Source organism: Arthrobacter paludis (genome assembly GCF_056782315.1).
The window spans coordinates 1-56,914 of record NZ_JBXAEW010000003.1 but is presented as its reverse complement, the minus strand read 5'-3'; the positions used below and the strand labels follow the sequence as shown (position 1 = coordinate 56,914).

At 73.8% G+C, this 56,914-nt stretch carries 50 protein-coding genes, 1 tRNA gene and 1 other RNA gene (1 of these 52 cut by a window edge); 32 read left to right on the top strand and 20 right to left on the bottom strand.

What is annotated here, in order from left to right; genetic code table 11:
* Positions 1–1,129, bottom strand: the 5' portion of a protein-coding gene (gene wecB / locus AC1Q5D_RS03090; RefSeq protein WP_481737102.1) for a non-hydrolyzing UDP-N-acetylglucosamine 2-epimerase. Its footprint begins 17 nt before the window's first position; only the first 1,129 of its 1,146 coding nucleotides appear in the window; the start codon lies at positions 1,127–1,129; its stop codon lies beyond the left edge, outside the window.
* A gap of 152 nt (positions 1,130–1,281) precedes the next feature.
* Between wecB and AC1Q5D_RS03085 the strand changes: the two genes are divergently transcribed.
* Positions 1,282–2,190, top strand: a complete 909-nt coding sequence (locus AC1Q5D_RS03085; RefSeq protein WP_481737101.1) for an ABC transporter permease — start codon at positions 1,282–1,284, stop codon at positions 2,188–2,190.
* Positions 2,190–3,089 (top strand): ABC transporter ATP-binding protein, encoded by a 900-nt coding sequence (locus AC1Q5D_RS03080; protein WP_481737100.1) that lies wholly within the window; start codon positions 2,190–2,192, stop codon positions 3,087–3,089. Before AC1Q5D_RS03085 ends, AC1Q5D_RS03080 begins: the two co-directional genes overlap by 1 nt.
* A 284-nt stretch (positions 3,090–3,373) precedes the next feature.
* Here AC1Q5D_RS03080 and AC1Q5D_RS03075 read toward each other — a convergent pair whose 3' ends face one another.
* Genes AC1Q5D_RS03075 through AC1Q5D_RS03060 form a run of 4 tightly spaced genes read right to left on the bottom strand, consistent with a single transcriptional unit; the run spans position 3,374 to position 8,941 of the window.
* A complete protein-coding gene (locus AC1Q5D_RS03075; RefSeq protein ID WP_481737099.1) occupies positions 3,374–4,198 on the bottom strand; it encodes a serine hydrolase domain-containing protein in 825 nt (274 codons plus the stop codon).
* Positions 4,199–4,200: 2 nt separating this feature from the next.
* Positions 4,201–5,274, bottom strand: coding sequence for an NAD-dependent epimerase/dehydratase family protein (locus tag AC1Q5D_RS03070; protein WP_481737311.1), 1,074 nt, complete (start codon positions 5,272–5,274; stop codon positions 4,201–4,203).
* A 32-nt stretch (positions 5,275–5,306) separates the two neighbouring features.
* Positions 5,307–7,922, bottom strand: coding sequence for an alpha/beta fold hydrolase (locus AC1Q5D_RS03065; RefSeq protein ID WP_481737098.1), 2,616 nt, complete (start codon positions 7,920–7,922; stop codon positions 5,307–5,309).
* Positions 7,916–8,941, bottom strand: a complete 1,026-nt coding sequence (locus tag AC1Q5D_RS03060; protein WP_481737097.1) for a 3-oxoacyl-ACP synthase III — start codon at positions 8,939–8,941, stop codon at positions 7,916–7,918. Before AC1Q5D_RS03060 ends, AC1Q5D_RS03065 begins: the two co-directional genes overlap by 7 nt.
* Positions 8,942–9,094: 153 nt before the next feature.
* Between AC1Q5D_RS03060 and smc the strand changes: the two genes are divergently transcribed.
* Entirely contained in the window at positions 9,095–12,685 is a 3,591-nt protein-coding gene (gene smc / locus AC1Q5D_RS03055; RefSeq protein ID WP_481737096.1) for a chromosome segregation protein SMC, read from the top strand.
* Positions 12,686–12,709: 24 nt separating this feature from the next.
* On the opposite strand, the gene AC1Q5D_RS03050 is transcribed toward smc, so the two are convergent.
* The 3 genes from AC1Q5D_RS03050 to AC1Q5D_RS03040 all read right to left on the bottom strand — a co-directional run bounded on the left by AC1Q5D_RS03050 (position 12,710) and on the right by AC1Q5D_RS03040 (position 17,505).
* Positions 12,710–14,746: a CocE/NonD family hydrolase gene (locus AC1Q5D_RS03050; protein ID WP_481737095.1), complete on the bottom strand. Its 2,037-nt coding sequence runs from the start codon at positions 14,744–14,746 to the stop codon at positions 12,710–12,712.
* Positions 14,747–14,789: 43 nt separating this feature from the next.
* The gene (locus tag AC1Q5D_RS03045; protein ID WP_481737094.1) at positions 14,790–16,079 is read right to left on the bottom strand and encodes an ATP-grasp domain-containing protein; all 1,290 of its coding nucleotides are present in this window, start codon (positions 16,077–16,079) and stop codon (positions 14,790–14,792) included.
* Positions 16,080–16,284: 205 nt separating this feature from the next.
* Complete coding sequence (locus AC1Q5D_RS03040) at positions 16,285–17,505, bottom strand: MFS transporter (RefSeq protein WP_481737093.1); 1,221 nt, start codon at positions 17,503–17,505, stop codon at positions 16,285–16,287.
* A 94-nt stretch (positions 17,506–17,599) separates the two neighbouring features.
* On the opposite strand from AC1Q5D_RS03040, the gene ftsY reads away from it, so the two are divergent.
* The 4 genes from ftsY (at position 17,600) to AC1Q5D_RS03020 (ending at position 22,426) form a co-directional block, all read left to right on the top strand.
* Positions 17,600–18,739, top strand: a complete 1,140-nt coding sequence (gene ftsY, locus AC1Q5D_RS03035; RefSeq protein ID WP_481737310.1) for a signal recognition particle-docking protein FtsY — start codon at positions 17,600–17,602, stop codon at positions 18,737–18,739.
* A 271-nt stretch (positions 18,740–19,010) separates the two neighbouring features.
* Positions 19,011–20,315 (top strand): ammonium transporter, encoded by a 1,305-nt coding sequence (locus tag AC1Q5D_RS03030; protein WP_481737092.1) that lies wholly within the window; start codon positions 19,011–19,013, stop codon positions 20,313–20,315.
* On the top strand, positions 20,312–20,650 hold the full coding sequence (locus AC1Q5D_RS03025) for a P-II family nitrogen regulator (RefSeq protein WP_481737091.1): 339 nt from the start codon (positions 20,312–20,314) through the stop codon (positions 20,648–20,650). Before AC1Q5D_RS03030 ends, AC1Q5D_RS03025 begins: the two co-directional genes overlap by 4 nt.
* 327 nt (positions 20,651–20,977) lie before the next feature.
* On the top strand, positions 20,978–22,426 hold the full coding sequence (locus AC1Q5D_RS03020) for a PQQ-dependent sugar dehydrogenase (RefSeq protein WP_481737090.1): 1,449 nt from the start codon (positions 20,978–20,980) through the stop codon (positions 22,424–22,426).
* A gap of 44 nt (positions 22,427–22,470) precedes the next feature.
* Here the strand turns inward: AC1Q5D_RS03020 and AC1Q5D_RS03015 are convergent, their stop codons facing one another.
* Positions 22,471–23,916, bottom strand: a complete 1,446-nt coding sequence (locus AC1Q5D_RS03015; RefSeq protein WP_481737089.1) for a glucose-6-phosphate dehydrogenase — start codon at positions 23,914–23,916, stop codon at positions 22,471–22,473.
* 118 nt (positions 23,917–24,034) lie between these two features.
* Here AC1Q5D_RS03015 and ffh point away from each other — a divergent pair, with 118 nt between their 5' ends.
* The 17 genes from ffh to AC1Q5D_RS02930 all read left to right on the top strand — a co-directional run bounded on the left by ffh (position 24,035) and on the right by AC1Q5D_RS02930 (position 37,629).
* Positions 24,035–25,597 carry a signal recognition particle protein gene (ffh, locus tag AC1Q5D_RS03010; protein ID WP_481737088.1) on the top strand — a complete coding sequence of 521 codons (1,563 nt, stop codon included), beginning with the start codon at positions 24,035–24,037 and terminating at the stop codon, positions 25,595–25,597.
* Between the two features lie 9 nt (positions 25,598–25,606).
* Complete coding sequence (locus AC1Q5D_RS03005; protein ID WP_481737087.1) at positions 25,607–26,167, top strand: NUDIX domain-containing protein; 561 nt, start codon at positions 25,607–25,609, stop codon at positions 26,165–26,167.
* Between the two features lie 53 nt (positions 26,168–26,220).
* Positions 26,221–27,105, top strand: a complete 885-nt coding sequence (locus AC1Q5D_RS03000; RefSeq protein ID WP_481737086.1) for a VOC family protein — start codon at positions 26,221–26,223, stop codon at positions 27,103–27,105.
* Between the two features lie 236 nt (positions 27,106–27,341).
* Positions 27,342–27,758 carry a 30S ribosomal protein S16 gene (gene rpsP, locus AC1Q5D_RS02995; RefSeq protein ID WP_481737085.1) on the top strand — a complete coding sequence of 139 codons (417 nt, stop codon included), beginning with the start codon at positions 27,342–27,344 and terminating at the stop codon, positions 27,756–27,758.
* 1 nt (position 27,759) lies between these two features.
* Entirely contained in the window at positions 27,760–28,002 is a 243-nt protein-coding gene (locus tag AC1Q5D_RS02990; protein WP_481737084.1) for an RNA-binding protein, read from the top strand.
* A gap of 115 nt (positions 28,003–28,117) precedes the next feature.
* Positions 28,118–28,639 carry a ribosome maturation factor RimM gene (gene rimM / locus AC1Q5D_RS02985; protein ID WP_481737083.1) on the top strand — a complete coding sequence of 174 codons (522 nt, stop codon included), beginning with the start codon at positions 28,118–28,120 and terminating at the stop codon, positions 28,637–28,639.
* Between the two features lies 1 nt (position 28,640).
* Positions 28,641–29,426 carry a tRNA (guanosine(37)-N1)-methyltransferase TrmD gene (gene trmD, locus AC1Q5D_RS02980; protein ID WP_481737082.1) on the top strand — a complete coding sequence of 262 codons (786 nt, stop codon included), beginning with the start codon at positions 28,641–28,643 and terminating at the stop codon, positions 29,424–29,426.
* Between the two features lie 227 nt (positions 29,427–29,653).
* Positions 29,654–30,013, top strand: a complete 360-nt coding sequence (gene rplS, locus AC1Q5D_RS02975; protein ID WP_481737081.1) for a 50S ribosomal protein L19 — start codon at positions 29,654–29,656, stop codon at positions 30,011–30,013.
* Positions 30,014–30,024: 11 nt separating this feature from the next.
* Positions 30,025–30,714, top strand: a complete 690-nt coding sequence (gene lepB, locus AC1Q5D_RS02970; RefSeq protein WP_481737080.1) for a signal peptidase I — start codon at positions 30,025–30,027, stop codon at positions 30,712–30,714.
* On the top strand, positions 30,711–31,424 hold the full coding sequence (gene lepB / locus AC1Q5D_RS02965) for a signal peptidase I (protein ID WP_481737079.1): 714 nt from the start codon (positions 30,711–30,713) through the stop codon (positions 31,422–31,424). The genes lepB (AC1Q5D_RS02970) and lepB (AC1Q5D_RS02965) overlap by 4 nt, the downstream gene beginning before the upstream one ends.
* A 125-nt stretch (positions 31,425–31,549) precedes the next feature.
* Positions 31,550–32,230: a ribonuclease HII gene (locus AC1Q5D_RS02960; RefSeq protein WP_481737309.1), complete on the top strand. Its 681-nt coding sequence runs from the start codon at positions 31,550–31,552 to the stop codon at positions 32,228–32,230.
* Positions 32,231–32,250: 20 nt separating this feature from the next.
* Positions 32,251–32,574: a DUF2469 domain-containing protein gene (locus tag AC1Q5D_RS02955; RefSeq protein ID WP_481737078.1), complete on the top strand. Its 324-nt coding sequence runs from the start codon at positions 32,251–32,253 to the stop codon at positions 32,572–32,574.
* Positions 32,575–32,692: 118 nt separating this feature from the next.
* On the top strand, positions 32,693–33,049 hold the full coding sequence (locus AC1Q5D_RS02950) for a YraN family protein (protein WP_481737077.1): 357 nt from the start codon (positions 32,693–32,695) through the stop codon (positions 33,047–33,049).
* Entirely contained in the window at positions 33,046–34,608 is a 1,563-nt protein-coding gene (locus tag AC1Q5D_RS02945) for a YifB family Mg chelatase-like AAA ATPase (RefSeq protein ID WP_481737076.1), read from the top strand. Before AC1Q5D_RS02950 ends, AC1Q5D_RS02945 begins: the two co-directional genes overlap by 4 nt.
* Positions 34,605–35,837 (top strand): DNA-processing protein DprA, encoded by a 1,233-nt coding sequence (dprA, locus tag AC1Q5D_RS02940; RefSeq protein WP_481737075.1) that lies wholly within the window; start codon positions 34,605–34,607, stop codon positions 35,835–35,837. The genes AC1Q5D_RS02945 and dprA overlap by 4 nt, the downstream gene beginning before the upstream one ends.
* Positions 35,838–35,933: 96 nt before the next feature.
* Positions 35,934–36,980 carry a tyrosine recombinase XerC gene (locus tag AC1Q5D_RS02935; protein ID WP_481737074.1) on the top strand — a complete coding sequence of 349 codons (1,047 nt, stop codon included), beginning with the start codon at positions 35,934–35,936 and terminating at the stop codon, positions 36,978–36,980.
* A gap of 145 nt (positions 36,981–37,125) precedes the next feature.
* A complete protein-coding gene (locus AC1Q5D_RS02930; RefSeq protein WP_481737073.1) occupies positions 37,126–37,629 on the top strand; it encodes a DUF3145 domain-containing protein in 504 nt (167 codons plus the stop codon).
* 73 nt (positions 37,630–37,702) lie between these two features.
* On the opposite strand, the gene fabF is transcribed toward AC1Q5D_RS02930, so the two are convergent.
* From fabF to aceE, 6 genes are all read right to left on the bottom strand, one after another.
* Entirely contained in the window at positions 37,703–38,941 is a 1,239-nt protein-coding gene (fabF, locus tag AC1Q5D_RS02925) for a beta-ketoacyl-ACP synthase II (RefSeq protein ID WP_481737072.1), read from the bottom strand.
* A 106-nt stretch (positions 38,942–39,047) separates the two neighbouring features.
* Positions 39,048–39,293, bottom strand: coding sequence for an acyl carrier protein (locus AC1Q5D_RS02920; protein WP_481737071.1), 246 nt, complete (start codon positions 39,291–39,293; stop codon positions 39,048–39,050).
* Positions 39,294–39,381: 88 nt separating this feature from the next.
* On the bottom strand, positions 39,382–40,437 hold the full coding sequence (locus tag AC1Q5D_RS02915) for a beta-ketoacyl-ACP synthase III (RefSeq protein WP_481737070.1): 1,056 nt from the start codon (positions 40,435–40,437) through the stop codon (positions 39,382–39,384).
* A 33-nt stretch (positions 40,438–40,470) separates the two neighbouring features.
* Positions 40,471–41,391 carry an ACP S-malonyltransferase gene (locus AC1Q5D_RS02910; RefSeq protein WP_481737069.1) on the bottom strand — a complete coding sequence of 307 codons (921 nt, stop codon included), beginning with the start codon at positions 41,389–41,391 and terminating at the stop codon, positions 40,471–40,473.
* 79 nt (positions 41,392–41,470) lie between these two features.
* The gene (locus AC1Q5D_RS02905; protein ID WP_481737068.1) at positions 41,471–42,679 is read right to left on the bottom strand and encodes a PucR family transcriptional regulator; all 1,209 of its coding nucleotides are present in this window, start codon (positions 42,677–42,679) and stop codon (positions 41,471–41,473) included.
* A gap of 116 nt (positions 42,680–42,795) precedes the next feature.
* On the bottom strand, positions 42,796–45,537 hold the full coding sequence (gene aceE / locus AC1Q5D_RS02900) for a pyruvate dehydrogenase (acetyl-transferring), homodimeric type (RefSeq protein ID WP_481737067.1): 2,742 nt from the start codon (positions 45,535–45,537) through the stop codon (positions 42,796–42,798).
* 281 nt (positions 45,538–45,818) lie between these two features.
* Between aceE and AC1Q5D_RS02895 the strand changes: the two genes are divergently transcribed.
* From AC1Q5D_RS02895 to gndA, 4 genes are all read left to right on the top strand, one after another.
* Positions 45,819–46,235: a DUF3052 domain-containing protein gene (locus tag AC1Q5D_RS02895; RefSeq protein ID WP_481737066.1), complete on the top strand. Its 417-nt coding sequence runs from the start codon at positions 45,819–45,821 to the stop codon at positions 46,233–46,235.
* Positions 46,235–46,723 carry a redoxin domain-containing protein gene (locus AC1Q5D_RS02890; RefSeq protein WP_481737065.1) on the top strand — a complete coding sequence of 163 codons (489 nt, stop codon included), beginning with the start codon at positions 46,235–46,237 and terminating at the stop codon, positions 46,721–46,723. The genes AC1Q5D_RS02895 and AC1Q5D_RS02890 overlap by 1 nt, the downstream gene beginning before the upstream one ends.
* A gap of 15 nt (positions 46,724–46,738) precedes the next feature.
* Positions 46,739–46,814: transfer RNA gene (locus tag AC1Q5D_RS02885), tRNA-Val, on the top strand.
* A gap of 99 nt (positions 46,815–46,913) precedes the next feature.
* Positions 46,914–48,350, top strand: coding sequence for an NADP-dependent phosphogluconate dehydrogenase (gndA, locus tag AC1Q5D_RS02880; protein ID WP_481737064.1), 1,437 nt, complete (start codon positions 46,914–46,916; stop codon positions 48,348–48,350).
* A 116-nt stretch (positions 48,351–48,466) separates the two neighbouring features.
* Here gndA and epsC read toward each other — a convergent pair whose 3' ends face one another.
* The 3 genes from epsC to msrA all read right to left on the bottom strand — a co-directional run bounded on the left by epsC (position 48,467) and on the right by msrA (position 50,654).
* Positions 48,467–49,051 (bottom strand): serine O-acetyltransferase EpsC, encoded by a 585-nt coding sequence (gene epsC, locus AC1Q5D_RS02875; protein ID WP_481737063.1) that lies wholly within the window; start codon positions 49,049–49,051, stop codon positions 48,467–48,469.
* Positions 49,052–49,096: 45 nt separating this feature from the next.
* Complete coding sequence (gene cysK / locus AC1Q5D_RS02870; protein WP_481737062.1) at positions 49,097–50,032, bottom strand: cysteine synthase A; 936 nt, start codon at positions 50,030–50,032, stop codon at positions 49,097–49,099.
* A 97-nt stretch (positions 50,033–50,129) separates the two neighbouring features.
* Positions 50,130–50,654, bottom strand: coding sequence for a peptide-methionine (S)-S-oxide reductase MsrA (msrA, locus tag AC1Q5D_RS02865; RefSeq protein ID WP_481737308.1), 525 nt, complete (start codon positions 50,652–50,654; stop codon positions 50,130–50,132).
* Between the two features lie 126 nt (positions 50,655–50,780).
* Here msrA and AC1Q5D_RS02860 point away from each other — a divergent pair, with 126 nt between their 5' ends.
* The gene (locus tag AC1Q5D_RS02860) at positions 50,781–51,689 is read left to right on the top strand and encodes a Nif3-like dinuclear metal center hexameric protein (RefSeq protein WP_481737061.1); all 909 of its coding nucleotides are present in this window, start codon (positions 50,781–50,783) and stop codon (positions 51,687–51,689) included.
* Positions 51,690–51,775: 86 nt separating this feature from the next.
* Positions 51,776–52,507: a zinc ribbon domain-containing protein gene (locus AC1Q5D_RS02855; RefSeq protein ID WP_481737060.1), complete on the top strand. Its 732-nt coding sequence runs from the start codon at positions 51,776–51,778 to the stop codon at positions 52,505–52,507.
* Here the strand turns inward: AC1Q5D_RS02855 and AC1Q5D_RS02850 are convergent.
* A complete protein-coding gene (locus tag AC1Q5D_RS02850) occupies positions 52,504–53,286 on the bottom strand; it encodes a YaaA family protein (RefSeq protein ID WP_481737059.1) in 783 nt (260 codons plus the stop codon). The genes AC1Q5D_RS02855 and AC1Q5D_RS02850 overlap by 4 nt on opposite strands.
* 47 nt (positions 53,287–53,333) lie before the next feature.
* Here AC1Q5D_RS02850 and rnpB point away from each other — a divergent pair.
* Both rnpB and AC1Q5D_RS02840 read left to right on the top strand, forming a co-directional pair.
* Positions 53,334–53,707: RNase P RNA component class A (gene rnpB / locus AC1Q5D_RS02845), an RNA gene on the top strand.
* A 183-nt stretch (positions 53,708–53,890) separates the two neighbouring features.
* Positions 53,891–55,363 carry a glyceraldehyde-3-phosphate dehydrogenase gene (locus AC1Q5D_RS02840; RefSeq protein WP_481737058.1) on the top strand — a complete coding sequence of 491 codons (1,473 nt, stop codon included), beginning with the start codon at positions 53,891–53,893 and terminating at the stop codon, positions 55,361–55,363.
* Positions 55,364–55,379: 16 nt separating this feature from the next.
* On the opposite strand, the gene AC1Q5D_RS02835 is transcribed toward AC1Q5D_RS02840, so the two are convergent.
* Positions 55,380–56,621, bottom strand: coding sequence for an IS110 family RNA-guided transposase (locus AC1Q5D_RS02835; protein ID WP_481737057.1), 1,242 nt, complete (start codon positions 56,619–56,621; stop codon positions 55,380–55,382).
* Positions 56,622–56,914 lie beyond the last annotated feature (293 nt).

The following is a 56,914-nucleotide window of genomic DNA, read 5'->3' as shown; positions in this document are numbered from 1 at the left end:
CGATGCGCGAACCCACCCCGAGCAGCTCGGCGATGGCGGCCACGGTGCGCGCGGCCGCGCGGCCGTCGCCGTACGGGTTCACGGCGTTGGCCATCTTGTCGTAGTGGCCCTGGTCCTCGAGCAGGCTCGTGACCTCGGCGACGATCCGCTCCTCGTCCGTGCCGATCAGGGAGACCGTGCCGGCGTCGACGGCCTCGGGGCGCTCCGTGTTGTCCCGCATGACCAGGACCGGCTTGCCCAGGCTGGGCGCCTCCTCCTGGACCCCGCCGGAGTCGGTGAGGACGACGTGGGCCAGGGAGATCAGGCGGGTGAACTCGCCGTACGCGAGGGGCTCGGTCACGACGACGTTCGTGGCGCCCTCGAGGGCCGGCAGCACGGCCTCACGCACGACCGGGTTGCGGTGTGCCGGCAGGACGATCGTCAGGTCCGGGTTGGCGGAGGCGATGCGCGCGAGCGCGCGGCCGACGCCGCGCATCGCGTCGCCCTGGTTCTCCCGGCGGTGGGTGGTGACCAACAGCACCTTGCGGCCCGAGGCGGCGAGCTCCTCCAGCGCGGGGTCGCTGAACGGAACCTGCTTCTCGACCGTGGTCAGCAGTGCGTCGATGACCGTGTTGCCCGTCACGACGACGTCCTGCTCCGCCACGGCCTCGCGCAGCAGGTTGCCGCGGCTGACCGAGGTAGGGGCGAGGTGGAGGCTGCTGATCTGGGAGGTGAGCTTGCGGTTGGCCTCCTCCGGGAACGGGGAGAAGAGGTCGAAGCTGCGCAGGCCGGCCTCCGCGTGCACGACCGGGATGCCGTGGTAGAAGGCGGCGATGGCGGCAGCGGTCGACGTCGTGGTGTCCCCCTGGACGACGACGGCGGCGGGCTTGCGCTCGGCGAAGAGCGCGTCGAGGCCGTCGATGGTCCGCGTCAGGATGCCGCACAGGCCCTGGTTCGGCCGCATGATGTTGAGGTCGTGGTCCGGGACGATGTCGAACAGTTCGTTGACCTGGTCCAGCATCTCGCGGTGCTGTCCCGTGACGACGACGGTGCACTCCAGCTCCGGCGAGTCCTGGAGGGCCTTGATGATCGGCGCCATCTTGATGGCCTCGGGGCGGGTGCCGTAGATGGGCATGACCATGGGGTTCATTCGCAGCCGTGCTTCCTTCGGTGGGGACGTGACGTTCCCTGCCACTCTACCGAAATGCGCCTGCGCCGGACGCGCGGCGGTAGAGTTGGGGCACGCCCGGCCCGCTACGTGCAGTGCGGGGCGCCCCGTTCCCAGCACGACGTGGAGGTTCCGTGTCCAAGCCGCTCTTCGGCAACCGACTGGCGCGGCCGGCCAAAACGGCCCGCCCGACGCTGGAGGTGGCGGTCGACACGCGCTCCTTGGTGCGGATCGGCCGCCGCAAGTCATTGCCGGAGTACATCGGCGGCCTGTGGCGCTACCGGCACTTCATCATGGAGGACTCGAAGGCCCGGGTCGAGACGCGCAACCACGGTTCCCTGCTGGGCAACGTGTGGCTCGTGCTCACCCCGGTCCTCAACGGCCTGACGTACTTCCTGGTGTTCGGCCTGTTGCTCGGCACCAGCCGCGGCATCGAGAACTTCCTGGGCTTCCTGATCATCGGCGTGTTCATGTTCAGCTTCACGAGCCGCGCGGTGTCGAACGGCGCCCGCTCAATCCAGCAGAGCCGCACGATGATCTCGGCATTCCGCTTCCCGCGGGCCACCCTGCCGATCGCGGTGAACCTGCGCGAGCTGCTCGCCGTCGTCCCCGCACTGGTGGCCATGGTCGTGATGATCATCATCCTGCCCGACGCGGAGACCATCACGTGGCGCTGGCTCCTGGTCGTCCCCGTGGTCGCGCTGCAGTACCTGCTGAACCTCGGCATCTCGCTGTTGCTGGCCCCGATCGTAGCCACCGTCACGGATGTGGCCAACCTGATCACGTTCGGGATGCGCATCTGGCTCTACGCCTCGGGCGTCTTCTACTCGTACGAACGCTTCACCCAGAACCCCCAGCTCCTGGCCGTTCTGGAGCTCAACCCCATGCACCAGGTCCTGGACATGACCCGCGACCTGATGCTGTACGAACGCCTGCCGGAGGCCGGATCGTGGCTGATCCTGGGCGGCTGGGCGGCCGGCCTCTTCGCCGTGGGCTTCATCGTCTTCTGGCTCCGCGAGGAGAAGCTGGGGAAGGAATCCTGATGACCACCGAGCAGCAGAACCCCCAGGCCGCCGAGGACGTCCGGCGGGTCGAACGCCCCGCCGTCGTCCTCGACAGGGTCGCCATGACCTACACGGTGCCCACCCGCTCGGAGAAGGCCGCGGCGGAACTCCCGTGGGGGCGGCGCGTCTCCAACACGCTGTTGCGGCGGAAGCCGACCGTCAAGGTCCACGCGCTGAAGCCGTTGTCCCTCGTCGTCGAGCACGGCGAGGCGGTCGGCATCGTGGGCCGGAACGGTTCGGGCAAGAGCACGCTCAGCAAGCTGATCAGCGGGCAGCTCGCGCCGACCTCCGGGGCCGTCTACGCGTCGAGCACGCCGATCCTCCTGGGGGTCAACGCAGCCCTCCAGCCGACGCTGTCCGGACGGCAGAACGTCTACCTGGGATGCCTGGCGATGGGCATGCAGCCCGCGGAGATCGACGCGAAGTTCGAGTCGATCGTGCGCCTGGCGAATCTTCCGGACGAGATCGACCTGCCCATGGGGACCTACTCGGCCGGCATGGCCTCGCGGCTGCGCTTCGCGATCGCCGCCAGCGTCGATCCGGAGATCCTGGTGATCGACGAGGCCCTGAACACGGGCGACGCGGCCGTGAAGGAACGCACCAAGGTGCGCATGGACGAGCTGCGGGCGCAGGCCGGCTGTGTGTTCCTTGTGAGCCACAGCATCGGCGTGATCAAGGACATGTGCAGCCGGGTCCTGTGGATCGACCGCGGGGAACTCATCATGGACAGCGATCCCGCGACCGTCCTGAACTACTACCGCCGGTACATCAAGTTGCTGGCCACCGTGACGCCGCAGTCCGCGAACGTCTACCGGCGCCGGCTGGAGAAGTCCCAGCAGAGGCTCCGCGTGGTTCCGGACCCGCGCTGGCCGGCCTAGTTCCGCTTCTGCGGCCCGCGCGAAGCGGTGCCGGCGGTGCGCCGCCCGCCTGAGTCCGCGGCAGGACCACCGCTGCCGGCTCCCGGAGCGCGGGCGTCCCGACCAGGGACTCGGCGGCAAGCGTCCGGTTGCTCTGGCGCCCCCAGGGATCCAGGCGCGTGCCCACCGTAGGGCGGGGCGCCGACAGGCGGCGCCGCAGGGGCAAAGCCGCGGGTGGCGGTCGCCTCGCTGGCCGCCCCAGACCCGCGACAGTGCGTGAAGTCCCGGGGGGTCTTGGCCTTTTCCTAGCCCGTCCGGCGGCCGTACCGGCGCAGGACGGCGTCGGTGAAGGCGGGCCATGCCTCCACGGCCCACGGCCCGAAGTCCCGGTCCGTGAGGGCGACGCACGCCACTCCCGCCTCGGGATCCACCCACAGGAACGTCCCGGACTGGCCGAAGTGCCCGAACGTGTCCGGGGAACTGAGAGCCCCGGTCCAGTGCGGCTCCTTGCGGCTGCGGATCTCGAAGCCGAGCCCCCAGTCGTTCTCCTTTTGGCGGCCGAACCCGGGCAGGACGCCGGCCAGCCCGGGAAAGCGGACGGACGTGGCCTCGCGGACCGTCTCCCGGGGCAGCAGTGTGGGCGACTGGAGCTCTGCCGCGAAACGGACCAGATCGTCCACCGAGGAGACGGCGTCCGCGGCGGGGGATCCTTCCAGCCGCGTGGCGTCCATGCCGAGCGGAGCGAGCACCGCCTCCTGCAGGTACTCGCCGAACCCGAACCCGGTGGCCTGCTCGACCGTCTCCCCGAGTAGTTCGAAGCCCGCGTTCGAGTACAGCCGGCGCTCGCCCGGCGCGTAGCGGACGTCGCGGCCCGAGAAGTCGTAGCCCGCGCAGTGGGCCAGCAGGTGCTCGACGGTGGCGCCTTCCGGCCCGGCCGCCGTCGTCAGCTCCAGCGCGCCTTCCGACACGGCCACCAGCACCGCGTACGCGGCCAGCGGCTTCGTGACCGACGCCAGACGGAACGCGCGTCGCGTGTCGCCGGCCGACGCGGCGACGGTGCCGCCGGCGTCCACGACGGCGGCCGCCGCATGCTCGACCGGCCAGTCGTTCATCATCTCGAGCGGGTCCATGGCTAGCCTCTCCCTGGGGTTGGTATCGGATTCTGCGGGCCCTGCCCGCCATAGTGTGCGGCCAGCCGGCGCAGTCCCTCGTCCAGCCCCACGCGCGGTTCCCAGTCGAGGACCTCGCGGGTCGCGCGCTGGTCGAACCAGTGGCTGGTCGAGAGCTGTTCGGCCAGGAACCGGGTCATGGGCGGCTCGTCGCGCACCCAGCCGCGGCGCCCCGCCAGCAGCCACGCAGCCTCGATGGCGGCCCCCGCCGCGCGGGCCGCGGTCCCCGGCACGGAGCGGCGCGGCGCGGGCACGCCGCCGGCGGCGCACATCGCCGCGAGCAGCTCGCCGACCGGCCGCGGCTCGCCGTTGGTGACGACGACGGCGCGGCCCCGCAGCCGGTCCAACCGGTCGAGGGCGCGGGCGATCGCGTCGGCGGCGTTGTCGATGTAGGTCGTGTCGATGAGGGCGGCCCCGCCGTCGAGCAGCGGGAGCCGGCCGGCCGCGGCGCGCGCGAGGACGCGCTCCACGAGCTGCGTGTCGCCGGGGCCCCAGACGACGTGGGGGCGGACCGCCCCCACGCGCAGCCCGTCGCCGTCGGCCGCCAGGGCGAGGAGCTCCGCCTCCGCCTTGGACCGGGCGTAGTGGCCCCGCGCCGCGGCCGGGTCCGCCGGGTCCGCCCCGGCGCCGGCCAGCGGGCGGCCGGCGTGTGCGACGGACGGGGAGGAGACGAAGACCACGTCGCGGCAGCCCGCCTCCCGCGCGGCCCGCAGGACGTTGCGCGTGCCCTCGATGTTCGTGGCGACGAAGTCGGCCCACTCGCCGGTGAACGAGACCTTGGCCGCCAGGTGGACGACGGCGTCGGCCCCCTCGAGCGCCCGGGCGACGGCGCCGCGGTCGGCGACCGAGCCGCGCCCGGCCACCGTCCCCGGCACGCGGGCCGGGCCGCGCTGGAAGGTGCGGACGGCGTGGCCGGCACCCACGAGGCGGGACGCCACGGCCCCGCCCAGCATGCCGCTGGCACCGGTGACCACCACGCGCCGGCCGGGGGCCTCCGGCCACCCGGCAGGCTCCGCGTCCGGCCGCGCGGTGCGCACGGCACCGGCCGCGTTCGTCCCGCCGCGCCCGGTCACAGCCGCGGCCTCCGCCCTCCGGCCAGCGCGCGTCCGGCCCAGCGGGCGAGGCGCGTGCGGTCGACCTTGGCGTTGTGCCTGATGTCGGTCGGCAGCTCGGGGACGGCGAGGACGGCGGCCAGCCGCACACCCGTGTGGTGGCGGACGGCGTGGCGCACGGCCCCGGCGAGCGCTGGGTCGGCCGGTCCCGGCCGGACACCCGGCCGCGGGGTCTCGACGACGGCGACGGGCACCTGCGCGCCGTGTGGGCCGACGCCGACGACGCCGGCGCGGGAGACGCCGTCGACCGTCGCGGCCGCGTGCTCGGGGGCGACGGGCGTGACGACGCCCGCGGCCGTGGCGAGGACGTGGGCCAGGCGCCCCTCGACCCAGAGCCGGCCGTCGGCGTCGAGGTGCCCCACGTCGCCCGTGCGGTGCCAGCCCGGCAGGGACGACGACGCGTGCTCGGTGGCCCAGAGCCGGTCGTAGCGGTCCTTGGTGTGCGGCGCGGACACCGCGATCTCGCCCGTGGTCCCCGGGGCGGTGGTCGGTTCGGCGGCGACGGAGCCGTCCGCGCGCAACGGCAGGACCGCCACCCGCGCGCCCGCGACCGGCAGCCCGACGCACACGCCGTTGCCCGGCCCGGCGGCCCGGATCCCGGCCAGGTCGATGTCGGTCGCCGGCAGCGTCTCGGTCATCCCGTAGGGGGTGTGCAGGGAGGCGGCCGGGAGGAGGTCCTGGAGCCGGCCGAGCAGCGGCTCCGGCACGGGGGCGCCGGCGGACAGCATGAGGCGCACGCCCGCCAGCGCCTCCCGGCCCGTGGCGCCCAGGCCGTCCGCCGTGTCCAGGACGTTGGCCAGGGCGGCGGGCGAGGCGAACACGGCGGTGGCGCCGATCGCTGCGGCCGCCTCGCCGAGGGCCCGGGCCGTGAGCGTCTTCGGGGCCGTGACGTCCATGTCCGGCGTGACGGACACGGCCCCCAGCGCCGGCCCGAGCAGGGCGAAGGGCGCGAACCCCGCGACGAGGCCGGTCCCGGGACGCAGCCCGTACGTGGACTGGAGGGTGTCGCGCATGGCCGCGAGCTGGCGGTGCGTGTACACGACGCCCTTGGCCGGCCCCGTGGAGCCGGACGTGAAGAGGACGGCCGCGTCGGCGTCGGGCGTCGGTTCGGGCAGCGCGACGGGGCGGTCCCGTCCGGCCGCCTCGAGGCCGGCGAGGGTGTCGGCGGCCCCCAGCGCCAGCAGGGCGGGCCGGGGGAGGTCCCCGACGAGGATGCGGGTGCCGGGCCAGCCGAGGGCCCGGGCCCCGGCCAGCGCCCGCGGGATCCCCACGAGCACGTCGGGGCGGGCCCCGCGCACGGCGCGCCCCAGCCCCCGCGTGCCCAGGCCGGCGTCGGCCACGACGATCACGGCCCCCAGCCGCAGGCACGCGTAGACGAGGCACGTCAGGTCGGTGCCCGGTGGCACGAGCAGGCTGACCCGTGAACCGGGCCCGACCCCGTGGGCGGCCAGGCCCGCGGCCACCGCGTCCACGCGGGCGGCCAGTCCGGCCCAGGCCAGCCGGTGCGGGGCCGCGCCGTCCCGGCCCATGTCGACGACGGCGGTCGCGGCGTCGTTGCGGCGGGCGTCGAGCTCGGCCGCGAGGGGGCGGTAGGGGCGCCCCTCCGGGCGGGCCCCGGCGGGGGCCGGGCGGGGCCCCCCGACGGCGGCGTCCCGCGGCACCCGGGCGTCGAGCCACTCGAGGATCGGCGTGGCGGTGTCGCGGTCCTCGGCGAGCAGGTGTCCGGCCCCCTCGAAGCGGTGGACGTCCGCGTGGGGGAGGCGCTCCTGCAGGTCGGCCAGGTAGCGGTCGGAGAACACCGGGTCCTCGGGGCCCCAGAGCAGCAGGGCCGGCGTCTCGAGGCCCCGGACCCCCTCGGCGACGGACTCCAGCGTGTCCCAGCTCGGGTGGGCCGGGCCGGCCGGGATGTCGGCGACGAATTGCCGGATCCCCGCGCGGCGCAGGGCGCTGCGGTACGGGGAGCGGTAGGCCGCGCGCACCCGGCGGGGCAGGCGCGGCCGGGCCAGCGAGAGCGTCGTGTCGAGGAACGCCGTCGTCCCGGCCGTGCCCCAGGCGTGGACGGCCGGATGCAGCGCGGCCTTCAGGGCCGCCGGGACGGCGTGCCCGGCCGGGTGGACGGCCGTGTTGAGCAGGACCGTGCCCGCCAGCAGCCCCGGGTGGCGCAGCGCCCACCCGAGGGAGACGAGGCCGCCCCAGTCGTGGCCGACGGTGACGACGTGACCCGCCAGGCCCAGCTCGGCGGTGAGCGCCGACAGGTCCGCGATGCGGTCCGCTATCCGGCGTGCGGTGCCCGTGCGCGCGGAGTAGCCCATCTCGAGCTGGTCGACGGCGACGACGCGCCACGGCCGCGGCGCGTCCGTGGCGGCGGCGACCAGGCCCCGCCACAGGTAGGACCAGGTCGGGTTGCCGTGCACGCACAGCAGCGTTCCGGCCGGTTCGGCGCCCCGGCTGGCCAACTCGTCCGCGTTGTCGAGCACGTGCCACTGGTGGCGGCGCGGCGAGCCGTCCGCGGCGGGGACGGACACGAACCGGGACCAGCCGGCGCGCACCCCGGGCCAGGGGCCAGCTACCACGCCAGCTCCATCATCGTCGTGTTGAGGCCCGAACCGACCCCCATGCACAGCACGCGGTCGCCCGGCGCGAGGGTGTCCGCCTCGTGCGCCAGCGTCATCGGCAGGGACGCGGGGCCGACGTTGCCCCACTTCGGGAACGTCACGGGCACCTTCTCGCGGACCAGGTCCACCGCCTTGACGATCGCGTTCGTGTAGGACTTCGAGACCTGGTGGGTCACGTAGCGGTCCATGCGCCGCCAGTCCCAGCCGCGCAGGTGGGCCTCGTCCCACGCCGCCACGACCAGCTCGAGCCCGTTCTCCAGCAGGCCCTTCGTGTCCGTGAACATGCCGGAGTGCCCGCCCACGCACAGGCCGTGGTGCTCCGTGCCCGCGCGCGAGACGCCGCCGAGGATCCGGTGCGAGCCCGGGTGCCGGTCGGCGGGGCCGACGACGGCGGCGGCCGCGCCGGAGCCGAGCGTCAGGGTCGCGAACTCCCGCAGGAAGTCCTCGCGCGTGGAGTCGGCCCGGTTGAGCCGCTCGAACGTGCGCTCCTGGGTGGGCCGGGCGTCCTCGCCGGCGACGATCAGCGCGTATTCGATCTGCCCCGCGTCGATCATGCTCGCGGCCAGGGTCAGCCCGTTGACGAAGCCCAGGCACGCGTTGGCGACGTCGAAGTTCAGTGCGGAGGAGGGCAGGCCCAGGCCGTGGTGGATCCGGACGGCGACGGAGGGCTCGAGGTTCGCGCGCGTGACGGACGTGTTGATCAGCAGTCCCACGCGCTCGGGCTCGATCCCGGCCTCGGCCAGGGCCTTCGAGCCGGCCTCGATCGCGCCGTCGTCGAACGCCGTCCCCTCGGGCCACCAGCGCCGCTCGCCCACCCCGGCGACGCGCTCCAGGAGGCGCCGCGACAGGCGGAGCCGCTTCAGGCTCGGGGCGAGGCGGCGGTCGAAGTCCGCGGAGTCGACCACCACCGGGGCCTCCACCGCGGTGACCGAGAGGATCGCCGCGTTCTCGTGCCGAAACGTCGCATTGCCGTCCAAGTATCCAACCTTCTTCTGGTGGTGTGGCCCCGCCGGGAAGCCCCGCCGCGGAACCGTTGCCCAAGCGTTAACTATGCACGGTCGGGCCCCGATGGCACATATCCCGGGAGCGGCATGGGCCGCCCGCGCGGCGCGGGCCGGTAGATTGGACGGGTGCACCTCAAGACGCTCACCGTCCGCGGATTCAAGTCGTTCGCGTCCGCGACGACGTTCGAATTCGAGCCCGGGGTGACGGCCGTCGTGGGGCCGAACGGCTCCGGCAAGTCCAACGTCGTCGACGCCCTCGCCTGGGTGATGGGGGAGCAGGGCGCCAAGACCCTGCGCGGCGGCAAGATGGAGGATGTGATCTTCGCCGGCACCGCCGGCCGGGCGCCGCTGGGCCGCGCCCAGGTCTCGCTGACCATCGACAACGCCGACGGCGCCCTGCCCATCGACTACGCCGAGGTCACCATCTCCCGGACGCTGTTCCGCTCCGGGGGCTCCGAGTACGCGATCAACGGCTCCCCGTGCCGGCTGCTGGACATCCAGGAGCTGCTCTCCGACTCCGGCCTCGGCCGGGAGATGCACGTCATCGTCGGCCAGGGCCAGCTCGACCGGGTCCTCCACGCGACCGCCGACGACCGCCGCGGCTTCATCGAGGAGGCCGCCGGGATCCTCAAGCACCGCCGCCGCAAGGAGAAGACCCTGCGGAAGCTGGACGCGATGCAGGCCAACCTGTCCCGGCTCCAGGACCTCACCACCGAGGTCCGCCGCCAGCTGGCGCCGCTGGGCAAGCAGGCCGAGGTCGCGCGGCGGGCCCGCACCGTCCAGCACGAGGTCCGGGACGCGAAGTCGCGCCTGCTCGCCGACGACATCGTCCGCCTCCGCACCGAGCTCGAGCGCGACGCGGCGGCCGACGGGGCCCTGCGCGCGGAACACGACGACGCGGCGGCCGCGCGCGACCGGGCCGCGGGGAGGCTCGCCGCGCTCGAGGCGGAGGCGGCCCGGCTGGCGCCGGCCGTGCACGCCGCCCGCGACACCTGGTACGCGCTGGGCTCCACCCGGGAGCGGTTCCGCTCCCTGGCCGCGCTCGCCGAGGAGCGGGCCCGCCTGCTCGGGCGCGAGGAGGCGCCCGCCCCCGGCCGGGACCCGGACGCGCTCGACGAGCAGGCGGCGCGCACCGCACAGGAGGCGGCAACCGCCCGCGGCGCCGTGGAGGCCGCCCGCGGCCGGCTGGAGGGCGCCCGCGGCGAGCGCGCGGAGGCCGAGCGCGCCGCGGAGGACGAGGACCGGCGGCTGACCGCCCTGCTGCGCGCCGCGGCGGACCGCCGCGAGGGCCTCGCGCGGCTCGCGGGCCAAGTCGGTGCCGCCCGCACGCGGATCGAGTCCGCGGAGGCCGAGCGGGGCCGGCTGCGCCAGGCGCGCGACGCCGCGGCCGCCCGGCGGGACGCGGCCCGCGGCGAGTTCGCGCACCTGGAGCAGCAGGCCGCCGGCGTCGAGGACGGCGAGGAGGGGCTGGACGCCGAGTACGAGGAGGCCATGGCCGCCGTCGAAGCGATCGAGGCGGAGCTCGCGTCCCTCGCCGAGCGCGAGCGTGCCGCGGACCGCGAACGCGGAGCCCTCGCCGCGCGGCTGGACGCGCTGCGCTCCGCTCTGTCCCGCGGCGACGCGACGGACGCCGTGCTCGCCGAGGGGGCCCCGGGGATCCGGGGCCGGCTCGCGGACGAACTGACCGTCGCCAAGGGCCACGAGGCCGCCGTCGCGGCCGCGCTCGGCCCGTTCGCCGAGGGGCTCGCCGCGGACGGCGCCGACGCGGCCGCCGCCGTCGTCGCCGGGCTGCGCGCCTCCGGCTCCGGCCGCGTGCACGTCCTGGTGGCCGACGCCCCCGGCGCCCCCGCCCCTGAGGCCCCGCCGGAGCCGGCCCTGCCCCTGGCCGGGCTCGTCAGCGCGCCCGGGCCGCTGGCCGCCGCGCTGGCGCTCCACCTGGCGCGCACCGCCGTCGTCCCCGACGCCGCGGCGGCGCTGGCGCTGGCCCCGCGGGCGCCCGGCTGGGTGTTCGTGACCCCCGACGGGGACCGCTACTCCGCCGCCGGCATCGCCGGCGGCGGCGGGTCCGGCGCCTCGCTGCTCGAGCAGCAGGCCGCCGTCGAGGAGACGACGGCGGCGCTCGCCGCGGCCGAGGCCGGCTGGGAGCGGCTGCGCTTCGAGGCGGCCGGACTCCGGGACCGCCTCGTCGGCGCGCGCGAGCGGGCCGACGCGGCCCTGGAACGGCTCCACGAGTCCGACGCCCGGATCGCCGGCGTGGCCGAGCGGCTCGGGCACCTGGGCTCGACCATGCGGCAGGCGGAGGGCGAACTCGAGCGGCTCGACCGGCAGGAGGGGGAGGCCGCGCAGGCCCGCTCGCGCGCCGCCGCCGAGCTCGAGGAGCTCACCGCGCGGCTCGAGGCGGCCCAGTCCGCGCCCGCGGACGAGGAACCGTCCCACGAGCGGCGGGACGCCCTGGCCGCGGCCGCCCGCGACGCCCGCCAGGCCGAGATGGACGCCCGGCTCGCCCTGCGCTCCGAGGAGGAGCAGGCCTCCGGCCTCGAGCGGCGCGCCGAGTCCCTGCGCCGGGCGGCCGCCGCCGAGCGGGCGGCCCGCGAGGCGGCCGAGCGCAAGGCCGCGCGGCGGCGCCGCCAGGCCGCCCGGGCCCGCGCGGTCGAGGCGGGCGCCCGGCTGGCCCTGCGCGCGTGCGACGGGTCCCTGGAGGCCGCCGGCGCCGAGCGCGACGCGGTCGAGGCCGAACGGGCCGGGCTCGAGGAGGAGCTGGGGGCCCTGCGCACCGAGGCGGACCGGCTTGCCCGGCGCGTCGCCGACCTGGCCGCGGCCCTGCACCGGGACGAGCTCGCCCGCGCCCAGCAGCGGCTGCGGCTCGAGGCCCTCGGCGAGCGCGCCGTCGAGGAGCTCGGCCTGACCCCGGAGCACCTCGTGGAGCACTACGGCCCGCACCTGCCCGTCCCCGTCGAGGCCGCGGCCACGGGGGACAAGTGGGCGGCCCTGCGCCAGAAGGTCGACGACGAGGGGAACCCCGTGGTCGAGGGGGTTCCGTTCGACCGGGACGAGCAGCGCCGGCGGCTCAAGCGCGCCGAGAAGGACCTGGCCTCCCTGGGGAAGGTGAACCCCCTGGCCCTGGAGGAGTTCGCGGCCCTCGAGGAGCGGCACCGGTTCCTCGCCACGCAGCTGGAGGACCTCAAATCCAGCCGCAAGGACCTGCTCGACATCGTCAAGGACGTCGACGAGCGCGTGCGGACGGTCTTCGCCGAGGCCTTCGCGGACACGGCCGTGCAGTTCGAGCGGGTCTTCGGGCGCCTGTTCCCGGGCGGCGAGGGACGGCTCGTGCTCACCGACCCCGAGGACATGCTCGCGACCGGCATCGAGGTCGAGGCCCGGCCCGCGGGCAAGAAGATCAAGCGGCTCTCGCTGCTCTCCGGCGGGGAGCGGTCCCTCACGGCCGTGGCCCTGCTGGTGGCCATCTTCAAGGCCCGCCCGTCCCCGTTCTACGTCATGGACGAGGTCGAGGCGGCCCTCGACGACACCAACCTGGGCCGGCTGATCACCATCTTCGAGGAGCTGCGCGAGTCCAGCCAACTGATCGTGATCACCCACCAGAAGCGCACCATGGAGGTCGCCGACGCGCTGTACGGCGTGAGCATGCGCGGCGACGGCGTGTCCCTGGTGGTCAGCCAGCGGCTGGAGCGGGCCGGCGCGGAGGGCGGGGCGGACTGAGGCCGCCCCGCCAACCGGCGGGCGCTAGACCAGGTCCCGGGGGATCTCCCGCTGCCAGTTCCGCGAGAACACCCGCGGGTTCCCGCGCTCCTCGTCCAGCTCGTACGCGTCCAGTTGCGCCGTCACGACGAAGTGCGTGGGCGTGGACGTCAGGACGGTGCGCGTGTTCACCTGCGTGCGCCAGTCGCCCCGCTCGTACCGCCGCAGCGTGCGCGTCTCGCCGCGCACCGAGTTCACGTCGTTCCAGCGGAAGCTGTACCACTCGTCCGACTCGCGGCGGATCCGGGTCCCGGTCTCGTCGATCTCGAACATGCCCTGGTCGTTGACGATCTCCACCGTGGACACGTTCGTCTCCAGGTCGCGGTGCACCCGCCAGTGGTGGCTGCCCGGCTCGACCAGCGTGGTCTCCAGCTCCGGGGCGGCCTCCGGCTCGCCGAACGGGCGGAGTTCGCCGTCGTCGGCCCGCGGGGCGCGCTCCGGCAGCTCGAGGCAGCCGCCCGGGTGCAGCGTGACGGTCACGTCGTCCGGGCTGGGCCACACCAGCGGCCAGTACGACGTCGAGACCGACAGGCGGATCCGGTGCCCGGCCGGGAAGCGCTGGGCCAGTCCGTTGAGCTCGATCCGCACCATGTAGCGTTCGCCGGGCACCAGCGGCTGCGGGTCCTCGCTGCCGTCGCGGTGCGTGAGGTTGAGCAGCCCGTACGTCACGCGCGTGGCCTCGCCGTTGGGGGCGACGTCGGAGAGCCGGGCGACCAGCTGGGCGACGGGGCGGTCCGCCGAGACCTCCGCCTCGAAGCAGGGGCGCCCGAACACCTCGATCGGTTCGGCGAGCGGGGCCGTCTCGTACACGAGGCAGCCGCCGTCCTCCTCGCGCTGGTCGAACGGCAGGTCCGGCAGGGCCGCGTAGGAGGCCCACTTGCCCGCGAACATCCCCACGCTCAGGGGCGACTGCAGCGCAACGTCCCCGCCCCGCTCCACGTCGCGGCCCGCGCGCACCAGCCGGTGCCGGCCCCGCTCCCAGCGCCGGACCTCGATGTTGGGGGAGGGCCAGGACGGCTCGGCGATCCACCGCCCCGGCCGGTCCTCGTACGTCGCCTTGGGCGAGACCGGGTCCTGCATCCAGGCCCGGACCATCGGCTCCCGGTCCAGGCCCGTGTCGCGCCCCTTGAGCCAGTGGTCCCACCAGCGGACCACCTCCTGGAGGAACCCGATGGCGGGTCCCGGCACGCCCTGGTGGGGGTACTTGTGGCCCCAGGGCCCGATCAGCCCGTAGCGGGGCACGTCCAGGTGCTCCATCAGGCGGAAGATCGCGTTCGTGTAGCCGTCGGCCCAGCCGCCGACGGCCAGGACGGGGATGCGGACGTCCGAGTAGTCCTCGCACACGGAGGCCGGCTTCCAGTAGTCGTCGCGGCGCTGGTGCTCGAGCCACTTCTCGATCCACAGCCCGCTGCCGTCCAGCCGCTCGTGCCACAGGTCCCGCCAGCGCTCGCCGACGATCTCCGGGTCCGGCGGCAGGCTGTTGAACGCGAACATGACGGTGGCCTCGGAGAGGTTGTCGCCCAGCAGGCACCCGCCCATGTAGTGCATGTTGTCCACGTAGATGTCGTCCGTCGCGGAGGCGCTGATGATGGCCTTGAGGGCCGGGGGCCGGCGGGCGGCGAGCTGGAGGGCGTTGAAGCCGCCCCAGGAGATGCCCATCATGCCCACGTTGCCGTCGCACCAGGGCTGGTCCGCTAGCCAGGCGATGACGTCCTCCGCGTCCTCGTGCTCCTGCGGACGGTACTCGTCGGCGAGGACCCCGTCGGAGTCCCCGCTGCCGCGCAGGTCCACGCGCACCCCGATGTAGCCGTGGCCGGCGATGTACGGGTGGTTCAGCTCGTCCCGGGCCCGGGAGTTGTCGCGCTTGCGGTAGGGGATGTATTCCAGGATGGCCGGGACGGGCTGCCGCTCCGCGTCGGCGGGCATCCAGATCCGCGCGGCGACCCGCGAGCCGTCGCGCAGCGGGATGAAGACGTTTTCGATGGAGCGGACGTCGTGGGGAAGGTTCTCGACGGTGTGCATCCAATTCCTCCTGTGCGGGGGCGTCGGGGCGGGGGCGTGCGGATCAGTCGGTCGGCGGCGGGTCGAAGGAGAAGGGCAGCAGTTCCACGGCCCGCCGGTAGCGCTCGAGGAGTTCGTCGCGGTCGGACGCCCCGAGGTACACGATCCCGATGATGTACCGGTAGCTGTCCTGGTTGGGCAGCTCGGAGAGGCGGTCCCCGACGCGGGCCTGCGGCGCAAAGTGCGCGCCCGGGATCTCCTCCGCGAGCCGGCGCAGGTCCTCGTCGCCGGGGACGCTCGCCACGATCCCGTCCTCGTCGTGGAACACCATGCACTGGGACGCGACGGAGAACCGGCCCTGGCGGTGGGGCATGTCCGGCTCCCGGCCGAGGGCGACGTCGATCGCGACCTCGTGGTTGCTCACCCCGTCGACCTTCGCGAACAGGTCGCTGTGGGACTGGGAGATGCGGGTGTTGACCTCGATGAGCCAGAGCTTGTCGTGGGGCCGGTCCCACATGAACTCGGCGTTGAAACAGGCGTTGTCGTAGCCGATGTGCTCGAGGAACCGCCGGGAGAGGTCGATCATGCGCTCCTGGACGGACTCCGGGACCGTGTGCGCGGGGTAGTCGAGGCGCTCGAAGCTGGTCCCCTCCGCGTCCTTGTGCATGTCGAACACGCCGTGGACGGAGAACCGGCCGTGGCTCACGCAGCCCTCGGGGGCGGCCTGGATGCCGGTGACGAACTGCTCCGCGAGGCAGGTGTTCCCGCCCGCGCCGGCGAGCTCTGGCGGCAGGTCGACCATCCCGAGGACCTCGTTGAACGCGTCGCCGACCTGTTCGATCCCTTCGCGGATCTGCCGGACGGCGTCGGCGAAGTCCTCCTCGTTGCGCACCTCGAACCCGAGGTTCGAGGAGTGGGCCTTCACCGGCTTGACCCAGAACGGGAAGTCCACGTCGATGCCGGCCAGGGCGTCGTCGTCGAACGGGTCGAACGAGCTGAACGCGGGGACGCACTCCGGGATGGAGGCGGCCTGCTCGAGGCGGCTCCAGTACTTGTGCTCGCACTTGAGCACGCTCGACAGCGACGGGGCGGGGATGCCGCGCTCCGCGGCGAGGATGGGCCCGAGCACGCTCGTCGGGAAGTCCCAGTGGGCGATCACGGCGTCCACGCTTCCGTCGAACGCGTCGAGCACCGCCCGGGCCTCGGACAGGCGCGCCCCGAAGTCGATGTCCTGGTCGACCACGAGCCGGTCGTAGGAGAGCAGCGGATGGAACCGGTAGTTCTCCGCGCCGCGCACGGTGCCGAGCTCGCCGGCCTGGAAGTCGGTCAGGCCGAGGACGAAGACGTTCTTCACATCGGATCCTTCCTGTCGGGGAACGGCCCGCGGGGGGTGTGCGGCCGTTCCGACCGACCCAAACACGGCCCCGGGGGGCGGTCAAGGGCCGCCGCACGCCGCGGCAGGGCCGGGACGGGAGGGGAAGCAGGAGGCGCCGGAGGGGGACGACGGCGGCCGTCGGCGCGGAGGGGCGTGCACCGCGCGGTGGCCGCGCCGGGGCCCGTTACCCGGCGAGACCGTCCGGTTGGCGGGACCGGCCGGGCACGGGGATCCAGCCGGCGGCGCCGGCGAGCCCGACGAGCCCGGTGAGGACGAAGGCCCAGCCGTAGCCGGCCGCGTCGGCGAGGGCGCCGGCAATGACCGGGCCCAGGATCGCCCCGGTGTCCTGGGCCATCTGGAACGTCGCCAGGACCTTGCCGCCGTTGTTGCCGCGCCCGACGACGTCGGCGACCGCGGCCTGCTGGGCCGGGTTCATGAAGCCCGTCCCCGCACCGGCGATGATCGACAGGGCGATGAAGGCCGGGACGTTGTCCGTGAGTCCGAGGCCGGCCATGGCGAGGGAACCGACGGCCAGGCCGGCCATCACGGGCAGCTTGCGCCCGTGCCGGTCCGTGAAGTTCCCCGCCAGGGTGAGGGCCGCCGCGTTGCCGATGGCGAACAGGCCCAGGGACAGCCCGGCCAGCACGGCGCCCTGGGTGAACGCCTGCGCGGCGAACAGCGGCACCAGGGCGACGCGCACGCCGAAGTTCGACCAGCCGTTGGCGAAGCCCGACGCCAGCGCCGCGCGGTAGACGGGGGAGCGCAGCGCCTCGCCCAGCGGGACGGTCGCGCGGGTGTCCGGCTCGCGGCGCCGGCGGCCGCCGCGGACCCCGACTAGGGACCCGTAGACGATCGCCGCCGCCACGAGCAGGGCGCCGCCGTAGATGAAGAACGGGACCCGGTAGCCCAGCCCGGCCAGCAGGCCGCCCAGGACCGGGCCGGCGATGTTGCCGAGCAGGAACGCCCCGGCGTAGAGCCCGGAGATGCGGCCCCGGCTCTCCTCGGGCGCGAGCCGCGCGATCAGCGACATCGCCGAGACGGTGAACATGGTCGAGCCCAGCCCGCCCGCCGCCCGGAAGACGAGGAGCTGCACGTAGTCCGCCGCGAAGCCGCACAGGATGGTGGAGACGGCCACGATGAGCACCCCGCCGACGTACGTCGCGGGCTCGCCCCACCGGGTGGTGAGCCGGCCGGAGACGGGCGCGAAGGCCAGGCGCGCCAACGCGAACACGCTCACGATGAAGCTCGCGGCGGCGATGCCGACGTCGAAGCTGGCCGCGAACTGCGGCAGGACCGGCGCGATGAGCCCGAACCCGAGGGCGATGACGAACGCGGCCGCGATGAGGACGCGGATCTCGCGGGGGACCGGTGGGCGCGGCGCGGCGGCCGAACGGAGCAGTGGCATGTCGCTGGGAGTCTATCCGGGCCGGGGCGGCCGTTAGTCTAGGGGCGTGCCTACAGACCTGTTGATCCTGATCGCCGTCGTCGTCGTCGTGTTCGTGCTGCTGGGCATCGGGGCCGCGTTCCTGGTGCGCGGCCGGCGCACCCGGCCGGGGACCTACACGACCACCCGCGACCCCAACGACCCCGCCCCCGGGGGCGGCACGCTCCTCGGGGAGCGGCCCGCCGCCGAGGCGCCGCCCGCGCCCGGGGAACCCGGCGCCGCCGCGGAGGCCGAGGCCCCCGCGCCGACCGGGCCCGCCGTCGAGACGCCGGCGCCCGTCCTGGGCCGCCTGGGGCGCCTGCGCGCCCGGCTCGTCAAGTCCAACAACGCGCTGGGCAAGGGCCTGCTCGCCCTGCTCTCGCGCGACGACATCGACGAGGACGTCTGGGACGAGATCGAGGAGACGCTCCTGCTCGCGGACCTCGGGACCGAGCCCACCATGGAGCTCGTCGACCGCCTGCGCGAGCGGGTCAAGGTCGAGGGGCACCGCGACCCCGAGGCCGTGCGCTCCATGCTCCGCGAGGAGCTGCTCGCCCTGGTCGACCCCTCCATGGACCGCACCCTGAACGACGACCGCCACGACGGGCGGCCCAGCATCGTGATGGTCGTGGGGGTCAACGGCGTCGGCAAGACCACCACGATCGGCAAGGTGGCCCGCGTCCTGGTCGCCGAGGACAAGGACGTCCTGCTGGGGGCCGCCGACACCTTCCGCGCCGCCGCCGCCGAGCAGCTGGCCACGTGGGGCTCCCGCGTCGGCGTGCCCACCGTGAAGTCCGACGTCGACGGCGCCGACCCGGCCTCGGTCGCGTTCGAGGCCGTCAAGGCGGGCATCGAGCAGGAGGTCGACGTCGTGCTCATCGACACGGCCGGGCGCCTGCAGAACAAGGCCGGGCTCATGGACGAGCTCGGCAAGATCAAGCGCGTCGTCGAGAAGCAGGGCTCCGTCGACGAGGTCCTGCTGGTCCTCGACGCCACCACCGGCCAGAACGGGCTCAGCCAGGCGAAGGTCTTCTCCGAGGTCGTCAACGTCACGGGCATCGTCCTCACGAAGCTCGACGGGACGGCCAAGGGCGGCATCGTCGTCGCCATCCAGCGCCAGCTCGGCGTGCCCGTGAAGCTGGTCGGGCTCGGCGAGGGCCCCGACGACCTGGCGCCCTTCGACGCCGCGGAGTTCGTCGACGCGCTCCTCGACTGACCGCTCCGCACCTCGACGGCCACGGCGGGCCGGGACCCCAGGGTCCCGGCCCGCCGCCGTCGTTCCGGGACCCGGCGGGGCGCCCCGCCCCGCGGTCGCCCGCCGGCCCTGCTGCCGTAACGCGCCCGCAACATGCCCGCCGCGCGCCGTTAACGCCGCGGCCGGAACCGTAACCGGTACGCAACACCTGCGCGCGCCCCGCGAAACAGCGCCGCGACAGGCTGGGAGCAGCGGCGGGAGGGCCCCGCCGCAACGGACGGGAGGGGACGACATGGAGCTGTCGCCCAACGACGTGTGGGTCATGGTCAGCGCGGCGCTCGTGCTGCTCATGACCCCGGGCCTGGCCTTCTTCTACGGGGGCATGACGCGCGCCAAGAGCGTCTTGAACATGATGATGATGTGCTTCGCCGCCATCGGCGGCACCGCCGTGGTGTGGGTGCTGTGGGGCCACTCGATGGCCGGGGGCGGGGAAAGCGTCGCCGGGCTGTTCGGCAACCCGCTCACGCAGGCGGGCCTGGCCGGGACGATGGAGCCGGCCGGGCTGGTCTCCGCCGGCTTCGCCGGGACGTTCGCGATCATCACCGTCGCACTGATCGCCGGGGCGGTCGCCGACCGCGCCCGGTTCTCGGCGTGGATGGTGTTCGTGCCCGTCTGGGTCACCGTCGTCTACGCTCCGGTCGCGTTCTGGGTGTGGGGCGGCGGCCTGCTCTCCGCCGAGGGGGCGATCGGCAGCCGCGTGGGGGAGGCCATCGACTTCGCCGGCGGGACCGTGGTGCACATCAACGCCGGCGTCGCCGGCCTGGTCCTGGCGGTCGTCCTCGGGCGCCGCATCGGCTTCGGGAAGGACCCCGGCCAGCGCCCGCACAACATCCCGCTGACCATGCTGGGCGCGGCCCTGCTGTGGTTCGGCTGGTTCGGCTTCAACGGCGGCGCCGCCGCGGACGCCGCCCAGGCGGGGCTTATCTGGGTCAACACGCTCGCCGCCCCGGCCGCCGCGATGCTCGCCTGGATGGCGACCGAACGGCTGCGGGACGGGCACGCCACCTCCCTCGGCGCGGCCTCCGGCGTCGTCGCGGGCCTGGTGGCCATCACGCCGGCCTGTGCCGACGTCGCCCCGGTGGCGGCGATCGGGATCGGCATCGTCGCGGGCGTGGCCTCCGCGCTCGCCGTCGGCCTGAAGTACCGGTGGGGCTACGACGACTCGCTCGACGTCGTCGGCGTCCACCTGGTCTCCGGCCTTGTCGGCACGCTCGCGCTCGGGTTCGTCGCCCTGCCCTCGGCGGACACCGCCGGCGGCCTGCTCTACGGCGGCGGGGCCGGCCAGCTGGTCGCGCAGTCGGTCGCCGTCGCGGTGTCGGTCGCGTACACGGCGCTCGCGACGACGGCGATCGCCGCCGCCCTGCACGCCACCCTCGGCTTCCGGATCGGCGCCGAGGACGAGCGCGCCGGCATCGACCTGTCGGAGCACGCCGAGACCGGCTACGAGTTCGGCGGACTCGGCACCACGGGGACGTTCGTCCCGCACCCGGCCACCAGCGGACACCTGGCCGCCCGTGCCGAGGGGGCGGCGGCATGAGGCTCGTGACCGCCATCGTCCGGCCGGACAAGCTGGACGCCGTGCGCGGCGCACTCGAGGACTACGGCGTCCAGGGCCTCACCGTCAGCCAGGCCAGCGGCTACGGGCGGCAGCGCGGGCACACGGAGGTCTACCGCGGGGCCGGGTACACGGTGGACCTGCTGCCCAAGGTCCGCATCGAGGTGCTGGTGGCCAACGAGTGGGCGAGCGACGTCGTCGAGGTCCTCGTCGCGGCGGCCAACACGGGCCGCGCCGGAGACGGCAAGGTCTGGACCACCGCCGTCGAGGAGGTGGTGCGGGTGCGCACCGGGGAGCGGGCGGAGGCCGCGCTCTAGCCGGGACGGCAGCGGGCGCCGCGCCGGGTCCGGAGGGGCCAGGGCGCGGCGCCGCCCGTCTCCGGGAGGGGCGCCCCGGGCGGGCCGCCCGCCGCGTCGGGCGCCCTGTCCGGGCGTCCCGTGCGGGCGCGTTCCAGCGCTCTACCCGCCGTGCGGGGGCGGGTATAGCATGGCCGCCTCACCCTTGGTCAGCAGGCGTCCCGGGTCCCGCGGCGGCCATCCGGGGGGATGGCCGAACCGGTGGGCGGCAGCGAACCCCGCCCCGGCGCGGGCCCCTTCCCTCCCCACCCGCGGTCTCGACCGGTCCCCCCTAGGACGGCGATTGCCATGCAGACACAACCACGAACGCGTCGGGGGGCCCTGGCGGCCCTGGCCGCCGCGGCCTTCACCCTCGTTGCCGCCGGCTCCGGCGTGGCCGCGGGCCCGCCCGGCCCGGGCGAACCCATCGACGACCCGATCCCCGGACACATCGCCGACGGCGCCATCCAGCTGGAGTTGGAGACCCTGGCCGAAGGCGACGGACTCACCGCCCCGAACTGGGGAACCTTCGCCCCGGGCCACCCGGAGGTCCTGTTCGTCGTCGACCAAGACGGGCCCCTCTGGGCCGTCCACACGGAGACGGGCGCCAAGAACCGGGTCCTGGACACCGGGGCGCTGCTCGTTCCGCTGATCCTGGACGCGGACGAACGCGGGTTCCTCGGCGCGGCGTTCCATCCGGACTTCGCAGCCAACGGCCTGCTGTACACGATGACCTCGGAACCGATCCCGGGGACGGCCTCCACGCCGGACCAGCAGCCGAACCACCTGGCCACCGTGCGCGAATGGGCGGTGCCGGACCCCGGCGCGGACCCCCTCGGCCGTGCGGCCCTGACCCCGGCCAACGCCACCAGCAGGACCGTGCTCACCATCGAGGAGCCGCAGTTCAACCACAACGGCGGTGCCCTGTTCTTCGGGTCCACGGAGGCAGACCGCCGCCTGCTCTACGTCACGTCGGGCGACGGCGGCTGCGCCGACGACCAGCACGGGCAGCTCGGCCTCGCGGGGGAGGGGCCGTGCATCAGCCACGAGGGCGCGGGCAACGCGCAGGACCCGGCGAGCCCGCTGGGCAAGATCCTACGCCTGGACCCGGCCGCCGGCGGCGCGCCGGAGGTCTTCGCCCTCGGATTCCGGAACCCGTTCCGGGCCTCCTCCGACCGGGCCGACCTCGGCGGCACCGGCCTTGTTTGGACGGCGGACGTGGGGCAGAACCAGCTCGAGGAGGTCAACGCCCGCATCCGGCAGGGCGGGAACTACGGGTGGCGCGTGAAGGAGGGCACGTTCCTGTTCGACCCGGGCGGGACCGACCTGATGGGCTTCGCCTCCGACGGGTTCGTCTTCGCCGACGCGCCCGGTTCGCCGCCCGGCCTGGCCGACCCCATCGCCCAGTACGACCACGACGAGGGGGTCGCCACCATCGGCGGCTTCGTCTACCGCGGCTCCAGCCTCCCGGAGCTGCACGGGACCTACGTCTTCGGCGACTACTCGGACGGTTTCAACTCCGGCAACGGGCGCGTCCTGTACGTCGACGAGTCCGACCGCGCCGACCCCCAGCGGCGCACGCCGAAGGTGTTCAACCTCGTCAACGGCCACCTCAACGTGTTCGTCCTCGGCTTCGGCGAGGACGCCCGCGGCGAGCTGTACGTGCTGGCCAACGGCACCGGCGGCCCGGACCAGGAGCAGGGCGTGGTCATGCGGCTCGTGCGGGAGTGCGCCGCCGGGGCCGACTGCCGCGACTGACCCGGGCGCGGCCCGGGACCGGACCCGCGGGCCCCGGACCGCGTTCAGGGGGCGGACGCCGGCGGCGCCGGGACGCCGCCGTCCTCCGCGCCCGGGTTGGTCGGCCAGCCGGTGGGCCCCGCGGAGCCGGCCGCGTACTCCTCGAGCGGCACGTCCCCGCGGCCCCAGGCCTCGAGCACGGGCTCGACGATCCGCCAGCATTCCTCGGCGGTGTCGCCGCGCACCGACAGGGTCGCGTCGCCGTGGAGGACGCCGAGCAGTACCTCGCCGTAGGGGAGCAGGTCGGGGGAGTTCAGCTCCGCCGACAGGTCGATGCGGTCCAGGTGGAAGAGGTCGCCCGGCCCGTTGACGTCGAGCTCCAGGTCCAGCGTGTCGGGCCCGAACCCGATGCGCAGGCGCGTCGGCGTGTCGCACCCCGTGAACCCTCCGGGCAGGTGCGGGACCCGCTTGAACGTCACGACCGCCTCCTTGCGGGCCGTGCCGAGGGCCTTGCCCGAGCGCAGCAGGAACGGCACGCCGGCCCACCGCGAGTTGTTCACCCGCAGCTCGATCTCCGCGAGGGTTTCCGTCCCGCGCGCGGCGTCGACGCCCGGCTCGGCCGCGTAGTCCGGGACGTCCCGCCCCCGGCTCGTGCCTGCCGTGTAGCGCGCGCGGCGGGAGCAGGCCGCGGCGTCCCCGGCCGGGGCGGTGGCGCGCAGGACGGAGCCGATGTGGTCGCGCAGGTCGCGCTCGCCGAGCGTGGCCGGCGGATTGAGCGTGAGCAGGGCCAGGATCTGCAGCAGGTGCGACTGGATCATGTCCCGCAGGGCTCCGGCGCCGTCGTAGTAGCCGGCCCGCGACTCCAGGGCGAGGTCCTCGTCGTAGACGATCTCGACCTTCTCCACGTGCTCGCTGGACAGCAGCGGCTCGAACAGCCGGTTGGCGAAGCGCAGCCCGAGGATGTTGAAGACGGTGGCCTTGCCGCGGAAGTGGTCCACGCGGTGGATCCGCTCCTCGGGGAGCAGCCGCGTCAGCAGCGCGTTCAGGGCCGCCGCGGAGTCCCGGCCCGACCCGAAAGGCTTCTCCAGCACGAAGCGCGTCCCCTCGGGGACGTCCTCCGGGGCGAGCGCGCCGCAGGCCGCCTCCGTGACGGACGGCGGCAGCGCGAAGTACACGGCGACCGGCCCCTCGACGCGGCCCAGCAGGCCCGCCAGGGCGCCCGGCTCCGCGACGTCCAGCGACTCGTAGCGCGTGGACGCGGAGGTCGCGTCCAGGTCGCGGGCCCCGGACCCCGTGGCCGCGCCCCGGGCGTCCGCGAACGCGTCCGCGACCCGGGCGGACCAGTCCTCCCCGGTGAAGCCGGGGCCGCCCACGCCGGCCAGGGCGAGCCCGGGGGCCCTGCCGGTGGCCAGGAGCCGGGCCAGCCCGGGCAGCAGGAGGCGGCCGGTGAGGTCGCCCGAGGCTCCGAGGATCAGCAGGGTCCTGACGGTGGCATCCGAGTCGCGGTTCACGTCCCCACCCTGCCACGGGCGCGCGGCCGTGTCTGCCCCGCCTTGCTAGGCTGGAGGGGAAACAGACCGGCGGGCCGCGCGCCCGCGCCAGCCCCATCGCGAAAGAAGCACCCGGCCCGTGTTCAACTCCCTCTCCGACCGCCTCACAGCCACCTTCCGCAACCTGCGCGGGAAGGGCCGCCTGTCCGAGGCGGACGTCGACGGCACCGTCCGCGAGATCCGCCGCGCCCTGCTGGACGCCGACGTCGCGGTCCCCGTGGTGCGCGAGTTCGCCGGCCACATCAAGGAGCGCGCGCTCGGCTCCGAGGTGTCCGAGGCGCTCAACCCGGGACAGCAGGTCGTCAAGATCGTCAACGAGGAGCTCGTCGCGATCCTCGGCGGCGAGACCCGGCGCCTGAACCTGGCCAAGTACCCGCCGACCGTCATCATGCTCGCGGGCCTGCAGGGCGCGGGCAAGACGACCCTCGCCGGCAAGCTGGCCAAGCACCTCAAGGCCCAGGGCCACCGGCCGCTGCTCGTCGCGTGCGACCTCCAGCGCCCCAACGCCGTCAAGCAGCTGCAGATCAACGGAGACCGCGCCGGCGTCCCCGTCTACGCGCCGCACCCGGGCGTCTCCAGCGAGTTCGAGGCGCCGAGCGGGGACCCCGTCGTCGTCGCCCGCAACGGCGTCTCCGAGGGTCGGCAGAAGCAGCACGACATCGTCATCATCGACACCGCCGGCCGCCTCGGCGTGGATGCGGAGATGATGCAGCAGGCGGCGGACATCCGCGCGGCGGTCAACCCGCAGGAGGTCCTGTTCGTCATCGACGCGATGATCGGTCAGGACGCCGTCGCCACGGCCCAGGCCTTCCAGGAGGGCGTCGACTTCACCGGCGTCGTCCTGTCCAAGCTCGACGGCGACGCGCGCGGCGGCGCCGCGCTCTCCGTCGCCTCCGTGACCGGAAAGCCGGTCATGTACGCGTCCACGGGCGAGGGCCTGGACGACTTCGAGGTCTTCCACCCGGACCGCATGGCCAGCCGCATCCTCGACATGGGCGACATCCTCACGCTCATCGAGCAGGCGGAGCGCACCTGGGACAAGGGCGAGGCCGAGCGGATGGCGAAGAAGTTCGCCGACCGCGAGGACTTCACGTTCGAGGACTTCCTCGCCCAGATGCAGCAGATCAAGAAGATGGGCTCGATGAAGAAGCTGCTGGGCATGATGCCCGGGGCCCAGGTCTCCCGGCAGCAGCTCGAGCAGTTCGACGAGCGCCAGATCGACCGCATCGAGGCCATGGTGCGCTCCATGACCCCGCACGAGCGGGTCGCGCCCAAGATCATCAACGGCTCGCGCCGGGCCCGCATCGCGAAGGGTTCGGGCGTGGCGGTCTCCGAGGTCAACCAGCTGCTCGAGCGCTTCGGCGAGGCGCAGAAGATGATGAAGCGCATGGCCGCCGGCGGGGGGATGCCCGGGATGCCCGGCGGTGCCGGCCGGGGCAAGAAGGGCGCCAAGGGCGGCGGCGGCAAGAAGAAGCAGCAGAAGTACGGCAATCCCGCCAAGGCGGCGCAGGCGGCCAAGGACGCCCAAGAGCGGAAGGCCGCCGCCCCGGCCGGTTCGGCCTTCGGGCAGGGTGCCCCGCAGGACTTCGACCCCTCGAGCCTGAACCTCCCCGCGGGGTTCGACAAGTTCCTCGGCAAGTAGCGGGGCCCCGTGCACGGACTGGAGGGCTTCCTCGGCGCGCGCTCGAGGCACCGCGTCCACGCCGCGGCCCTGCTGCGGCGCCGCGACGGCGCGGTGCTCGCGGTGCGCTCCGGCGGGGGCGGCTGGGGGCTGCCCGGCGGGTTCGTCAGGGCCGCGGCGACGCCGCGCCAGGCGGCGGCGGAGGCCCTCAGGCGGCTGGCGCTGGACCCGGCCCTCGGCCGGCTGGCGGCGCAGGACTTCCGGGCGGGCGACGACGGCGGCACCGAGCACCGCGTCTATGACGCGGGCACGTGGGACGCCGACACCGACGGGTTCACGGCCGACGGCGGCCGCCTCAGCGCGCGCTTCCTGCCGCCCGCGGCGGTGGCCGACGGCGACCCGCTCGTCGCGGCGGCCCTCCGCGCCATCGAGCTCGGCACGGTCGCCGAGTTGGAGGACGGCGAGGAGGCCTCGGCGGCGGCGCCCGGCGCGCCCGCGCCCGCGATGATGCCCGACCTGGCGGGGCTCCGGGGCGCCGTGGGGGAGCCGGCGGCGGGTCGGCCGGTGCGTCCCGCCACATATTCATTGTAGTTTCAACTGATTGGTGGCATGCTGGAGGGGTCCCCTCCCGGAAAGGCCCCACCATGAGCACGCCAGCACCCACCCGCCACGCCGACGACCTCCTGCCCGCCGACCTGTCCATGGGCACCGTGATGCTCAAGGTCCGCGATCTGGCGGGGATGACCGACTACTACACCGGTGCGCTGGGCCTGTCGGTGCTGTCCGAGGGCGACGGTGGCGTGCTCCTCGGCCGGGCCGGGGTCCCGGCCGTCCACTTGGCCCCCGGTCGCGGCCTCGAGCTGCCCGGGCGCGGCGAGGCCGGCCTGTTCCACACGGCCCTGCTGTTCCGGGACCGGGCCGCGCTGGCAGCGACCGTGTTCAGCGCCGCGCGCCACGACGGCACCCTGTTCGCCGGCAGCTCCGACCACCTGGTCTCGGAGGCGTTCTACTTCACCGATCCCGAGGGCAACGGCATCGAGCTGTACTGGGACCGCCCGCGCGAGTCCTGGGCCTGGGACGGCGACCGCGTCCGGATGGCCACGCTCGCCCTCGACCCCAACGACTACCTCCGCCGACACCTGACCGAGGACGCGGTGGCCGGCCAGGGCGCAGCGCCCGCGGCCGTCGGCCACGTGCACCTGCAGGTCGGCGACACGGCCGCCGCGGCCGCGTTCTACGTCGACACGCTGGGCTTCGAGCGCACCGCGGAGATGGCGGGGCAGGCGCTGTTCGTCTCCGCCGGCGGCTACCACCACCACATGGCCATGAACGTGTGGAACAGCCGGGGTGCGGGGCCCCGCCGGGACACGCTCGGGCTGGGCGAGGTGTTGATCACCGTCCCCACCGAGGACGCCGTCGGCGCCCTGGCGGAGCGGCTCGACCACGCCGGGGTCGACCGCCACCACACCGGCCGGGAGCTCGTGGCCCACGACCCGTGGAACAACCGGCTGCGCATCGCCGTCGGATAGGCGGCTCCCGGCCTCCGGCGGGCCGCGCCGTCGCCCGCGGCGCCGCCCCGGAGGCGTGTCCGCGCGGTGGTTCGCGCGGACGCTTCCCCGTCTGGCATAATGGCCGGGTACCGCCCGCGTCCGGACCCTCTCTCCGTGCGTGGACGCGTCCACCAGGACCCCCGGAGTACGGCCCTCCCCACGGGAGCGGAAAGGGCGGGTTCGCCCCAGTTCAAGAACCAGGAGTGACCACACCAGTGGCCGTTAAGATTCGACTGAAGCGCTTCGGCAAGATGCGCGCCCCGTACTACCGCATTGTCGTCATGGACTCCCGCTCCAAGCGAGACGGGCGTGCCATCGAGGAGATCGGCAAGTACCACCCGACGGAGGAGCCCTCGTTCATCGAGGTCGACTCCGACCGCGCCCAGTACTGGCTCGGCGTCGGCGCCCAGCCGACCGAGCAGGTCGCCGCGATCCTCAAGATCACCGGCGACTGGCAGAAGTTCAAGGGCATCGAGGGCCAGGAGGGCACCCTGAAGACCAAGGGTGCCAAGGAAGCCTACGTCGCCCCGGAGAAGGAGTCCGTGATCCTGCCGGAGGCCATCACGCCGAAGGCCGAGAAGGCCGCCCCGGCCGAGGACGAGGCCCCCGCCGAGAGCACCGAGGCCGAGTAGCGTGTTGGCCGAGGCACTGGAGCACCTGGTCCGGGGAATCGTGGATTCCCCGCAGGACGTCGTCGTCGCCCACAAGGGTGGACGCCGCGGCGACGTGCTCGAGGTCCGGGTCCACCCGGACGACCTCGGCCGCGTCATCGGACGCCAGGGCCGGACCGCCAAGGCGCTGCGCACTGTCGTGGCCGCCCTGGCGGACGGCGAGCAAGTCCGGGTCGACGTCGTCGACACCGACCGCCGCCGCTAACCGCCGGCTCCGGTGGCCCCGCACCCACGGGTGCGGGGCCACCGCCGTTAACAGCCCGCCCGCCGCCCGCGGGGCCAGTAGGATCGGGGTCGAACGCACCCCGGAAGGAGAACGCATGCGCGTCCAGGTCGCCCGCATCGGCAAGCCCCACGGCATCCGTGGCGAGGTCACCGTCCAGGTCCTCACGGACGACCCCGCGGAGCGCTTCGCGCCCGGCGAGCGCTTCGAGGTCGAGCCGGCCGGCTCCGGCCCCCTGACCGTCGCCGGGGCACGCTGGAACAAGGACATCCTGCTGCTGGCCTTCGAGGAGGTCGCCGACCGCACGGCCGCCGAGGCACTGCGCGGCGCCCGGCTGTTCGCCGAGTCCGTGGAGGACGCGGAGGACGACGACGCCTGGTACGAGCACGAGCTCCAGGGCCTGCAGGTGCGCGTGGGGGAGCAGGCCATCGGCACCGTCACCGCGCTGCGGACCGGCGCCGCCCAGGACCTGCTCGTCATCGAGGACCGGGACGGGGGAGAGGTGCTGGTTCCGTTCGTCGCCGAGCTGGTCCCGGAGATCGATGTCGACGCCGGCTACCTGGTCCTTGACCCGCCCCCCGGGCTGCTCGAGCTCAACCGCGCGGAGGACGGCCGGTAGCGTGCGCATCGACGTCGTCAGCATCTTCCCCGAATACCTCGCAGCGCTGGACCTTTCGCTCATCGGCAAGGCCCGCCGCGACGGACTGCTGGACCTGCGGGTCACCGACCTGCGCGACCACACCCACGACCGCCACCGCACGGTCGACGACACCCCCTACGGCGGCGGCGCCGGCATGGTCATGAAGCCGCAGCCCTGGGCCGAGGCGCTCGGGGCCATCGCGGACGCGTCGCCCGCCGCGGGCCGGCCGGTGCTCGTCGTGCCATCGCCGGCGGGTGCCGTGTTCGACCAGGCCATGGCCCACGAGTTCGCGGGGCTCGACCACCTCGCCTTCGCCTGCGGCCGCTACGAGGGCATCGACGAGCGCGTCCTGGATTGGGCGGGCGAGCGCTTCGAGGTGCGCCCCGTCAGCCTCGGCGACTACGTCCTCAACGGCGGCGAGGTCGCGGTGCTGGCCATGGTCGAGGCGACCGCGCGGCTGCTGCCCGGCGTCATCGGCAACCCGCACTCCCTCGTCGAGGAGTCCCACTCCGACGGCCTGCTCGAGTACCCCGTCTACACCAAGCCCGCCGTCTGGTGCGGCCGGGCCGTGCCCGAGGTCCTGCTCGGCGGCCACCACGGGCTCGTCGCCAGGGCCCGGCGCGACTGGCAGCTCGAGCGGACCGCCGAGCGCCGCCCCGACCTCGTCCTGGCCCTGGATCCGGCGACGCTCGACGCGGCGGACCGAACGACGCTCGCGCGCTGCGGGTTCACCGTCGGCGACACCGCCGTCGTCCGCTCCGCGTAGGCCCGCGCCGGCGGCGGGATTGGTCCGCCGCCGCGCCGCTGTGGCAGAATGGGGGATTGCGTCCGCCGGGCCGCCTCCTGCCGCAGGGGGAGGCCGTCAACGGCCGGACCGCCGGCATCCGGGCACCGGAAGCCGGTACCTTCGCTTCGGTCCCGCAGCCCCGCGACAGCGGGCTGTGGGCCGCGTCCACGGTGGGCGACCTGCGGCACCCACCCAGGGAGTAGACCATGAACATCCTCGATTCCGTCAACGCCGCGTCGCTGCGCGACGACGTCCCGGCCTTCCGACCCGGCGACACCCTGAAGGTGCACGTCAACATCATCGAAGGCAAGAACACCCGCGTCCAGGTCTTCCAGGGCTTCGTCCTGGGCCGCCAGGGCGCCGGCGTCGGCGAGACGTTCACCGTCCGCAAGGTCTCCTTCGGCGTCGGCGTGGAGCGCACCTTCCCGGTGCACTCGCCGATCATCGAGAAGATCGAGGTCGTCGCCCGCGGCGACGTCCGCCGCGCCAAGCTCTACTACATGCGCGACCGCCACGGTAAGGCGGCGCGCATCAAGGAGAAGCGCGAGTTCGGTCCCGCCAAGTAGGCGGACCCGGGGTGGCATCCGACGATGCCGCGGCCCCGGACCGGAACACCGCCGGCCCCCGCGACACCGCGGGCGACCGCGACAGGCGCCGGCCCCAGCCACGGGGCCGGCGCCTCGTCGTTGGCGCCGTGGTGGCGGCGGGCCTGCTCGTGCTGGTGGTCCGGGCCACGGCCGTGGACTTCTTCTCCGTCGCCAGCGGCTCCATGGAACCGACCCTCGCGATCGGGGACGGGCTGCTGGTGGACCGCACCGCCGCGGACGACGTCCGTCGCGGCGACGTGGTCGTGCTCGACGGGCGCGGCTCGTTCCTGGCCTACGGCGGCGACGGGCCCCTCGACGGGCTCCTGCGCGCCCTTCACCTGGCCGGGCGGGACACGCTCTACGTCAAGCGGGTGATCGCCACCGGCGGGGACCGCCTAAGCTGTTGTGACGGCGAGGGCCGGCTCCTGCTCAACGGGCAACCGCTCGAGGAGCCCTATCTCCACCCGGACGGCCCACCCAGCGAACAGGAGTTCAGCGTGCACGTACCCGAGGGCAGGCTTTGGGTCATGGGAGACCACCGGTCCATCTCGACGGACTCCCGGGCCCTCCTCGGGGCCCCCGGCGGGGGAATGGTCCCGGCCGAGCGCATCGTGGGGCGCGTCGACGCCGTCGTCTGGCCGCCCTCCCGCACGCACTCCGTCCAGGGGGCCCCGCGGTGACCGGGGGGTCGGCCGGCGCGCAGGCCGGGCCCCAGCGCTCCCGCGCGTGGGGTTGGCTGCGCGAGGTGCTCGTCGTCGTCGGCATCGCGCTGCTCTTGTCCTTCCTGATCAAGACGTTCCTGTTCCGGGCGTTCTACATCCCGTCCGGATCGATGGAGCCCACCCTGGAGATCAACGACCGGATCTTCGTCAACCTCATGGAGCCCGGGCCGTTCGCCCTCGAGCGCGGCGACGTCGTGGTCTTCCGGGACGAACTCGACTGGCTCGGGCCCGTGCCCGAGGAGGAGACCGGCCCCGTGCGCGAGGCCCTCGCCTTCGTGGGACTGCTGCCCGAACAGGGACAGCAACACCTGGTCAAGCGCGTCATCGGCCTGCCCGGGGACACCGTCGTCTGCTGCGACGGCTCGGGCCGCATCACCGTCAACGGCACCCCGATCGAGGAACCCTACCTCTGGCCGGGCGCGGCGCCCTCGGACCTCGAGTTCCGCACCACGGTCCCGGACGGGAAGCTGTGGGTCATGGGCGACCACCGGAACGCGTCGGCCGACTCGCGGTTCCACCGCGACACCCAGGGCGGGTTCGTCGACATCGGCGCCGTCGAGGGAACCGTCGCCGTGATCGCGTGGCCGCCGTCCCGGATGGGCTGGGTCGACGGCCACCACGAGGCCTTCGACGACGTGCCCGGCCTGGCCGCGACGGGCGGGGCCTAGCCGTGGCTGCCCGCTCCACGGCGGCCCGGCCGGCCGCCGCCGCGCCGGCGGCCCGGTCCGGAGGCGCACCGGGAACCCGTTCCGGGGGCAAGCGCCGCGGGGCGGCGGGCGCCGGAACGGCCCGTCTGGTCCCCCCGGCGGCGACGCTGCGCCACGAACTCGGCCTGGCCCAGGCCGGGCACCGGCTCGTCGGCGGGTGCGACGAGGTGGGCCGTGGTGCCCTGGCCGGCCCCGTCACTGTCGGCCTCGTCGTCGTCGACCCGGCCGCCTCCGGGCCGCTGGAGGGCGTACGCGACAGCAAGCTGCTGCCCGCCGCGGAGCGGGAACGGCTGGAGCCGCTGATCCGCGCTTGGGCCCTGGCCTGGGGCGTGGGACACGCCGAGGCCGACGAGATCGACCGCTTCGGGCTGGTGGCCGCGCTGCGCCTGGCGGGGCTGCGGGCCCACGCCGCCCTCGCCCCGGACCTCAGGCCCCAGGCCGTCCTGTTGGACGGAAACCTGGACTGGCTCGCGCCCCCCGCCCAGGAGCCGCTGGACGCCCCGGCCTGGCCGGCCGCGGTGGCGGCGCCCGTGCACCTGCGCGTGAAGGCCGACCTGGAGTGCCTCAGCGTGGCCGCGGCGAGCGTGCTGGCGAAGGTGGAACGCGACCGCCTGATGGCCGGGCACCACGAGCGGTTCCCCCAGTTCGGCTGGGACACGAACAAGGGGTACGGGACGGCGGTGCACCGCGCGGCCCTGCGCGAGCACGGACCGACCGCGCTCCACCGCCGCAGCTGGCGCCTCGACGCCGGCGCTGCGGCAGAATAGAACCCGATCAGGAGGAGACGATGAGCGCCGAAGACCTCGAGAACTACGAGACGGACATGGAGCTGCAGCTCTACCGGGAGTACCGGGACGTCGTGAACCTGTTCAGCTACGTCGTGGAGACGGAGCGGCGGTTCTACCTGGCCAACGACGTCGACATCCAGGCGCGGTCCGCGGACGGGGAGATCTACTTCGACGTGCGCCTGCACGATGCGTGGGTGTGGGACGTCTACCGGACGGCCCGGTTCGTCAAGAACGTCCGCGTCATCACGTTCAAGGACGTCAACGTCGAGGAGCTCTCCAAGAGCGACGACCTGACCATCCCGAAGGAGGGGCTGGGCAACTAGCCAGCTTCCGGCCACCGGACCTCCACAGGCGGCCCCGCATGGTCCCCCGTCCACACTCCGCCGCCGCGGCCCCCGCCGCGTCCCGGCCCCGGCGACACTGGTCGCGGAGGTGGTGGCGATGGGACGCAACCAAGAGCTGGGCCGGTACGGCGAGGAGCTTGCCGCGCGGTACCTGGCGGACCAGGGCATGGAGCTCCTGGACCGCAATTGGCGGTGCGGGGCAGGGGAACTCGACATCGTGGCCCAGGACGGGCCGCACATCGTGTGCGTCGAAGTCAAGACCCGCACCGGGGAGGGCTATGGGCACCCCGCGGAGGCGGTCGCCGGCCAGAAGCTGAGGCGGCAGTACATCCTGGCCGCCGAGTGGTGCGCCAGCAACGGCAGGCGCTTCCGCGACGTGCGCATCGACGTCGTCGCGATCGTCCTGCGCGCCGGTGGCCCCAGCATCGAGCACTACCGGGCGGTCGTCCAGTGAGCCTCGGCCGGACCGCGACCGTCGCCCTCGTCGGGCTCGAGGGCCACGTGGTCGACGTCGAGGCCGACCTCGGGGGAGGGCTGCCCGGGTTCGTGCTGCTCGGGCTGCCGGACGCCTCGCTGGCCGAGTCGCGCGACCGGATCCGCGCCGCCGCCCGCAACGCCGGCGTCCCCTTGGCGCCGCGCCGCCTGACCGTCAACCTCGTGCCGGCCTCCCTGCCCAAGCGGGGCTCGTCCTTCGACCTGGCGATTGTCCTGGCCGCCGTGGCCGCCGCCGGGGACGCCCGGCCGCCCGCCCGGACGATCCATTTGGCCGAGCTCGGCCTCGACGGGAGCCTGCGCCCCGTCGCGGGGGTCCTGCCGGCGGTCATGGCGGCCGTGCGCGCCGGGCGCACCGACATCGTCGTCGCCGAGCCCAACCGCCGCGAGGCCGAACTGGTCCCCGGGGCGCGCGTCGCCGGCTTCCGGCACCTCGCCGAGGTGCTGGAGGCCTACGGCGCAGACCCCCGGGCCCTGCGGATGCCGCTTCCGGGGGCCACACCCACGGACCCGGACCCGGCGCCGGCGGAGGGTGGCCCGGCCGGGCCCGCAGCGGGCCTTCCCGACCTGCGCGACGTCGCCGGGCAGGCGGAGGCCCGCTACGCACTCGAGGTCGCCGCGGCCGGCGGGCACCACCTGCTCATGGTCGGGCCCCCGGGGGCCGGCAAGACCATGCTCGCGGAGCGCCTGCCCTCGATCCTTCCCGAGCTGAGCGACTTCGAGGCCCTCGAGGCCACGGCGGTCCGGTCGCTGGCGGGCGGCGGGGCCGTGACGTCGCTGGTCCGGCGCCCGCCGTTCGAGAGCCCCCATCACAGCGCCAGCATGGTCGCGCTCATCGGCGGCGGCAGCGGGCTGCCCCGGCCAGGTGCCGTCTCCCGGGCCCACCGCGGCGTCCTCTTCCTCGACGAGGCCCCGGAATTCGCGGCGCAGGCCTTGGACAGCCTGCGCCAGCCGCTGGAGTCCGGCGTGCTGACGATCCACCGCGCGGCCGGGGCAGCGACGTATCCGTCCCGCTTCCAACTGGTCCTGGCCGCCAACCCCTGCCCCTGCGGCCGGTCGACCGGCAAGGGGCTCGAATGCACGTGCACGCCCCTGCAGCGCCGAAGGTACTTCAGCCGACTGAGTGGGCCCCTGCTGGACCGCGTCGACCTGCAGCTGCAGGTCGGACAGACCCCGGCGGCCGACCTGCTCGGGGCTGGGCCGGCCGAGCCCAGTGCGGCCGTCGCGGCGCGCGTCGCCGAAGCGCGGCGCGCACAGGCCACCCGTCTGCGGCCCCTGGGCATCGGCCGCAACGCCGACGTGCCGGGGCCGCTCCTCCGTGGTTCCCTCGCGCCGCCCCGCGCGGCCGCACGGCTGCTCGACCGGCTCGTGGACCGGGGCGTGCTCACGGCCCGGGGCTACGATCGCGTCCTGCGCACCTCGTGGTCCGTGTGCGACCTGCGCGGGGCCGGGGTTCCGGGGGCCGAGGACATCGAGGTGGCGTGGCAGTTGCGGCGCCTGGGGAAAGGGGACGCGCGATGAACGGCAGCGGTGCGACGGGAGGAGGCGCGGCGACGCGAAGGGCGCGGGCCGCGCTGTCGCGGATCATGGAGCCCGGGGACCTCACGGGCCTGGCCCTCGTCGCCGTCGCGGGGCCCGTCGCGGCCCATCGGCTCGTCGCCACGCACCGGGGCCGCGCGCCGGCCACGGAGCAGCAGGGCGTGGCCGAGCTCCTGGGCGGGGGAAACCGCGCCGAGCAGCAGCTCGACGCGGGCCTGGAGCGCTGGCGGCCCCGGCTCCACGACAGCGACCCGGACCGCGACCTGGGCCTGCTCACCCGCCTCGGCGGTGGGTTGGTGGTGCCCGAGGACCCGGAATGGCCCACGCAGCTGGGGGATCTGGGCCTCGCGCAGCCCCTGTGCCTCTGGTGGCGGGGCGCGCACGCGCCCGGGTCGCTGCCTCCGCCCGCCGGGCTCCTGGCCGTGGTCGGCAGCCGGGACGCGACGGAATACGGGAGGCACGTGACCGCCGACCTGTGCGGGACGCTCTCCCGGGAGGGGATCGTGGTTGTCTCGGGCGGGGCGTACGGCATCGACGCCCGCGCCCACGAGGCCGCACTCGCCTCGTGGGGCGGGGCCGGTCCGTCCACGGTCGCGGTCATGGCCGGGGGGTTGGACCGGTTCTATCCGGCAGGCAACGACCAGCTGCTGCGCCACGTCGCCGAGCGGGGCACCCTGCTCGCGGAAGTGGCCCCCGGCACGGCCCCCACGCGGTGGCGCTTCCTGCAGCGGAACAGGATGATCGCCGCGCTCTGTGGCGCCAGCGTCGTCGTCGAGGCCCGGTGGCGGTCCGGCGCGCTCAGCACGGCGCGGCGGGCCGCGGAGATCGGCAGGGAGGTCGGGGCGTTCCCCGGCTCCGTCCACTCGCCGAACTCGGCCGGCTGCCACCGCCTGGTCCGGGAGGGCGCCGCGACCCTGGTCACCGACGGCACCGAGGTGCTCGAGCTCTTGGGGGACTCGCCGGCCACTCCCGCCCTGGACGCGGAAGCGGCCCGGGACGCGGCCGCGGCCCGGAGCCACGACGGTCTCGACATCCAGGACCTCCTCCTGCTCGACGCGCTGCCCCTGAAGGCGTACAGCACGCCCGACAAGCTGGCCATCGTGGCGGGTCTGGGAATGGGCGCCGTCCTGGGCGGACTGTCCCGGCTCGAGGCCCGGGGACTGGCCGTCCGGTCCGCCGCCGGCTGGCGTCGGGGGCACCCGGACGCGTGAGGTCCCGCCGGACGCGTACCGCCCCGATGCCGCGTTCCCGGTCGGCTCCCGGCGTGGCCACTTGGCCCTCCGGCCCAACCGCGCCAGAGTGGAGCGGTGAACAGCACACCGGAGCCGCGCGACGCGCGGGACGGACGCGGTTGGGACGCCGCGGTCGCGGGATTCGAGCGCCACCTGTCCCTGGAACGCGGACTCGGCGCGCACACCGTGCGGGCCTACCGCGGGGACCTCGAGCGGCTGGCGGAACACGCGCGGGCCGCCGGGGCAGGCACCCCGGGGGACGTGGACCTCGTGGTGCTGCGGGGCTGGCTGGGCGCCCAGCGCGACGCCGGCCTGTCGCGGGCGACGCTGGCCCGCCGCGCCGCGTCGGCCAGGACGTTCCTGGCCTGGGCCAGGCGGGAAGGCCTGGTGCAGACCGACCCCTCGCAGCGGCTGCAGGCGCCGAAGGCCCGCCGATCCCTCCCGCCCGTCCTCCACGCGTCCCAGATGCAGCGGCTCCTCGACGGGCCCGGCCCGGGCGGCAACGACGCTCCCGCCGACGGATCCGCCGACCACGGCGCACCGGGCCCCGGTGGGTCTCCGCGCGGGACCGGCGCGGCGGGCGAGACCCGTGCGGGCGGTGGCGCGGCGGCCGAGGCCATCCGCGTCCGCGACGCCGCGATCCTGGAGCTGCTCTACGCGACGGGCCTGCGCGTGTCGGAACTGACCGGACTGGACCTGGACGACATCGACCACGAGCGCCACACCCTCCGCGTCCTCGGCAAGGGCGGCAAGGAACGCACGGTCCCGTACGGCGGGCCCGCCCACCGGGCCCTCTCGGCCTGGCTGGCCACGGGCCGCCCGGCCCTCTCGACCGGGCGGGAGGCGGCCGCCGCGTTCCTCGGCCCGCGCGGCGGAAGGATGGGGCCGAGGCAGGTGCGGACCGTCGTCGACCGGGCCCTGGCCGGGCTGGGCGACACCGCAGCGCGCGGCCCCCACGCATTGCGGCACACCGCCGCAACGCACCTGCTCGACGGCGGGGCCGACCTGCGCAGCGTCCAGGAGCTGCTCGGGCACTCCTCGCTGGCGACGACGCAGCTGTATACCCACGTCTCCATCGAGCGCCTCCGGGAGGGCTACCGGCGGGCGCACCCCCGGGCCTGAGGGCCGGTCCGGGGCCGCGATCCCGGCGCGCCGCCCGGGGCGGTGGCGCGGGGCAGCACAATCGTGCAGAATGATGCCTGACAAGCTCGTTCGTCAGGTGCCGCGGTCGTAGGGGAAGACGCACCAACGGCAACTGGAGGATGGGATGTCTGAAACCATGACGCGGGGCGTGTTGTTCATCCACTCGGCCCCGTCCGCGTTGTGTCCCCACATCGAGTGGGCGATCGGGTCCGTGGTGGACCAGCGGACGGACCTGACGTGGGCCCCGCAGTCTGCCGCGCCCGGAATGTATCGGGCGGAGGTCATGTGGGCCGGCCCGCAGGGGACCGGGGCGCAGCTGGCGTCCGCGCTGCGCGGCTGGGCGCACCTGCGCTACGAGGTCACCGAGGAACCCAGCCGCGGGGTCGACGGCAGCCGTTGGTCCCACACGCCCGAGCTCGGCATCTTCCACGCCACCACCGACGCCTCCGGCAACATCGTCGTCAGCGAGGACCGCATCCGCTACGCCTACGAGCAGGGCAACGGCGACCCGACGCTCGTCTACCACGAGCTGTCGCTGGCGCTCGGCGAGGCCTGGGACGAGGAGCTCGAGCCGTTCCGGCACGCCTCCGAGGGCGCTCCCGTCCGCTGGCTCCACCAGGTCGGCTGACCCCGCACCATCCCCGTTGCCACGAGGAAGGGCCCCGGACCGCACGGCGGTCCGGGGCCCTTCCTTGCGCACCCTAGAGGCTGCGGATGGCGACGACGGCGTTGTGGCCGCCGAAGCCGAAGGAGTTGTTCAGCGCCACGATCTGGCCCTCGGGCAGCTCGCGCGGCTCGCCGGTGACGACGTCGAGGGGGATCTCCGGATCCTGGTTCTCGAGGTTGATCGTCACGGGGGCACGCCGCTCGTAGATCGCCAGCGTGGTCAGCACGGACTCCACGGCGCCCGAGGCGCCCAGCAGGTGGCCCATTTGGGACTTCGTGGCGGAGACGGCGACGTGGTCGACCTGGCCGCCCAGGGCCGCCCGCAGGGCCGTGTATTCCGGCTTGTCGCCCACCGGCGTGGAGGTGGCGTGCGCGTTGACGTGCACGACGTCCGCGGGCTGGACCAGGCCGTCGAACATCGCGGCCTTCAGGGCGCGCGTCGCGCCGAGGCCCTCGGGGTCCGGGGCGGTGATGTGGTAGGCGTCGGCCGTCACGGACGTGCCGGCCAGCTCGGCGTAGATCCGCGCTCCGCGGGCCCGGGCGTGCTCCTCGGCCTCCAGGACCAGGGCGCCGGCGCCCTCGCCCATGACGAAGCCGTCGCGGTCCGTGTCGTAGGGGCGCGAGGCGTGCTCGGGGTCGTCGTTGCGGCGGGAGAGCGCCTGCATGGCGGCGAAGGACGCGAGCGGCATCGGGTGGATCGCCGCCTCCGCGCCGCCACACATGACGATGTCGGCCTTGCCGTTGCGGATCAGTTCCAGACCCACGTGCATGGCCTCGGTGCCGGACGCGCAGGCGGAGACGGGGGTGTGGGCACCGGCCTTGGCGCCGAGGTCCAGGCTGACCGCGGCGGCGGGGCCGTTCGGCATCAGCATGGGCACGGTCATCGGCAGGACCCGGCGGGGGCCCTTCTCCTTGAGCGTGTCCCAGGCGTCCAGGAGCGTCCAGACGCCGCCGATCCCGGTGGCGAAGGCCACGGCCAGGCGGTCGTGGTCGACCTCGTCGAACCCGGCGTCGCGCCAGGCCTCGCGGGCCGCGACGACGGCGAACTGGGTGGAGGGGTCCATCCGCTTCATCTCGACCCGGGACAGGGTCTCGGAGGCGGGCGTCGCCACGCGCGCGGCGAACGTGACCGGGAGCTGGAAGCGCTCGACCCAGTCGTCGGTGAGCGTGCGGGCCCCGGAGGTGCCCTTGAGGGCGTTGGCCCACAGCGTGGGCACGTCCCCGCCGATCGGCGTGGTGGCTCCGAGGCCGGTGATCACTACTTTGCGGGCCATCTGGTCGCTCTCTGTGGTGGTGGCTGGTGGGGGAGGGGCGGGCGCGGGGGCGCCGACTGGTCGCGGCGCCCCCGCGGCGTTCCCCCGGGGCGGGGGAGGGAACCGCCTAGGTCTGGGCGGTGGCGATGAAGTCCACGGCGTCGCCGACGGTCTTGAGGTTCTTGACCTCCTCGTCGGGGATCTTCACGTCGAACTTCTCCTCGGCGTTGACCACGATGGTCATCATCGAGATGGAGTCGATGTCGAGATCGTCCGTGAACGACTTGTCGCGCTGCACGGCGTCCGTGGCCAGGCCGGTCTCTTCGTTGACGATCTCCGCCAGGCCGGCCAGGATCTCTTCGTTGCTAGCCATAGTGGCTCCCTTTCTGTCGTGCCGGGACTCTCCCGACGCTTGGTCCCGCCCCTCGGGGGCGGAAGGCATGGTTCAGGCCGCTACAAGCCTAGGGCAGGACGACGACCTGAGCCCCGAACACGAGGCCCGCGCCGAAGCCGATCTGCAGGGCCAGGCCGCCGGAGAGCTCCGGGCGCTCCTCGAGGAGCCGGTGCATGGCCATGGGGATCGAGGCCGCGGACGTGTTCCCGGAGTCGGCGATGTCCCGGGCGACCACGACCGACTCGGGCAGCTTGAGCTGCTTGACCATCTCGTCGATGATCCGCATGTTCGCCTGGTGGGGAATGAATGCGACCAGGTCCTCGGCGCCGACGCCCGCCTTCTCGAGGGCGACCTTCGCCATCTTGGCCATCTCCCAGACCGCCCAGCGGAACACCGTCTGGCCGTCCTGGCGCAGGGTCGGCCAGAGCTTGGCCTCCGTCTCGGCGACGAGGGCGGTCCCCTCCGGGTCGTCCTCGGCGGCGATGGCGATGTCCCGCAGGTCGATCAGCGAGTGCGTCATGCCGATGGCGTTCCACTTGGAGCCGTCGGAGCCCCACACCGAGGGGGCGATGCCGGGGGTGTCGGAGGCCGCGACGACGACGGCGCCCGCGCCGTCGCCCAGCAGGAACGACATCGAGCGCTCGTGGTTGTCGATGAAGTCCGAGAGCTTCTCCGCACCGACCACGAGCACGGCGTCCGCGGCGCCGGAGCGCACGAGCGCGTCGGCCTGGGCGACGCCATAGCAGTAGCCGGCGCAGGCGGCGGAGATGTCGAACGCCGGCGCCGGGGTCGCGCCGAGCCGGTCGGCCAGGGCCGCGGCGGCCGACGGCGTGGCGTACGGGAACGTCACGGTGCTGACGATGACGGCCCCCAGCTGCGAGCCGTCCATGCCGGCGGCGGCCAGCGCGTCGCGGGCAGCGGCCTCGGCCATGTCGAGCAGGGACGTCTGCTCGTCGGCCCGCCGCCGGGTGACGATCCCGGTGCGCTGGCGGATCCACTCGTCGGAGGAATCGATCCACTGGCAGACGTCCTCGTTGGTGACGACGACGTCCGGGCGGTAGGCGCCGACCCCAAGGATGCGGCTGTGCGCGTTGGTGGGCGCCTGGTTGAGCACTGCGGTCACGGTGGGCTCCAGTCGGGTTGGGGAAAGTCGGGGCTAGGCGGTGTGTTCGGCGGCGAAGGCGCGGGCCGCGGCGATGTCCCCGGGCTCCTTGAGGGCGAACGTCGGGACGCCCTTCAGGCCGCGGCGGGCCAGGCCGACGAGGGTGCCGGCCGGGGGAAGCTCGAGGATGCCGGTGACGCCCAGTTCCGCCATGCGCTCCATGCACAGGTCCCAGCGCACGGGCCGGGAGACCTGCGCGACGAGGCTCTCGAGGTTGGCGGCGCCGTCGGCGACGGGGGCGCCGTCGTGGTTGCTCAGCAGCGTGGCCGAGGGGTCGGCCGGGGCCAGTTGCGGCGCGAGCGCCTCCAGGACGGCGACGGCGGGGGACATGTGGTCCGTGTGGAAGGCCCCGGCGACCTTGAGCGGTATGACGCGCGCCTTGGCGGGAGGGTCGGCGGCGAGGGCCTGCAGCTGCTCGAGCGTCCCGGCGGCCACGGTCTGTCCGCCCCCGTTGGCGTTGGCCGCGGTCAGCCCCAGCGACTCGAGGGTGCCGGCGACCTCCTCGGCGTCGCCGCCCAGCACGGCGGCCATGCCGGTGGGGGCCGCGGCGGCGGCCTCGGCCATGGCGTTGGCGCGTTCCCGCACGAACAGCATCCCGTCGGCCTCGCCGAGGGCACCGGCGAGCACGGACGCCGTCACCTCCCCGACGGAGTGCCCGGCGACGACGGCGCCGGCGGGCGTGCCCTCGGGGAACAGGGCGCGGGCTGCCACGAGGCCGGCGGCGACGATGAGCGGCTGCGCGACGGCGGTGTCCTTGATCGTCTCTTCGTCGGAGACGGTGCCGTGGGCGGCCAGATCGCGGTCGACGGCGCGCGAGAGGCCGGCGAGGTGGTCGGCGGCGCCGTCGACCTCGAGCCAGGGCGCGAGGAATCCGGGCGTTTGGGACCCCTGTCCGGGGCAGACGATTGCAAGCACGTTTCCAGCTTTCCAAAGTCGCGGGGTGTGCCGGGCGGTTCGACGCGCCAAGCTCACCCGGGGGGCGCTTGTAGGAATCCTACAACGAAGGGTGGGTATCGAGGCGGCCGACCACGAGGGCCGTCTGGAGCACGAACGCCTCCCGCGGGATGAGCGGGTCCCATCCGGTGATGTCGCAGACGCGCTTGAGCCGGTAGCGCACGGTATTGGCGTGGACGTACAGCTCGCGGGCCGTGCCCTCCAGCGAGTGCCCCAGCGCGAGGTACGTGGAGAGGGTCTCCACGAGCCCGTTGCCCGCGGCCACGAGCGGGGCGTGGATCGCCTCCGCCAACGCCGTCCGGGCCGCCTGGTCGCCGTTCACGACCCGCTCGGGCCAGAGGTCCTCGGCCGCGACGGGGCGCGGGGCCAGGGGCCAGGCCGGCGCGGCGGCGATGCCCGCGAACGCGGCGTGGGCGCTGCCGGCGGCCTCCCGGAGGCTGTCCGCCCGGGGGCCGTAGACCACCGGACCGGGTCCGAAGAACGACGCGAGCCGGGCGCACGCCGCCTCGCTGTCGTCGACGCCGCCGAGCATCAGGATCAGCCGGTCGCCCTGGATCCCCACGAGGCAGTCGCGGGCGTGCCGGGCGGCCGCACGGCGCAACTCGCCGACGAACCCGGCGCCGACGACCTCGGGGGAGGACCCGACGACCACGTGGATCCCGCCCTGGGAGGTCCACCCGACGGCGGCAATGCGCGAGCGGAGCGAGTCGGGGCTCTCGCCGCGGAGCACCGCGTCGACGACCAGGGCCTCCAGCCGGCTGTCCCAGGCGCCGCGCGACTCGGCCGCGCGCGCGTAGACGTCCGCGGCGGCGAACGCCACCTCGCGGGAGTAGCGCAGGACGGCCTCGCGCAGCTGCACCTGGTCGGACTCGGGGGCGAGGTCGGGGACCTGGCTCTCCACCACCTCGACGATCGTGCGGATCAGCTGGAGGGCCTTCTGCAGGCTGATGGACCGCGTCAATTCGCTCGGGGCGGCCCCGAAGACGTCCGTGAGCACCCACTGCGGCGACGTCGGCCGCTCGTACCAGGAGACGAAGGACGCGATGCCCTTCTGGGCCACCAGCCCGAGGGCGGCCCGCTCCTCGGGACTCAGCCCGCGGTACCAGGGCAGGGACTGGTCCAGGTGGCGCAGCGCGACCGTGGACAGCACCCCGAGGTGGGATTTGAGGCGCTTCAGGGTCTCGGGGCTGGCCTTCGCCTGCCGTGCGGGCCGGACCCTGGTGCCGCCGGCGGCGCGCTCGTCGCTCATGACATCGAGGATACGCATGCGCGGCCCCGGCCTCCATTTTGTGAGAACACTACAAAAGACGAGGCCCCGCGGCCGGTGTCGTCCACCGGCCGCGGGGCCTCTCCTGCGCGGCGCCGCTACGCGTCGCCGCCGGCGTTGCCCGAGGTGCCCGCCGTCACGTCGTCGAGTCGGTACTTCTCGAACGCCTGGCGGGCGGCGTCCGCGTCGACCTCGCCGCGGCGGCCCAGCATCTGGAGGGCCTGGACGACGACGCTGTGCGCGTCGATCTTGAAGAACCGCCGCGCGGCGGCCCGGGTGTCCGAGAACCCGAAGCCGTCGGCACCCAAGGTCGCGAACTCGTTGGGGACGAACTGGCGGATCTGGTCCGGCACGGCCTTCATGTAGTCCGTCACGGCCACGACCGGGCCGGTGGCGCCGGCGAGCTGGCGCGTGACGAACGGCGTGCGGGGTTCGCTGCCGGGCTCGAGGAAGGCCTCCTCCTCGCAGGCGAGGCCCTCGCGGCGCAGCTCGGTCCAGCTGGTCACGGACCAGACGTCCGCGGAGACGCCCCACTCCTCGGCCAGGATCCGCTGCGCGTCCAGCGCCCACGGCACGGCGACGCCCGAGGCCAGCAGCTGCGTGCGCGGGCCATCGACCTTGGCCGGCGCCAGGAGGTAGATGCCCTTCAGCAGGCCCTCGACGTCCAGCTCCTCCGGCTCGGCGGGCTGGGAGATCGGCTCGTTGTAGACGGTCAGGTAGTACATGACGTTCGGGTCCGGGTGGTTCCCGCCGTACATGCGCTCCAGGCCGGCCTTGACGATGTGCCCGATCTCGTACCCGTAGGCCGGGTCGTAGGTGACGACGGCGGGGTTGGTCGCCGCCAGGAGCGGGGAGTGCCCGTCGGCGTGCTGCAGGCCCTCGCCGGTCAGCGTGGTCCGCCCCGCCGTCGCGCCGATCACGAAGCCGCGCGTCATCTGGTCGGCGGCGGCCCAGAACTGGTCGCCCGTGCGCTGGAAGCCGAACATCGAGTAGAAGATGTAGATCGGCACGAGCGGCTCGCCGTGGGTCGCGTAGGACGTGCCGGCCGCGGTGAGCGCGGCGACCGAGCCGGCCTCGTTGATGCCCGTGTGCAGGATCTGGCCCTGCGGGGACTCCTTGTACGCGAGGACCAGGTCGCGGTCCACGGACAGGTAGTTCTGGCCCTTCGGGTTGTAGATCTTCGCGGTCGGGAAGAACGAGTCCATGCCGAACGTGCGGGCCTCGTCCGGGACGATCGGCACCACGCGGGCCCCGAACTCCTTGTCCCGCATCAGGTCCTTGAGCAGGCGCACGAACGCCATCGTGGTGGCCGCCTCCTGCTTGCCGGAGCCGCGCTTCGCCACGGCGTACGCCTTCTCGTCCGGCAGGTGGAGCCCGTTGTGCTTCGTGCGGCGCTCCGGCACGGATCCGCCGAGGGCCGCGCGGCGGTCCATCATGTACTTGATCTCCGGCGCGTCCGGGCCCGGGTGGTAGTACGGCGGGCGGTAGGGGTCGGCCTCGAGCTGCTCGTCCGTGAGCGGAATGCGCAGGTGGTCGCGGAACGCCTTCATGTCGTCCAGCGTCAGCTTCTTCATCTGGTGGGTCGCGTTGCGGCCCTCGAAGTGCGGGCCCAGCCCGTAGCCCTTGACCGTCTGGGTCAGGATCACGGTCGGCTTGCCCTTGAACTCGGTGGCCGCCTTGTAGGCCGCGTAGACCTTGTGGTAGTCGTGGCCGCCACGCTTGAGGTTCCAGATCTGCTCGTCCGTCATGTCGGCGACCATCTCCTTGGTCACCGGGGACTTGCCGAAGAAGTGCTCGCGGACGAACCCGCCGGACTCGGCCTTGTAGGTCTGGTAGTCGCCGTCCGGGGTCTGGTTCATGATGTCGACGAGGGCGCCCTCCGTGTCCTTGGACAGCAGGGAGTCCCACTCGCGGCCCCAGACGACCTTGATGACGTTCCAGCCGGCGCCGCGGAAGAACGCCTCGAGCTCCTGCATGATCTTCCCGTTGCCGCGCACCGGGCCGTCGAGGCGCTGCAGGTTGCAGTTGATGACGAACGTGAGGTTGTCCAGCTTCTCGTTCGCGGCCAGCTGCAGGAAGCCCCGGCTCTCCGGCTCGTCCATCTCGCCGTCGCCCAGGTACGCCCACACGTGCTGCTGGGACGTGTCCTTGATCCCGCGGTGGTGCAGGTAGCGGTTCAGCTGCGCCTGGTAGATCGCGCTGGCCGGGCCGATGCCCATCGAGACGGTCGGGAACTCCCAGAAGTCGGGCATGTTCCGCGGGTGCGGGTAGGACGGCAGGCCGTTGCCCTCCTTGGACTTCTCCTGGCGGAAGCCGTCCAGGTCGTCCTCGGAGAGCCGGCCCTCCATGAAGGCGCGGGCGTACATGCCGGGCGAGGCGTGCCCCTGGAAGAAGACCTGGTCGCCGCCGCCGGGGTGGTCCTTGCCGCGGAAGAAGTGGTTGAAGCCGACCTCGTAGAGGGTCGCCGCGCCCGCGTACGTCGAGATGTGGCCCCCGACCCCGATGGAGGGGTGCTGGCCGCGGTGGACCATGACGGCCGCGTTCCAGCGCATCCACGCGCGGTACCGGCGCTCGGTCTCCTCGTCGCCGGGGAACTCCGGCTCCTGGTCCACCGGAATCGTGTTCACGTAGTCCGTGGTGGTGACCATGGGGACGCCGACGGACTTGGCGCCGGCGCGCTGGAGGATGGACCGCACGATGAACTGGGCGCGCTCGGTCCCCTGGGCCTCGACGAGCTCGTCGAAGGACTGCAGCCATTCGGCCGTCTCCTCCGGGTCCCGGTCTGGCAGCTGGCTGGTCAAGCCACTGCGGATGTGCGAGATGTGTTCCTCTTCAGCCACGTCCTACTTCTCCTCGTTGCGGGTACAGCGTGGTGGTGCGCCGCGTCCCGCCGTGCAGCGGGGCGCGGAGCGGCGGCCGTGCCGCCATGCACGCGGCCGGATCGAATCGGCCGCGCGTGTGCTGAGCCCACTCTAGACGCCGCCGCGGCCCGCGACCCAGCCAGAGCGCCCCCGGGCGGGGCCGCGCCGTCACACGGAGGCCCGTCTGGGCTCTTCCGCTTGATGGAGCGGGGCAAAAGGTGTTGGCTTGGGGTGACCGTACCCACGACGAGGAGGAGAACGTGAGCGACGCCGGAGCGGCCAAGACCACGGCTGTAGGCAAAATGGGTTTCCGGGACGGGGATCTGATCCAGGAACTCGGGTACGACGACGACGTCGACTTCGACCTGCGCGAGGCCCTTGAGGACCTCACCGGGAACGAATTGCTCACGGAAGACGACCAGGAGGTCGTCGACGGGGTGCTGATGTGGTGGCGCGAGGACGAAGGCGACCTGGTCGACGCCCTGGTGGACGCCCAGACGACCCTGGGCGACGGCGGCGTCGTGTGGCTGCTGACCCCCAAGAACGGACGCGACGGGCACGTGCCCCCGAGTGAGATCCAGGAGGCGGCGCCGACGGCCGGGCTCCACGTGACCACGACCGAGGGCGTCTCGGCGGACTGGGCGGCCGCCCGCCTCGTCGGCCGGCGCAAGAACTAGTGGACGCGGCGGCGACCGGCCCCGTGCCCGGCGACCGCCTCCCGCCGTTCCGCGTCGAGGACCAGTTCGGCCAGCCGGTGACCGGGGCCGCGTTCGCGCGCGGCCTCCACTTCCTGGTCTTCTACCCGTTCGCCTTCTCGCGGGTGTGCACCGCCGAGCTGGGCCGGGTGGAGCGGTCGCGGGAGACGTGGGCCGAGCGGGGCGTGGCCGTCTGGGCCGCCTCGGTGGACCACAAGTACGCGCTGCGCGCGTACGCCGAGCAGGAGGGCCTGGGTTTCCCGCTGCTTGCCGACTTCTGGCCCCACGGGGCCATGGCGACGGCGTTCGGGTGCTTCGACGCGGCCCACGGCCGGGCCGTCCGGCGCACGTTCCTCGTGGCCGACGGCGCCGTCGCGGACCGCTTCGAGTCCCCGGCGGGGCAGGCCCGCGAACCCGGCCGTTACGCCCGGGCCCTGGACCAATTGGCGGGCCGGTCCGCCGACCGGTAGTCTGGGGCGCCGCAAGGGTCTTTAGCTCAGCTGGTAGAGCGCCACGTTTACACCGTGGATGTCATCGGTTCGATCCCGGTAGGACCCACCAGCGGCGGGCGGCGATCGCCCGCCACCACGCTGTCACGATGCCGTGCCCACGCCCGCCGTGCCGGCCGGTGGGGCCGGTCCCACCGATCAGGGAGAACACATGCCAGCACACATCGGCGTCACCGGCCTCGCCGTGATGGGCGCGAACCTCGCGCGGAACTTCGCCCGCAACGGGTACACGGTCGCCTTGCACAACCGTTCCGTCGGCAAGACCGACGCCCTGCTCGAGGCCCACGGGCACGAGGGCGACTTCGTGCGCACCGAGACCCTGGAGGAGCTGGTGGCCTCCCTGGAGCGCCCGCGCCGGGTGCTCATCATGGTCAAGGCGGGCGGCCCCGTCGACTCGGTCATCGAGCAGCTCGTGCCCCTGCTCGACGAGGGCGACATCGTCATCGACGCCGGAAACTCCCACTACGAGGACACCCGGCGCCGCGAGGCGGCGCTCGCGGAGCGGGGCCTGCACTTCGTGGGCGTCGGCGTCTCCGGCGGCGAGGAGGGCGCCCTGAACGGCCCGTCCATCATGCCCGGCGGTTCGCGCGAGTCCTACGACGCGCTGGGGCCGATGCTGGAGAAGATCGCCGCCGACTACGACGGCACGCCCTGCTGCTCGTGGGTGGGGACCGACGGCGCCGGGCACTTCGTGAAGATGGTCCACAACGGCATCGAGTACGCGGACATGCAGGTCATCGGCGAGGCCTACGACCTGCTGCGCTCCGCCGCCGGCATCGAGCCCGCCGAGCAGGCCGGGGTCTTCCGCCGGTGGAACGAGGGCGAGCTGTCCTCCTTCCTCATCGAGATCACCGCGGAGGTCCTGGCGCACACGGACGCCAAGACCGGCAAGCCCTTCGTCGACGTGCTCGTGGACTCGGCCGGGCAGAAGGGCACCGGCCGCTGGACGGTCGTCTCCGCGCTCGAGCTCGGGTCGCCCGTCTCCGGGATCGCCGAGTCGGTGTTCGCCCGCGGGCTCTCCTCCCAGCGGGGCCAGCGCGCCATCGCCCAGGAGACGCTCCCGGCGGGCGCCGGGTCCGTCGAGGTCGGCGACGGGTTCGTCGAGGACGTCCGCCAGGCCCTGTTCGCCTCGAAGCTCGTCAGCTACGCGCAGGGCATCGACATGATCACCTCCGCGGCCGAGCAGTACGGCTGGGACCTGGACCTCGAGGCGATTGCCGCCCTCTGGCGCGCCGGCTGCATCATCCGCGCCGAGCTGCTCGACGACATCATGAAGGCGTACGCGGGACCGGAGCGGCCCGAGAACCTGCTGCTGGCCCCGGCCTTCACCGACGCGATCGCCGAGGTGCTGCCGGCCTGGCGCCGGGTCGTGGCCACGGCAGCGCAGCTGGGCATCCCGGCGCCCGTGTTCTCCTCGTCGCTGGCCTACTACGACGGGCTGCGCCGCAAGCGCCTGCCGGCCGCCCTGACGCAGGGCCTGCGCGACCTGTTCGGGGCCCACACCTACGGCCGCGTGGACGCCGAGGGAACCTTCCACACGCTCTGGAGCGGCGACCGCTCCGAGGTCTCCGCCGTCGACACCCACTAGGCGGCCACGGGTCCCCCGGCCGCGCCAGGACCGCCGGAGACCCCCACGAACGGCGCAGGCCGGCCCTCCCTGCGGGGAGGGCCGGCCTGCGCCGTTCGTGGGACGAAGGGTCCGGCTCAGATCCACATGGCGGGATCGATGTACTCGGCCGGGTCGACGGCCGGCTTGTGCTCCTCCGGCTTCCGCGGCCGGTTCTGCGCCGGCACGCCGGTGATGATCGAGTCCGCGGGCGCGTCCTTGACGACGACGGCGTTGGCCCCGATCGCCGAGTCCGCACCGATGGTGATCGGACCCAGGACCTTCGCGCCCGCGCCGATGACGACGCGGTCGCCGATCGTGGGGTGGCGCTTGACCCGCGCCAGTGACCGTCCGCCGAGGGTGACCCCGTGGTAGATCATCACGTCGTCGCCGATCTCGGCGGTTTCCCCGATGACCACGCCCATGCCGTGGTCGATGAAGAAGCGCCGGCCGATCGTCGCGCCCGGGTGGATCTCGATCCCCGTCAGCGCCCGCCCGGCCTGGGAGACGAGGCGGGCCGGGAGCCGCAGGGCCGGGTTGGCCCACATCCGGTGGGTCAGGCGGTGGATCCAGATCGCGTGCAGCCCCGAGTACGCCAACGCGTTCTCGACGTTGCCGCGGGCGGCGGGATCGTGTGCGCGGGCGCCTTCCAGGTCTTCCTTCAGGCGGGCGAGAAAAGTCAAGATCGTGGCCTTCGTTCGCTGCGGTCGGGGCTGCGGGGCGGTCGGCTAGCCCCGGATGTCGTCGTAGAGGAGCGTGGAGACGTACCGCTCGCCGAAGTCGGGGACGACGACGACGATCAGCTTACCGGCGTTCTCCGGCCGCGCGGCCACCTGCAGGGCGCCCCACACCGCCGCGCCGGCCGAGATGCCGCCGAGGATGCCCTCCTGCGTCCCCAGGGCTCGGGCGGTGGCGACGGAGTCCTCGACGGACGCGTCGAGCACCTCGTCGTAGACGGTGGTGTCCAGCACCTCCGGCACGAAGTTCGCGCCCAGACCTTGGATCTTGTGCGGCCCGGGGGCCCCACCGTTGAGGATGGGGGAGTCCTTCGGCTCGACGGCGATGACCTGCGCGCCGGGCTTGAGCTCCTTGAGCAGGCGGCCGGCGCCGGTGATCGTCCCGCCCGTGCCGATGCCGGAGACGAGGATGTCGACGGCGCCGTCCGTGTCGTCCCAGATCTCCTGGCCCGTGGTCTCGCGGTGGACGCGCGGGTTCGCCTCGTTTGCGAACTGCTGCGCCCAGATGGCGTTCTCCGTCGTCGCGACGATCTCGCGGGCCCGCTCGACGGCGCCGCGCATGCCCTCGGAGCCCGGCGTCAGGACGATCTCCGCCCCGAATGCGCGCAGCATGACGCGGCGCTCGGTGGACATGGTCTCGGGCATGGTCAGCACCACCCGGTAGCCGCGGGCCGCGCCCACCATGGCCAGGGCGATGCCCGTGTTGCCGGACGTGCCCTCGACGATCGTGCCCCCGGGCCGGAGGGCCCCCGCGCGCTCGGCAGCGTCGACGATGGCAACGCCGATGCGGTCCTTGACGCTGTTCGCGGGGTTGTAGAACTCCAGCTTCGCGGCGATCGTGGCGGGCAGGCCCTCGGCGATGCGGTTGAGCCGCACCAGGGGGGTGCCCCCCACGATGCGCGTGACGTCCTGGTGGATGGTTCCCATGGTGGCGCCTCCTGGCGGGGTCGGTGTTTCCGGTCGCGGCAAGCCTAGTCAGCACCCGGGGCGGCCTGCCGCGCCCGGTCGCCGTGGCGGGTAACAATCATTCCTCGAGCCATGCCGCGTAATGTTTGCGCGCTTTCGCGAGCTTGGGGTTGATAATCACCTGGCAGTAGCCCGCCCACGGGTTGCGGCGGTAGAAGTCCTGGTGCTCCGACTCCGCCTCGTGGAAGCGCGAGGCCCGCTCCAGCCGCGTGACGATCGGCGCCGCCCAGTTCGGCTGGTTCCGCTCGATGGCCCCGCGGAACAACTCGAGTTCGCCGGCGTCGTGGTAGAACATCGCCGACCGGTACTGGGGCCCGACGTCGTAGCCCTGCCGGTCCAGCGTCGTGGGGTCGTGGGTGGCGAAGAAGACGTCGAGCACGACGTCGGACGGCAGCACGGACTCGTCGAACGTCACCGCGACGGCCTCGGCGTGGCCGGACGTCCCCGAGCACACCTCGCGGTAGTGCGGGGCAGGGGTGTGGCCGCCGGTGTAGCCCGAGACGACCCCGACCACGCCGCGCATCCGGCGGTAGATGGCGTCGAGGCACCAGAAGCAGCCGCCGGCGAGGACGAAGGTCCGCATGGCGGCGGCGGGCCGGAGGGCGCCGGCGGGGGCCGGCTCGGTCTGCTGATCCATGTCGTGGTGTCCCATCCCTGTCTTCAATGTCCGCGGGCGCCCGTGCATTCCCGCAGCCGCTACGGTAGTCCCATGCAGACCGAGCAGCCGAATGCGCAGGACCCGACCGGCGGCGGGCCGACCGAGCCCCCGAAGCCCGGCCGGCGCCCCACCCTCGGCGAGGTCCTGCTGGCCATCGAAGAGCTGTGGCCGGCGTCCCTGGCGGAGGGCTGGGACGCCGTGGGCCCCGTGGTCGGCCGCCCCGAGCAGGATGTCGGAAAGGTCGTCTTCGCCGTCGACCCGACGCTGGCCGTCGTCGACGACGCGATCCGCCACGGCGCCGACCTGTTGGTGACCCACCACCCGCTGCTGCTGCGCCCCGTGAACTCCGTCGCCGCCACCGGGTTCAAGGGGGAGGTCGTGCACCGCCTCATCGAGTCCGGCTGCGGGCTCGTGACCGTGCACACCAACGGGGACTCCGCCGTGGGCGGGGTCTCCGACGTCATCGCGGACATCCTCGGCCTGACCGGGGTCGAGCCGCTGGCCCCGGCCGAGCACGGGCTGCCCGAGGAGGGGATCGGCCGGATCGGGGACCTGCCGGAGGCCGCCATCCTGTCCGACTTCGCGGCGCGCGTCTTCGGCGCGATGCCCGCCGTCGCCGGCGGCGTACGCGTGGCGGGCGACCCCGACGGCCTGGTCCGGCGCATCGCCGTGTGCGGAGGGGCCGGGGATGGCCTGCTGGACGCGGTGCGCGCCGCCGGGGCCGACGTCTACGTGACCGCCGACCTGCGCCACCACCCGGCCTCGGAGGCCCGGGAGGCCGCCGTCGACGGCCGCCCCTACCTCGTCGACGTCTCGCACTTCGCGGGGGAGTGGCTCTGGCTTCCGGCCGCGGCCGAGGCCCTGGGCAACGTGCTGCGCGACCAGGACTTCGACGTCGAGCTGGCCGTGAGCTCCGTCAACTCCGACCCGTGGGACTTCATCCTCACGCCCGGACGCTGATCCCGCAGACACGCGGGGCGGCGGGCGTCTAGGCTGGCGGTCACGGACGCCCGCACCCGGCGGGCGCCGGGAAGGGGACAGCGCGCGTGACGAAGGCACCACCGGAGCAGCAGGAACGGCTGCTGGAGCTGCAGGCACTGGACGCGGCGCTCGTGAAGGCCTCGCGGAGGAGGGCCGAGCTCCGGGCCGACCCCGAGGCGGCCGCCGCCAGCGAGGCGCTGGCGTCCGCCCGCCGGGACCTCGCCCAGGCCGAGGAGGCCCAGGGCGAGCGCGACGCCGCCCTGCGGGCCTCCGAGCGCGAGGTGCAGAAGGTCGAGGACCGGATCGCCAAGGACCGCGGACAGATCGACGCCGGGCGCGGCACGGCCCGCGACATGATGGCGCTGCAGCACGAGATCGACTCGCTGACGGGCCGCAAGTCCGTGCTGGAGGACGAGGAGCTGGAGCTGATGGAGGCCGCCGAGTCCGCGGCCGCGGATACGGAACGGGCCCGGGCCGCGGTGGCCGACGCGGAGCGGGAGCACGAGGCCCACCGGGCGCGGATCGACGCGGAGCTGGCCGAGCTGGACGCCGCCGACTCGCGCACGCGCAGCGCCCGGGCCGAGCTCGCCGCCGCGCTGGACCCCGCCCTCGTGGCACTCTACGACCGGCGGCGGGAGCACTACGGCGTGGGGGCCGCCCGGCTGCGCGGAGACTTCTCCGAGGGGTCGGGGATGACGCTCTCCGCCGGGGACCTCGCGGACATCCGGGCGGCAGCCGTCGACGACGTCGTGTTCTGCCCCGACTCCGGGGCCATCCTGGTGCGCACCGGCGCCTAGCGCGCGAAGCTGTGGTCCTCCGGCAGGACGACCGTCAGCTGGTGCGGCTTCCGCGCGGTGGCCGGGGAGAGTTCGGCCTCCCAACGCTCCCGGACCGCCCCCAGGAGGGCCTGCGGCGACTCCGGGGCGCCGCCGGGACGCGTCAGCAGGTGCCGCGCGACCTCGCCGCGCGTGTGCTTCGCGAAGTGCGAGACCACCTTCCGCGCGCCGCCGCGCTCCTGCACGACGGAGACCGCGACGGCGCCCGCCGGTGCGGGCGCCCAGGCGGCCGCGTACGTGCTCGAGCGGCAATCCACGACCAGGCCGCCGGCCGCCCGCCGGCCGAGGGCGTCCGCCAGCCGCGGCTTCCACCACGAGGCGAGCCGGCCGATGCCGGGCAGGTCGACGGACATGGACAGCCGGTAGGCGGGGATGCGGTCGCCGAAGCCCACGGCGCCCCAGAGGGCGGAGACGACCACCACGGATTCCTCCGCCCTGCGCCGCTGGTCGGCATCGAGGTCCCGGAAGCCCAGGGCCTCGTAGAGCACGCCCGTGTAGACGTCGTGCGCGGGTGCGGCGGGCTCGGCATCCAGCCCGGTGTTGCGCTCGACCTCGGCCGCCAGCGAGGCGCCCACGCCCAGGACCCGCTGCGCGTCCTGGCCGGCCGAAACGGCCGCCAGGGCCTCCATGACCTTCAGCCGCTCGGGGTTCAGTTCGGGGAAGGACAGGGCCTCGGGGTCGACGGGCCCGCCGCCCGTGGCGGCGCGCTTTCCCTCGGAGGGCGGCAGGACGATGAGCATCCCAGCATCCTATCGGCTGCCGCGCGGCGGGTAGACTGGGCGGCGGACGGGACAGCAGGACGGCCGCGTGCCGCCGCGAGGCGGCCCGAGGAACGTCCGGGCTCCACAGGACAGGGTGGTGGGTAACGCCCACTCGGGGTGACCCGCAGGCCAGTGCCACAGAAAACAGACCGCCCGCCCCAGGGCGGGTCAGGGTGAAACGGTGGTGTAAGAGACCACCAGCGGCCCGGGTGACCGGGCCGGCTCGGTAAACCCCACCCGGAGCAAGGCCAAACAGGTTGCGCCACGAGGGCTGTCCGCCCCAGCAACCGGGTAGGCCGCTCGAGGCCGGCGGCAACGCCGGCCCTAGATGGATGGCCGTCGCCGGCGTCCGGGCAACCGGGCGCCGGAACAGAACCCGGCGTACATGCTGTCCCGTCCCCCGCCCCCGTGTGAGCGACCTCACCGGGGGTGGCCGTCGGGGGCGCGTGCCACCGCCTAGAATGGGGGACAGGGAAGAGTCCCGGGGCCTGATCCCGACGCCCCACCAAACCGTCTCTGCAATGGTGCTTTAGCGGTGCCAACCGGCCCACGATCCGGGCCGGCTGAATTGGAAGGACAAGTAGTGACCCAGCAGTCTGTCGCCGCCCAGGAGGCCTGGAGCGGCCGCGAGGCACTCGCCGAGGCCATGATCCCGCTGATCGGGCGCCTGTACCGGAACAACAACGTCGTCACGTCGATCTACGGGCGCAAGCTGATCAACAAGTCGGCCATCGACATCCTCAAGGCCCACCGCGTCGCGCGTCGCATCGACGACGCCGAACTGCCGCTGGAGGAGACCCACCCGCTGCTCGAGGCGCTCGCGGAGCTCGACCTCGGCGCCGTGTCCGTGGACCTGGCCCGCCTGAACAAGAAGTACAAGGAGCAGGGCAAGGGCGCCGCGCTCAAGGACTTCCTGGTGGCCGAGTTCGGCGACAAGGTCGGTGCCGCGGGCGCCGCCGACGCCGAGCCCACCGACGTCGTCCTCTACGGCTTCGGCCGCATTGGCCGCCTGCTCGCCCGCATCCTCATCGAGCGCGGCGGCTACGGGCTGCGCCTGCGCGCCATCGTCGTCCGCAAGGGCAGCGACAACGACCTCGTCAAGCGCGCCTCGCTGCTGCGCCGCGACTCCGTCCACGGCCCGTTCGAGGGCACGATCACGGTCGACGAGGAGAAGAACACGATCCTCGCCAACGGGACCCTGATCCAGGTGATCTACTCGAACGACCCGGCCGCCGTCGACTACACGCAGTACGGCATCGACAACGCCATCGTCGTCGACAACACCGGCAAGTGGCGCGACGAGGACGGCCTCTCCCAGCACCTCAAGGCCAAGGGTGCCTCCCGGGTCCTGCTGACCGCCCCCGGCAAGGGCGACCTGAAGAACATCGTCCACGGCGTCAACGACAAGGACATCACCGACGGGGACCGCATCCTCTCGGCCGCGTCCTGCACGACCAACGCCATCACCCCGGTCCTGAAGGCCCTCAACGACCGCTTCGGTGTCGAGCACGGGCACGTCGAGACGGTCCACTCGTACACCAACGACCAGAACCTGATCGACAACTTCCACAAGGGCTCCCGCCGCGGCCGCGGCGCGGCGCTGAACATGGTGCTGACCGAGACCGGCGCGGCGAAGGCCGTGGCCAAGGCCCTGCCGGAGTTCGCCGGCAAGCTCACGGGCAACGCCATCCGCGTCCCCACCCCGGACGTCTCGATGGCGATCCTGAACCTGAACCTGTCCAGCGAGGCGACGAAGGAGGAGATCAACTCCTTCCTGCGCGAGGCTTCCCTCACGTCCGACCTGCACAAGCAGATCGACTTCGTGGACTCGCCCGAGGTCGTCTCCACGGACTTCGTCGGCTCGCGCCGGGCCGGCATCGTCGACGGCCTGGCGACGATCGCCTCCGGCAAGAACGCCGTCGTCTACGTTTGGTACGACAACGAGTTCGGCTACTCGTGCCAGGTCGTCCGCGTCATCGAGACGATGGCCGGAACGCACCCGAAGGCCTTCCCGGCGGTCGAGACGCCGCAGGCCAAGGTGCCCGCCACGGCCTAGTACGAAAGTAGGTGGGTCATGCTGCGACGGTGGGGCTGAGGGTGACGTTGTAGCCGAGGGCCTTCAGGTGCCTGATCGCGTTGTTCTTGGCCCTGGCGGGATCCATCCTGGTGAGGGAGTCCGATCCGGGGTCTTGGTAGCACTCGCCTTGGGCGAGCATGTGCCAGGCGGCCTCGAGGATGGCGTGCTCGGTCGCGACGAGGGCCTTGGTCCGGCCGCGGCGGGCGGCGATCCGCTTGTAGCGGGCGCCGAGGTAGGTGTTTTTGGGGTGTCGGGCGATCGAGAGCGCGGCGGTGCCGAGGGCGCCCTTGAGGTAGCGGTTCCCGGGCCGGGTCTTGCTGGACTTGACCCGTCCGGCGGATTCGTTGTGGCCTGGGACGAGCCCGGCCCAGGAGCAGAGCCGGCCCGGGGTCTGGAAGCGGCTCATGTCGGCCCCGGTTTCCGCGACGACGGTGTCGGCGACGGTGGTGGAGACCCCGGGGATGGTGGCGAGGAAGTCCCTCGCGGCGCGAAAGGGGGACATCGCCTCCTCGATGCGGGCGGTGAGCTGGTCGATCCATTCCGTCATCGAATCGATCCGCTCCAGGTGCATCCGGCAGATGAACGCGTGGTGGTCCGTGAAGCGGCCGGTGAGGGCCTCGACGAGTTCGGGGAGCCGCCGGCGAAGGGTGCCCCGGGCCAGGTCCGCCAGGACCTGCGGGTCGCGTTCGCCGGCGACGAGCGCCTCGAGCATCGCGCGGGCCGAGACCCCGGTCAGCTCCGAGGCGGTCGAGGAGAGCTTGATTCCGGTGGACTCGAGGAACTTCTCCAGCCTGTGGATCTCCCGGGTGCGGTCCTGGGTCGCCAGCGTCCGTGCCCGGGTCAGGTCCCGCAGCTGCCGGACCGGCTCGGGCGGGACGAAGCAGGCGCGCAGCAGCCCGTGCGCGCCGAGCTGGGCCAGCCATGCGGCGTCGGAGACATCCGTTTTGCGGCCCGGGATGTTCCGGGCGGCCTTGGCGTTGACCAGCATCACCGGCAGCACGTCCTCGAAGAGGTAGTAGAAGGGCTTCCAGTAGTCGCTGGTCGCCTCCATCACCACCGTCGTGACCCGCTCGGCCAGCAGCATCTCGCGCAGGGCCAGGATCTCGTTCGTGGTCGCTCCCCAGGTGGTGACTGTGGTGGTGAAGGTCCCGGGCCGTTTGCCCGGGGCGCGGATGGCGACCTTCGCGTCGCGCTTGGAGATGTCGATCCCCGCGGACCTCTCGTGGATCAAATCCATGATGGCGAACCTCCCCTGACAGCAGTGGTCTTCGGTTGTGCGCCTGCCGTGGAGAGGGCTGTTGGGATTCAGGAATCTAGTACTCGTGCTCGAGGCAACAATCCACGGTGCCCGTGGGGGCCCTCCGCGCCACGCTAGCCCACGGGCCAAACCGATGCACCAAGGACGGACCGGCGTCACCGCGGCAGACACCACCATCATCGGTCCCAAACCGGCCCCGGCGATACGCCACGGGCGAGCCGAACCGGAACTTTCGACCGCCACGGCGCGCAGCGGCGCTGGCTCGCTAGCCC

What these genes read in the sequence shown, in the direction of transcription:
- gndA (WP_481737064.1), top strand. Translation starts at nt 46,914, where the DNA reads ATGCCAGCACACATCGGCGTCACCGGCCTCGCCGTGATGGGCGCGAAC.
- rimM (WP_481737083.1), top strand. Translation starts at nt 28,118, where the DNA reads ATGCGCGTCCAGGTCGCCCGCATCGGCAAGCCCCACGGCATCCGTGGC.
- AC1Q5D_RS03080 (WP_481737100.1), top strand. Translation starts at nt 2,190, where the DNA reads ATGACCACCGAGCAGCAGAACCCCCAGGCCGCCGAGGACGTCCGGCGG.
- AC1Q5D_RS03030 (WP_481737092.1), top strand. Translation starts at nt 19,011, where the DNA reads ATGGAGCTGTCGCCCAACGACGTGTGGGTCATGGTCAGCGCGGCGCTC.
- AC1Q5D_RS02930 (WP_481737073.1), top strand. Translation starts at nt 37,126, where the DNA reads ATGTCTGAAACCATGACGCGGGGCGTGTTGTTCATCCACTCGGCCCCG.
- AC1Q5D_RS03050 (WP_481737095.1), bottom strand. Translation starts at nt 14,746, where the DNA reads ATGCACACCGTCGAGAACCTTCCCCACGACGTCCGCTCCATCGAAAAC.
- msrA (WP_481737308.1), bottom strand. Translation starts at nt 50,654, where the DNA reads ATGCGGACCTTCGTCCTCGCCGGCGGCTGCTTCTGGTGCCTCGACGCC.
- AC1Q5D_RS02860 (WP_481737061.1), top strand. Translation starts at nt 50,781, where the DNA reads ATGCAGACCGAGCAGCCGAATGCGCAGGACCCGACCGGCGGCGGGCCG.
- cysK (WP_481737062.1), bottom strand. Translation starts at nt 50,032, where the DNA reads ATGGGAACCATCCACCAGGACGTCACGCGCATCGTGGGGGGCACCCCC.
- AC1Q5D_RS02850 (WP_481737059.1), bottom strand. Translation starts at nt 53,286, where the DNA reads ATGCTCATCGTCCTGCCGCCCTCCGAGGGAAAGCGCGCCGCCACGGGC.
- AC1Q5D_RS02950 (WP_481737077.1), top strand. Translation starts at nt 32,693, where the DNA reads ATGGGACGCAACCAAGAGCTGGGCCGGTACGGCGAGGAGCTTGCCGCG.
- AC1Q5D_RS03000 (WP_481737086.1), top strand. Translation starts at nt 26,221, where the DNA reads ATGAGCACGCCAGCACCCACCCGCCACGCCGACGACCTCCTGCCCGCC.
- AC1Q5D_RS02920 (WP_481737071.1), bottom strand. Translation starts at nt 39,293, where the DNA reads ATGGCTAGCAACGAAGAGATCCTGGCCGGCCTGGCGGAGATCGTCAAC.
- dprA (WP_481737075.1), top strand. Translation starts at nt 34,605, where the DNA reads ATGAACGGCAGCGGTGCGACGGGAGGAGGCGCGGCGACGCGAAGGGCG.
- fabF (WP_481737072.1), bottom strand. Translation starts at nt 38,941, where the DNA reads ATGGCCCGCAAAGTAGTGATCACCGGCCTCGGAGCCACCACGCCGATC.
- AC1Q5D_RS03040 (WP_481737093.1), bottom strand. Translation starts at nt 17,505, where the DNA reads ATGCCACTGCTCCGTTCGGCCGCCGCGCCGCGCCCACCGGTCCCCCGC.
- AC1Q5D_RS02955 (WP_481737078.1), top strand. Translation starts at nt 32,251, where the DNA reads ATGAGCGCCGAAGACCTCGAGAACTACGAGACGGACATGGAGCTGCAG.
- AC1Q5D_RS03020 (WP_481737090.1), top strand. Translation starts at nt 20,978, where the DNA reads ATGCAGACACAACCACGAACGCGTCGGGGGGCCCTGGCGGCCCTGGCC.
- rplS (WP_481737081.1), top strand. Translation starts at nt 29,654, where the DNA reads ATGAACATCCTCGATTCCGTCAACGCCGCGTCGCTGCGCGACGACGTC.
- AC1Q5D_RS02905 (WP_481737068.1), bottom strand. Translation starts at nt 42,679, where the DNA reads ATGAGCGACGAGCGCGCCGCCGGCGGCACCAGGGTCCGGCCCGCACGG.
- AC1Q5D_RS03075 (WP_481737099.1), bottom strand. Translation starts at nt 4,198, where the DNA reads ATGGACCCGCTCGAGATGATGAACGACTGGCCGGTCGAGCATGCGGCG.
- AC1Q5D_RS02835 (WP_481737057.1), bottom strand. Translation starts at nt 56,621, where the DNA reads ATGGATTTGATCCACGAGAGGTCCGCGGGGATCGACATCTCCAAGCGC.
- AC1Q5D_RS03025 (WP_481737091.1), top strand. Translation starts at nt 20,312, where the DNA reads ATGAGGCTCGTGACCGCCATCGTCCGGCCGGACAAGCTGGACGCCGTG.